General features: G+C 59.6%; 57 protein-coding genes and 1 pseudogene (1 of these 58 running past the window's edge). 35 read left to right on the top strand and 23 right to left on the bottom strand.

The annotated features are described in order from the left end of the window. The 6 genes from QRN20_RS21465 to pilG form a co-directional block, all read right to left on the bottom strand. On the bottom strand, nt 1–410 hold the 5' portion of the coding sequence (locus QRN20_RS21465) for a chemotaxis protein CheW (RefSeq protein WP_029243101.1). 79 nt of this gene lie to the left of the window's left edge; 410 of the gene's 489 nt are visible here — the first part of the coding sequence; the start codon lies at nt 408–410; the stop codon falls past the left edge of the window. After that, entirely contained in the window at nt 403–6,384 is a 5,982-nt protein-coding gene (locus QRN20_RS21460; RefSeq protein ID WP_122606986.1) for an Hpt domain-containing protein, read from the bottom strand. The genes QRN20_RS21465 and QRN20_RS21460 overlap by 8 nt, the downstream gene beginning before the upstream one ends. 47 nt (nt 6,385–6,431) lie before the next feature. Then, complete coding sequence (locus tag QRN20_RS21455; protein WP_099229434.1) at nt 6,432–8,474, bottom strand: methyl-accepting chemotaxis protein; 2,043 nt, start codon at nt 8,472–8,474, stop codon at nt 6,432–6,434. 78 nt (nt 8,475–8,552) lie between these two features. After that, nucleotides 8,553–9,092, bottom strand: a complete 540-nt coding sequence (locus QRN20_RS21450) for a chemotaxis protein CheW (protein ID WP_029243103.1) — start codon at nt 9,090–9,092, stop codon at nt 8,553–8,555. A gap of 14 nt (nt 9,093–9,106) precedes the next feature. Next, on the bottom strand, nt 9,107–9,472 hold the full coding sequence (pilH, locus tag QRN20_RS21445) for a twitching motility response regulator PilH (RefSeq protein WP_004884368.1): 366 nt from the start codon (nt 9,470–9,472) through the stop codon (nt 9,107–9,109). Nucleotides 9,473–9,519: 47 nt separating this feature from the next. After that, nucleotides 9,520–9,930, bottom strand: a complete 411-nt coding sequence (pilG, locus tag QRN20_RS21440) for a twitching motility response regulator PilG (protein WP_004884369.1) — start codon at nt 9,928–9,930, stop codon at nt 9,520–9,522. A 233-nt stretch (nt 9,931–10,163) separates the two neighbouring features. Between pilG and gshB the strand changes: the two genes are divergently transcribed. From gshB to QRN20_RS21405, 7 genes are all read left to right on the top strand, one after another. Further along, on the top strand, nt 10,164–11,123 hold the full coding sequence (gene gshB, locus QRN20_RS21435; protein WP_025993545.1) for a glutathione synthase: 960 nt from the start codon (nt 10,164–10,166) through the stop codon (nt 11,121–11,123). 220 nt (nt 11,124–11,343) lie between these two features. Next, on the top strand, nt 11,344–12,246 hold the full coding sequence (locus QRN20_RS21430) for an energy transducer TonB (RefSeq protein ID WP_096767083.1): 903 nt from the start codon (nt 11,344–11,346) through the stop codon (nt 12,244–12,246). 77 nt (nt 12,247–12,323) lie between these two features. After that, entirely contained in the window at nt 12,324–12,896 is a 573-nt protein-coding gene (locus QRN20_RS21425) for a YqgE/AlgH family protein (protein WP_043305770.1), read from the top strand. Then, nucleotides 12,896–13,336, top strand: a complete 441-nt coding sequence (ruvX, locus tag QRN20_RS21420; protein WP_096767084.1) for a Holliday junction resolvase RuvX — start codon at nt 12,896–12,898, stop codon at nt 13,334–13,336. Before QRN20_RS21425 ends, ruvX begins: the two co-directional genes overlap by 1 nt. A gap of 97 nt (nt 13,337–13,433) precedes the next feature. Then, entirely contained in the window at nt 13,434–13,946 is a 513-nt protein-coding gene (gene pyrR / locus QRN20_RS21415) for a bifunctional pyr operon transcriptional regulator/uracil phosphoribosyltransferase PyrR (RefSeq protein WP_025993543.1), read from the top strand. A gap of 12 nt (nt 13,947–13,958) precedes the next feature. Next, nucleotides 13,959–14,963, top strand: coding sequence for an aspartate carbamoyltransferase catalytic subunit (locus tag QRN20_RS21410; RefSeq protein WP_122606988.1), 1,005 nt, complete (start codon nt 13,959–13,961; stop codon nt 14,961–14,963). Continuing rightward, complete coding sequence (locus QRN20_RS21405) at nt 14,960–16,231, top strand: dihydroorotase (RefSeq protein WP_122417866.1); 1,272 nt, start codon at nt 14,960–14,962, stop codon at nt 16,229–16,231. The genes QRN20_RS21410 and QRN20_RS21405 overlap by 4 nt, the downstream gene beginning before the upstream one ends. A gap of 316 nt (nt 16,232–16,547) precedes the next feature. On the opposite strand, the gene QRN20_RS21400 is transcribed toward QRN20_RS21405, so the two are convergent. Beyond that, nucleotides 16,548–16,952: an NINE protein gene (locus tag QRN20_RS21400; RefSeq protein WP_004884377.1), complete on the bottom strand. Its 405-nt coding sequence runs from the start codon at nt 16,950–16,952 to the stop codon at nt 16,548–16,550. Nucleotides 16,953–17,202: 250 nt separating this feature from the next. Here QRN20_RS21400 and QRN20_RS21395 point away from each other — a divergent pair, with 250 nt between their 5' ends. Then, complete coding sequence (locus QRN20_RS21395) at nt 17,203–17,886, top strand: C40 family peptidase (protein ID WP_050575419.1); 684 nt, start codon at nt 17,203–17,205, stop codon at nt 17,884–17,886. A gap of 54 nt (nt 17,887–17,940) precedes the next feature. On the opposite strand, the gene QRN20_RS21390 is transcribed toward QRN20_RS21395, so the two are convergent. Further along, nucleotides 17,941–18,975, bottom strand: a complete 1,035-nt coding sequence (locus QRN20_RS21390; RefSeq protein ID WP_029243107.1) for a type IV pilus twitching motility protein PilT — start codon at nt 18,973–18,975, stop codon at nt 17,941–17,943. Between the two features lie 55 nt (nt 18,976–19,030). On the opposite strand from QRN20_RS21390, the gene QRN20_RS21385 reads away from it, so the two are divergent. The 9 genes from QRN20_RS21385 (at nt 19,031) to QRN20_RS21345 (ending at nt 25,878) form a co-directional block, all read left to right on the top strand. Continuing rightward, nucleotides 19,031–19,717: a YggS family pyridoxal phosphate-dependent enzyme gene (locus tag QRN20_RS21385; RefSeq protein WP_025995497.1), complete on the top strand. Its 687-nt coding sequence runs from the start codon at nt 19,031–19,033 to the stop codon at nt 19,715–19,717. A gap of 22 nt (nt 19,718–19,739) precedes the next feature. Beyond that, a complete protein-coding gene (gene proC, locus QRN20_RS21380) occupies nt 19,740–20,558 on the top strand; it encodes a pyrroline-5-carboxylate reductase (RefSeq protein WP_043305767.1) in 819 nt (272 codons plus the stop codon). Nucleotides 20,559–20,584: 26 nt separating this feature from the next. Then, on the top strand, nt 20,585–21,175 hold the full coding sequence (locus QRN20_RS21375; protein ID WP_096767087.1) for a YggT family protein: 591 nt from the start codon (nt 20,585–20,587) through the stop codon (nt 21,173–21,175). Between the two features lie 341 nt (nt 21,176–21,516). After that, nucleotides 21,517–22,656, top strand: coding sequence for a homoserine O-succinyltransferase MetX (gene metX, locus QRN20_RS21370; protein ID WP_004884383.1), 1,140 nt, complete (start codon nt 21,517–21,519; stop codon nt 22,654–22,656). A 7-nt stretch (nt 22,657–22,663) separates the two neighbouring features. After that, nucleotides 22,664–23,284 carry a methionine biosynthesis protein MetW gene (metW, locus tag QRN20_RS21365; RefSeq protein WP_004884384.1) on the top strand — a complete coding sequence of 207 codons (621 nt, stop codon included), beginning with the start codon at nt 22,664–22,666 and terminating at the stop codon, nt 23,282–23,284. A gap of 22 nt (nt 23,285–23,306) precedes the next feature. Next, nucleotides 23,307–23,741, top strand: coding sequence for a DUF4426 domain-containing protein (locus QRN20_RS21360; RefSeq protein WP_029243112.1), 435 nt, complete (start codon nt 23,307–23,309; stop codon nt 23,739–23,741). After that, complete coding sequence (gene rdgB, locus QRN20_RS21355; RefSeq protein ID WP_032664029.1) at nt 23,738–24,334, top strand: RdgB/HAM1 family non-canonical purine NTP pyrophosphatase; 597 nt, start codon at nt 23,738–23,740, stop codon at nt 24,332–24,334. Before QRN20_RS21360 ends, rdgB begins: the two co-directional genes overlap by 4 nt. Further along, nucleotides 24,331–25,545 carry a radical SAM family heme chaperone HemW gene (gene hemW / locus QRN20_RS21350; protein ID WP_122606990.1) on the top strand — a complete coding sequence of 405 codons (1,215 nt, stop codon included), beginning with the start codon at nt 24,331–24,333 and terminating at the stop codon, nt 25,543–25,545. Before rdgB ends, hemW begins: the two co-directional genes overlap by 4 nt. Before the next feature lie 9 nt (nt 25,546–25,554). Next, on the top strand, nt 25,555–25,878 hold the full coding sequence (locus QRN20_RS21345; RefSeq protein ID WP_004884392.1) for a DUF3392 domain-containing protein: 324 nt from the start codon (nt 25,555–25,557) through the stop codon (nt 25,876–25,878). Between the two features lie 162 nt (nt 25,879–26,040). Here QRN20_RS21345 and trmB read toward each other — a convergent pair whose 3' ends face one another. The 4 genes from trmB to QRN20_RS21325 form a co-directional block, all read right to left on the bottom strand. Next, nucleotides 26,041–26,688 (bottom strand): tRNA (guanosine(46)-N7)-methyltransferase TrmB, encoded by a 648-nt coding sequence (gene trmB / locus QRN20_RS21340; RefSeq protein WP_213014107.1) that lies wholly within the window; start codon nt 26,686–26,688, stop codon nt 26,041–26,043. A gap of 98 nt (nt 26,689–26,786) precedes the next feature. Next, a complete protein-coding gene (locus QRN20_RS21335; RefSeq protein WP_024686365.1) occupies nt 26,787–27,581 on the bottom strand; it encodes a thiazole synthase in 795 nt (264 codons plus the stop codon). Between the two features lie 54 nt (nt 27,582–27,635). Beyond that, entirely contained in the window at nt 27,636–27,836 is a 201-nt protein-coding gene (gene thiS, locus QRN20_RS21330) for a sulfur carrier protein ThiS (RefSeq protein WP_029243117.1), read from the bottom strand. Nucleotides 27,837–27,946: 110 nt separating this feature from the next. Beyond that, nucleotides 27,947–28,327 carry a DUF423 domain-containing protein gene (locus QRN20_RS21325; protein WP_004884398.1) on the bottom strand — a complete coding sequence of 127 codons (381 nt, stop codon included), beginning with the start codon at nt 28,325–28,327 and terminating at the stop codon, nt 27,947–27,949. A gap of 80 nt (nt 28,328–28,407) precedes the next feature. Between QRN20_RS21325 and mtgA the strand changes: the two genes are divergently transcribed. Beyond that, entirely contained in the window at nt 28,408–29,118 is a 711-nt protein-coding gene (mtgA, locus tag QRN20_RS21320) for a monofunctional biosynthetic peptidoglycan transglycosylase (protein ID WP_122607031.1), read from the top strand. A gap of 115 nt (nt 29,119–29,233) precedes the next feature. Then, entirely contained in the window at nt 29,234–30,145 is a 912-nt protein-coding gene (locus tag QRN20_RS21315; protein WP_122412965.1) for a GTP-binding protein, read from the top strand. Between the two features lie 78 nt (nt 30,146–30,223). On the opposite strand, the pseudogene QRN20_RS21310 reads toward QRN20_RS21315, so the two are convergent. Further along, nucleotides 30,224–30,328, bottom strand: a pseudogene (locus QRN20_RS21310) (sigma factor-like helix-turn-helix DNA-binding protein); the annotation flags it as partial. 191 nt (nt 30,329–30,519) lie between these two features. Between QRN20_RS21310 and QRN20_RS21305 the strand changes: the two are divergent. Further along, nucleotides 30,520–30,759 carry a DUF7683 domain-containing protein gene (locus tag QRN20_RS21305; RefSeq protein WP_025992893.1) on the top strand — a complete coding sequence of 80 codons (240 nt, stop codon included), beginning with the start codon at nt 30,520–30,522 and terminating at the stop codon, nt 30,757–30,759. A gap of 47 nt (nt 30,760–30,806) precedes the next feature. Here QRN20_RS21305 and rpoH read toward each other — a convergent pair whose 3' ends face one another. The 4 genes from rpoH to ftsY form a co-directional block, all read right to left on the bottom strand. Next, nucleotides 30,807–31,661: an RNA polymerase sigma factor RpoH gene (gene rpoH / locus QRN20_RS21300; protein WP_004884403.1), complete on the bottom strand. Its 855-nt coding sequence runs from the start codon at nt 31,659–31,661 to the stop codon at nt 30,807–30,809. Nucleotides 31,662–31,775: 114 nt separating this feature from the next. Then, entirely contained in the window at nt 31,776–32,810 is a 1,035-nt protein-coding gene (gene ftsX / locus QRN20_RS21295) for a permease-like cell division protein FtsX (protein ID WP_088236088.1), read from the bottom strand. Next, the gene (ftsE, locus tag QRN20_RS21290) at nt 32,807–33,478 is read right to left on the bottom strand and encodes a cell division ATP-binding protein FtsE (RefSeq protein ID WP_004884405.1); all 672 of its coding nucleotides are present in this window, start codon (nt 33,476–33,478) and stop codon (nt 32,807–32,809) included. The genes ftsX and ftsE overlap by 4 nt, the downstream gene beginning before the upstream one ends. Further along, complete coding sequence (ftsY, locus tag QRN20_RS21285) at nt 33,475–35,001, bottom strand: signal recognition particle-docking protein FtsY (protein ID WP_096767091.1); 1,527 nt, start codon at nt 34,999–35,001, stop codon at nt 33,475–33,477. The genes ftsE and ftsY overlap by 4 nt, the downstream gene beginning before the upstream one ends. Nucleotides 35,002–35,260: 259 nt before the next feature. On the opposite strand from ftsY, the gene QRN20_RS21280 reads away from it, so the two are divergent. The 8 genes from QRN20_RS21280 to QRN20_RS21245 all read left to right on the top strand — a co-directional run bounded on the left by QRN20_RS21280 (nt 35,261) and on the right by QRN20_RS21245 (nt 43,878). Then, a complete protein-coding gene (locus tag QRN20_RS21280; RefSeq protein ID WP_058430881.1) occupies nt 35,261–36,586 on the top strand; it encodes a M16 family metallopeptidase in 1,326 nt (441 codons plus the stop codon). Further along, nucleotides 36,583–38,022 (top strand): M16 family metallopeptidase, encoded by a 1,440-nt coding sequence (locus QRN20_RS21275; protein WP_029243125.1) that lies wholly within the window; start codon nt 36,583–36,585, stop codon nt 38,020–38,022. Before QRN20_RS21280 ends, QRN20_RS21275 begins: the two co-directional genes overlap by 4 nt. A 394-nt stretch (nt 38,023–38,416) precedes the next feature. Further along, nucleotides 38,417–39,769 (top strand): M16 family metallopeptidase, encoded by a 1,353-nt coding sequence (locus QRN20_RS21270; protein ID WP_285361134.1) that lies wholly within the window; start codon nt 38,417–38,419, stop codon nt 39,767–39,769. Beyond that, a complete protein-coding gene (locus QRN20_RS21265; RefSeq protein WP_122606992.1) occupies nt 39,766–41,229 on the top strand; it encodes a M16 family metallopeptidase in 1,464 nt (487 codons plus the stop codon). The genes QRN20_RS21270 and QRN20_RS21265 overlap by 4 nt, the downstream gene beginning before the upstream one ends. Further along, nucleotides 41,229–41,813: a 16S rRNA (guanine(966)-N(2))-methyltransferase RsmD gene (gene rsmD / locus QRN20_RS21260; RefSeq protein WP_004884414.1), complete on the top strand. Its 585-nt coding sequence runs from the start codon at nt 41,229–41,231 to the stop codon at nt 41,811–41,813. Before QRN20_RS21265 ends, rsmD begins: the two co-directional genes overlap by 1 nt. Before the next feature lie 313 nt (nt 41,814–42,126). Continuing rightward, a complete protein-coding gene (locus QRN20_RS21255; RefSeq protein ID WP_057409737.1) occupies nt 42,127–42,405 on the top strand; it encodes a type II toxin-antitoxin system RelE/ParE family toxin in 279 nt (92 codons plus the stop codon). A gap of 12 nt (nt 42,406–42,417) precedes the next feature. Next, nucleotides 42,418–42,705, top strand: a complete 288-nt coding sequence (locus tag QRN20_RS21250; protein WP_004884417.1) for a HigA family addiction module antitoxin — start codon at nt 42,418–42,420, stop codon at nt 42,703–42,705. A 126-nt stretch (nt 42,706–42,831) separates the two neighbouring features. Next, entirely contained in the window at nt 42,832–43,878 is a 1,047-nt protein-coding gene (locus QRN20_RS21245; RefSeq protein ID WP_058430880.1) for a hydrolase, read from the top strand. A gap of 10 nt (nt 43,879–43,888) precedes the next feature. Here QRN20_RS21245 and QRN20_RS21240 read toward each other — a convergent pair whose 3' ends face one another. Together QRN20_RS21240 and QRN20_RS21235 are read right to left on the bottom strand one after the other, a co-directional pair. Further along, entirely contained in the window at nt 43,889–44,746 is an 858-nt protein-coding gene (locus tag QRN20_RS21240) for a sulfurtransferase (RefSeq protein ID WP_088236091.1), read from the bottom strand. 50 nt (nt 44,747–44,796) lie between these two features. After that, a complete protein-coding gene (locus tag QRN20_RS21235) occupies nt 44,797–45,459 on the bottom strand; it encodes a TetR/AcrR family transcriptional regulator (RefSeq protein WP_058430907.1) in 663 nt (220 codons plus the stop codon). 164 nt (nt 45,460–45,623) lie between these two features. On the opposite strand from QRN20_RS21235, the gene QRN20_RS21230 reads away from it, so the two are divergent. The 3 genes from QRN20_RS21230 (at nt 45,624) to QRN20_RS21220 (ending at nt 48,046) form a co-directional block, all read left to right on the top strand. Further along, complete coding sequence (locus QRN20_RS21230; protein WP_122613884.1) at nt 45,624–47,051, top strand: coniferyl aldehyde dehydrogenase; 1,428 nt, start codon at nt 45,624–45,626, stop codon at nt 47,049–47,051. 159 nt (nt 47,052–47,210) lie between these two features. Further along, nucleotides 47,211–47,690, top strand: coding sequence for a pantetheine-phosphate adenylyltransferase (gene coaD, locus QRN20_RS21225; protein ID WP_004884422.1), 480 nt, complete (start codon nt 47,211–47,213; stop codon nt 47,688–47,690). A gap of 101 nt (nt 47,691–47,791) precedes the next feature. Further along, nucleotides 47,792–48,046 (top strand): YfhL family 4Fe-4S dicluster ferredoxin, encoded by a 255-nt coding sequence (locus QRN20_RS21220; RefSeq protein WP_004884423.1) that lies wholly within the window; start codon nt 47,792–47,794, stop codon nt 48,044–48,046. 7 nt (nt 48,047–48,053) lie between these two features. Here the strand turns inward: QRN20_RS21220 and QRN20_RS21215 are convergent, their stop codons facing one another. The 3 genes from QRN20_RS21215 to QRN20_RS21205 all read right to left on the bottom strand — a co-directional run bounded on the left by QRN20_RS21215 (nt 48,054) and on the right by QRN20_RS21205 (nt 50,163). Beyond that, on the bottom strand, nt 48,054–48,392 hold the full coding sequence (locus QRN20_RS21215; RefSeq protein ID WP_004884424.1) for a hypothetical protein: 339 nt from the start codon (nt 48,390–48,392) through the stop codon (nt 48,054–48,056). A gap of 100 nt (nt 48,393–48,492) precedes the next feature. Further along, nucleotides 48,493–49,305 carry a bifunctional DNA-formamidopyrimidine glycosylase/DNA-(apurinic or apyrimidinic site) lyase gene (mutM, locus tag QRN20_RS21210; RefSeq protein WP_122613883.1) on the bottom strand — a complete coding sequence of 271 codons (813 nt, stop codon included), beginning with the start codon at nt 49,303–49,305 and terminating at the stop codon, nt 48,493–48,495. A 45-nt stretch (nt 49,306–49,350) separates the two neighbouring features. After that, a complete protein-coding gene (locus QRN20_RS21205; RefSeq protein WP_179302779.1) occupies nt 49,351–50,163 on the bottom strand; it encodes an HDOD domain-containing protein in 813 nt (270 codons plus the stop codon). A 237-nt stretch (nt 50,164–50,400) separates the two neighbouring features. On the opposite strand from QRN20_RS21205, the gene QRN20_RS21200 reads away from it, so the two are divergent. From QRN20_RS21200 to QRN20_RS21190, 3 genes are all read left to right on the top strand, one after another. Further along, a complete protein-coding gene (locus QRN20_RS21200; RefSeq protein ID WP_088236092.1) occupies nt 50,401–50,940 on the top strand; it encodes a type 1 glutamine amidotransferase domain-containing protein in 540 nt (179 codons plus the stop codon). 81 nt (nt 50,941–51,021) lie between these two features. Further along, nucleotides 51,022–52,218: a class I SAM-dependent rRNA methyltransferase gene (locus QRN20_RS21195; protein ID WP_004884429.1), complete on the top strand. Its 1,197-nt coding sequence runs from the start codon at nt 51,022–51,024 to the stop codon at nt 52,216–52,218. Between the two features lie 242 nt (nt 52,219–52,460). Further along, nucleotides 52,461–52,976 (top strand): dermonecrotic toxin domain-containing protein, encoded by a 516-nt coding sequence (locus QRN20_RS21190; RefSeq protein WP_029243135.1) that lies wholly within the window; start codon nt 52,461–52,463, stop codon nt 52,974–52,976. A gap of 186 nt (nt 52,977–53,162) precedes the next feature. Here QRN20_RS21190 and QRN20_RS21185 read toward each other — a convergent pair whose 3' ends face one another. Continuing rightward, nucleotides 53,163–53,573, bottom strand: a complete 411-nt coding sequence (locus QRN20_RS21185) for a hypothetical protein (protein ID WP_134672668.1) — start codon at nt 53,571–53,573, stop codon at nt 53,163–53,165. Nucleotides 53,574–53,969: 396 nt separating this feature from the next. Between QRN20_RS21185 and ilvD the strand changes: the two genes are divergently transcribed. Next, nucleotides 53,970–55,817 (top strand): dihydroxy-acid dehydratase, encoded by a 1,848-nt coding sequence (gene ilvD, locus QRN20_RS21180; RefSeq protein ID WP_004884431.1) that lies wholly within the window; start codon nt 53,970–53,972, stop codon nt 55,815–55,817. Nucleotides 55,818–55,949 lie beyond the last annotated feature (132 nt).

Raw genomic sequence — 55,949 nt, 5'->3', positions numbered from 1 at the left:
ACGGTGTCGCCGACCTGCACCGCCGCCAGTTCCAGCTCGGTCAGGGGCACGTCGACGTAGCTCAACTGGCTGTCGACCTTGCAGGAACGCGGGATGCCTTGGGTCAGCAGGGCAATGAACCGGACGTCATGACGGGCGCCGAGCGCATTGAGCACCACGATGCGGGCACGGCCGCCGACCCGGGTGCGCCCGCCACAGGCCGCTTCGAAACTGAGCAGCGGCAAGCTGAGTTCACGCCAACTGATAGGCCCCAGGTACCACTCGGGCGCGCCTGGCTCGGCGCTGCAGTCCTGATAGTCGATCAGTTCTGCAACGGCCACATTGGGCAGCAACAGGTGGCGGTCGCTCAAGGGCAACAGCAGGCCGGTGAGACTGGTCAGACGGCTGGTCTGGAACGTGCTTTCAGACATTGACCTGACTCCAGTAGGCGATGCTGTCCAGCAGCACGCTCTCTTGATACGGCTTGCTCAGGTACTCGTTGACGCCAATCGCCATGGCGCGGTCGCGGTGTTTCTGGCCGGAGCGGGAAGTGATCATGATGATCGGCAAATCCTTGAGCTGCTCGTCATGACGAATCTGGCTGGCCACTTCGAAGCCGTCCATGCGCGGCATCTCGATGTCCAGCAGCATGATGTCCGGGGTGTGTTCCTGAAGCAGGCTCATGGCATCGACACCGTCCTTGGCCGTGAGCACGTGCATGCCGTGGCGCTCCAGCAGTCGGCCGGTCACCTTGCGTACCGTGACCGAGTCGTCCACCACCATGACCAGCAGCGGCCTGGCCTGTTCGATCTCATGGAATGTCTGCACCGGTCCGTCAGTTGCAGGTCTGTGCAGGCGGCCCTGCAAGGTACGAATCTGCGCCATCAGGTCGAGAATCAGCACCACACGACCATCGCCCAGAATGGTTGCGCCGGAAATGCCCTGAACCCTGGCGAATTGCGGGCCGAGGTTCTTGACCACGATTTCCCGCGAGCCGGCCAGCGCATCGACCTGCACGGCCACCCACTGGTCCTGCAGATGCACCAGCAGCACAGGAAGCGGCTCGAGCTGTCCGATCAGGCGTGGCGGGCTGTTGTCGATCAGCTCACCCAGATAGCGCAATTCATAGCTGCGTCCGCCGTACTGATAGCGCGGCGGGCTGGTCTGGTAGCAGGAGTCCAGCTCATTGGGCATGACCCGCACGATGCCGTCTACGGTGTTCAGCGGCACGGCGTACTGCTCTTCGCCGCAGGTGACCATCAGCGCGCGGTTGACCGAGACCGAGAATGGCAGGCGAATCCTGAAGCGAGTGCCCTTGCCCGGCGTCGAGTCGATCACCATCGATCCGCCCAGTTGCTTGACCTCGGCGTGCACCACGTCCATGCCCACGCCACGTCCGGAAATCTGCGTGATGATTTCCGTCGTGGAGAACCCGGCCTGCAGGATGAACGGCAGAACCTCGTGATCGGCCAGATCGGCATCGGGGTGGATCATGCCGCGCTTGATCGCCTTGCGTCGCACGGCGGCCAGATCGACACCCGACCCGTCATCGCTGAGTTCGATCAGGATGTCGCCGCCCTCGTGCATCAGTTCCAGCGTGATCAGCCCCTGCTCGGGCTTGCCCGCCGCAAGGCGCCTTTCAGTGCTTTCAAGGCCGTGGTCGACGGCGTTGCGCAGCATGTGCTCCAGCGGCGCGACCATCCGTTCCAGCACATTACGGTCCATTTCGCCGTCGGCGTTGGCCACCTCGAACTGCACCTTCTTGTTCAACTGAGTCGCAACCTGCCGCACGACACGTCGCAAACGCGGGACCATCCGCTCGAAAGGCACCATGCGCGTACGCATCAGGCCTTCCTGCAGTTGGGTGTTGACCCGTGCCTGCTGCGACAACAGCATTTCGGCGTCACGCGTGCGTGCGCCGAGGGTTTCCTTGAGGTCCATCAGGTCGGATGCCGACTCGAACAGCGCGCGGGACAGCTGCTGCAACTGGGAGTGGCGGTCCATTTCCAGCGGATCGAATTCTTCGTAGCCAAGGCGTTCGGCCTGCACCTGCTCGCGGCTGAGGATGCGACCCTGGGTTTCCATGTCCAGACGTCGCAACTGATCGCGCATCCGCTCGATGGTCGTTTCCATCTCCACCAGCGCGACCTGAGCGTCGAGCATTTGCTGTTCGATGCGTCCCCGAAAGATCGAGGTCTCGCCCGCCAGGTTGACCAGATTCTCCAGCTGCTCGGCCGGCACCTTGATCGTCTCCGGCACGTTGCGCTCGGACTCTGCATCCGCTGCGGCCGCTGGTGCAGCCACGGGTTCCGGCTCGGGCGCGTTCACCAGCGGCAGCCGCTGTCCGGGTTCCTGGCTGGCGAGGTTCTGAATGTTTTGAATCAGCAGAGTCGCATCAGGCAGCGGTTTTTCGGTCCGCACAGCATCGAGCATGTCGGCCAGCACGTCATGACCGCTCTGCAGCAGGCTCATCATCAGCGGATCAGCCTGCATGACACCTGACGACAAACCTTCATAGAGCGTTTCAAGCTCATGGGCAAGGTCACCGATGGGGGCGATCTCGACCATGCGCGCCCCGCCCTTCAGCGTATGCAGATCACGCAGCAGGTTCTCGACTTCCAGGGTGTTCTGCGGGTCAGCCTGCCAGCGCGACAGGGATGCGCCGGAGCTTTCCAGCAAGTCGAAGCCTTCTTCGAGGAAGATTTCCAGCAGTTCGGTATCGCGTTCCTGCGGCTCTTCGACGTGTTTCGTTGGCGCAACGGGCTCAGGCTCGCCGAACTCGCCGTTGCGACACTGAATCAACGCGTCGATCAGTGGCGCCGGATCGCTGAGCGCTTCGTGCCGAAACAACTGTTCCAGCATGATCGCCAGTTCGTCGTGGCTCTTGAGCAGCAGTTCGGCCAGTTGCGGAGAATGGTTGAAGCGTCGATCGATCAGCCCTTCGTAAAGGTTTTCCAGCTCATGGGCCAGATCGCCCACTTCGGCGACTTCTGCCATCCGCGCACCGCCTTTCAGGGTGTGCAGATCGCGTTGTAGCGAAGACAGCGGCAACGGGTTTTCCGGCTCGTCCAGCCAGCGCTGCAGGGCTTGCCCGGCACTGTCGAGGATGTCGACCGCTTCCTCGAGAAATATTTCGACAATTTCGTCGTCCAGACTCGCCGCTTCAGATGACAGAGCTTCGGATTGCGGGGCCTCGCTGGCCATCTGCGCAGTGGCGGCATTGAGTTCAGTGACACTCAGCGTGCGGTGCCCATCGCTCTTGATCAGCCCGGTCGCGGAAGGGTCAAGCGCCTGTTCGAGCAGGTCGTGCAAGGCCCGCACGCATTCGGGACGCGGGTCGACGTCCTGCCCGGCCGCGACCTGATCGAGCATATTGATTAGCGCTTCGTGAGCCCGCTCGGCATCGTCGAAGAACTGATCGCTGACCGCCAGGCTGCTTTCCTCCACTGCGCCATACAGGTCGAGCAAGGCTTCGCACAGCTCATCGACCTGCGGCAGATCGGCCAGATGCGCGCCATGACCCAGAGTGGTCAGCTCATCGAGCAGCGCACTGAGTTCCTGTCGCTCGCCGGGATGTTCACGCCAGCGTCGCAGCAGGTTTTCCGCATCCAGCACGATGTCCATGCCTTCAGCCAGAAAGCTGGCGATGAGCTTGGGATTGCGCTTGATGCGCAGGCCGTTGTCCGACTCGCGCAGGGCAGCGGTCAGACGGTCATTGAGCAGCGCGCAGGCGGCCTCGATCAGGGCAGGCGCACCGGGAATCGGTGCCAGCGGCTGGCTGTCCAGTTGCTCCAGCCCCTTGCGCAACAGCGGTTCGGCGCTGCGCAGCAGACGGATTTCGGGCGTGCCGATGGCGATCAGGTTGGCTTTGTACTCGCGCACCAGTTGATCCAGCGGGCTGGCCAGTTCGGCTATCGGCAAAACGCCCGCCATGTGTGCGCTGCCCTTGAGGGTATGCAAGGCACGCAACAGGCTGTCGCTGATCGAGGGCGACGGTGACTGTTCGGCGCTTTCAAGGAAGCGATCCAGCGTGCCCAGGTGCCCGAGGGCTTCCTGACGGAAGATCTCCAGCAATTGCGGATCAATGACTTCGACAGTGGGCTCGTTCGGCTGCACCGGCAGTGCTGGCGGCTCCAGGCCGTTGGCCAATGCATGAGCGCGCGCGGCCAGCAGGTCGACATCGTCGCGCTGACGCTGCGACCCTTCGGCATAATCCTTGATGACCAGCGGCAGCAACACCAGCACATCGGTCAGCAACTGCTGGACGTCCAGCGCTGGCGGCACATCGCCCTCCAGCACGCGGTTCAGGAGGTTTTCCACGGCCCAGGCCAGTTCGCTCAGAATCAATGCCCGCACCATTCGGCCGCTGCCCTTCAAGGTGTGAAAGGCACGGCGCACTTCGGTCAGCGCGACCACATCCCACTGATCGCCCTTGCCCAGCGAAGCAAACCAGCGAGGCAGGTACTCGCGCAGCGCATCCAGTACTTCGTCAGCCTCCTCCAGAAACACTTCGCGCAGTTCATCGTCTACGGCGTCTTCACCGGCGGGCGGTGGCAGCAGACTGGTGGGCGCATTACGGGCCGGCGGATTGACGGCCGAGACCGGTCTGGCCAGCACTTGAGCAATGGTCTGCGTCGGGCTGACCAGCGCCTTGCGGTCGTCCAGCGCCAGCAGTTCGTCCTGGGTGATGACTTCGTCGAGCAGCGGCACTTCCAGAGAGTCCGGCGCTGGCGTGTAGCCCAGCCGGGCCAGACTCTGCTGCGCCATGTCGAGGATCTGGTCGCCCGGCGCTTCATGGTCTTCGCCCATGCGTTCCAGGTAGTACTCGACGCAGCTGATGGTATCGGCCAGAGAGTCGAGCTGCATCGCGCCGGGACGCGTCTCGTCCACCAGCAGGTGTTCCTGAATGTATTCGTTGCACGCCGCCAGCAGACTGGCCGCCCGCGCCAGCGGAATCATCGCCAGCGCGCCGCGCACCTGGACCAGCAAGGCGCACAGCGGGTCGAGGCGCTGGCGGTCCCATTCGCTGTCGATGTACTCCAGAATCACGTCCTTGGCCTGCTGCAGCACCACACGCGCTTCGCGAATCACCAACTGGTGGATCTGGGTCAGGTCGGTGGTCGGCAGACGGCTGTCTTCACGGCTGTCCTGCTCGGTACTGCCCGCCATGCCGGCCAGGGTCGACTCGACGTACAGCAAGGCACCCGCCACATCCATCAACGCCGCATCACTGGGCTCGCGCTGCCCATGCGCCATGCCCTGCACCACCGCCAGCTGGTCGATGATGACCTTGCGCGGCTGGCCGAAACCGAGGACCGCCAGGGTGTCAGCGATCTGCCGCAACGGCGGCAGCAAGGGGTTCAGCTCGCTGACATGCTCCCTGTCGCCGCGCACGAACACATCCAGCCGCTCCTTGACCCTGACCAGCCCTTCACACAACGCCACGATGACCGAACGCATGGCATCACGGTCCGGCCCGGCCATGCGGGCACGTTCTTCGTTGACCACGTCGTTGCCGGGCAACGCATCGGCGAGCGCGTACTGATCCTTGAGATCGAGCATCTTCGGCGCGAGGCTGTCGGACTTGGCGATGTAGAACAGCAGACTTTTCAGCAGCTCTTCGGGCGCGGGCTGGTTAATACCTTCGATGCCCTGCTCGGCCAGTCGCTTGAGTTCCTTGTCGGCATCCTTGAGCAGGCTGCGCAGTGCCGGGCTGTTGGCGAAGTTGCCGTTGAGCATGGTCTCGACCAGTGCCGTGGCGATTCGCCAGAGCGGCCCCAGTGGCGCATCTTCACAAAGCTGTTCCAGACGGGCGAATACCTTGGCCATGTAACCGAGTTGCGTCTTGACGCCCTGCTCGCGCATCAGGCCCGCCAAAGCGGCCTGCAGGGTCTGACGCAACTTGCGCAACAGATTGGGCAGATCAGGCGTATTACGCCGGGCCAGTTCTTCCTCGTCCAATGCGGGAACAACGACCAGTTGCGGGGCGAACAGGCTGGTTTCCGACAGCAGGCTTTCGCCTCGGGCGCTGCGCAAGTCGTTGAGCAGCGGCAGGACCACCAAAGGCAGATCCCGGCGCGCCGAATGAATGCGCTCCAGATACACCGGCAACTGGGTCATGGCCTGAATCAGCAACTGCTCGGACTCGACCGGATGGCTGACGCGTTTCTGCTGCACGGCCAGCACCAGTTGCTCGATTTCCTCGGCCAGCAGCGCTGCGCCGTAGAATTCGATCATCTGCAGGCTGCCATGCACCTGATGCACAAGGTTCAGGCACTCGGCTATCGCGGCCTCGTCCGCAGGGTTTTCGATGAATTCGTCCAGTGCATGACGTGCCTGCGTGAGCGTCTCGGCGATCTCGCCCTTGAGCCACTCCAGCGCCACATAGTCGTGACGATCAGCCATGACAGATACCGCCCTTTACCCGGTCCAGATCGTTCATTGAGTGAACATCATCCGATTTTTTTCGATGGCGGCAAGGTGAAACCCGACACCGAACGACGCATTTCGCTGGCCATCTTCGCCAGGTTGCCGATGCTCTCGGCGGTTGCCGCGGTGCCCGAGGTGGTCTGTGAGGTGGTCTGCTGGATCACGCTCATGGTCTGGGAGATCTGTCCGGCCGATTCGGCCTGTTGCCGCGCGGCATCGGTGATACTTTCGATCAGTTCGGCCAGTACCCTGGACACGCCTTCGATCTCTTCGAGCGCGACGCCTGCATCCTGCGCCAGCCGCGCGCCACGCACCACTTCGCTGGTGGTCTGCTCCATGGAGATGACCGCCTCGTTGGTGTCGTTCTGGATCGCCCGTACCAGCGTCTCGATCTGTTTGGTGGCCGAAGACGAACGCTCGGCGAGCCGCTGGACTTCGTCGGCAACCACGGCAAAACCACGCCCGGCATCACCCGCCATGGACGCCTGAATGGCCGCATTGAGGGCCAGAATGTTGGTCTGATCGGCAATATCATCGATCAGGCTGACAATGTCGCCGATTTCCTGCGAAGACTCACCGAGACGCTTGATGCGCTTGGAGGTGTCCTGAATCTGCTCACGAATGTTGTCCATGCCGCGAATGGTGTTGTGCACCACCTCGTTGCCCTTGTTGGCGATGGTCACCGAGCGCTCGGCCACCGATGAGGATTCCGAGGCATTGGCCGACACCTGATCGATGGACGCCGCCATGTCGTTGATCGAAGTCGAGGCCGCGCTGATCTGCAACGCCTGATGCCGGGAAGCTGCTGACAGCTGCATGGCCGTGGCCTGGGTTTCGGCAACGGCCGAGGCCACCTGCTCAGCCGTGAGGTTGATGGTGACCACCAGTTCACGCAACTGATCGATGGAGTAATTGATCGAGTCGGCGATGGCACCGGTGAAGTCTTCGGTTACCGAGGCGGTGACGGTCAGATCGCCGTCGGCCAGATTCTCGATTTCGTCGAGCAGACGCATGATCGCGTTCTGGTTGCGCTCGCTCTTCTGTGCGGTTTCACGTAACTGGCGGTTGGTTTCGCGAACCATTACCAGCGCAATCAAGATGATCGACATCAGCGCCAGCAGACCCAGCACGTAGCCGCCCACGGTGTTGACGGTGCGTCGGTTGGCCAGATTTTCCAGGCTGTTGGCCAGCACCGAGGTCTCGTCCAGCAGGGTCTGCGAGGTATTGAAGATGTTGCCCGACGCTTCCCGTACGCGGTACAGCTCGGGCGAGGTCTCCAGAATTTCGTCCACCGAGCCGGAGACAAACTCGAACAACTCGGCAATCTCGGCCAGCCGCGCCCGCGCATCCCGGTCTTCGACCTGGGCAATACGCAGGGTCGCGTTGCCTTCCAGCATCCCGTTAAGCACACGCCCGAACTGGCTGGCGTCACGGCCAAAGGCATCGGCCGCCTGCACGGCGGTTTCATCACCCGCCAGCACCGTGTTGACCGATCCCAGAATCCGCTCGGCCAACAAGGCCTGACGCTGGGCGACCACAACCTGCGCGGCAGGCGCTTTGCTCTGCAGAAGAATCTCGACAACCTTTTCGTATTCGGCCTGCAACTGCGGAATGGTCTCGGCGAGGGTTGCAGCCACCTGATGCAGCGACAGCACGGTCTGCTCGCTGGCCAGAATCACGTCGGTGTTCTTGCGCAGCGCTTCCCAATCGTTCTGCACGTTGCGCAGTTCGTCGCGGATCGATGACGGCGCGGCGGGCAGGCTGGTGTTGGGATCGCCTTTTCTCAGGTAGCCCCAACGCAGGTCGAAGTCGTTGCGCGCATCGGCCAGCAGCTTGAAGGCCTGAGCCTTGCCCGCCGCAGCTTCGGTGGCGTTTTTCGCGATGCGCTGGGACAGCACGCGCAGCTCTCCTGCATGCCCGATGTACTGCTTGTCGTAGTTCGACTGAGTATTGAGGTAAGCGAAGTTGGCGAACAGCAACATGATGAACACGATGAGCGCGAAGAACAGCACGATAATCTGCGTACGGCTGCGTGCGCCTTCCAGTGACCTGCCTGTCTTACTCATTTAAATCAGGCCCCCGCCTGGACCAACTGCGATTCGTGACACAAAACCGGTTCGCCCATGGCGAGCCGCTGCGACCTTCTAGAACGCCACATCCACAAACTCCGCAGACTGCACCAGCGCCCACGGACTGAACACCAGCCAGGCCTGTTCACGAATGAACTGCCCGCGCAGAAACGGCAACAGACGCGGATCCAGTGTGCCCTGCGCTTCGGAAATCAGGCTCAACTGACTGAAATGCTGCATGCCGAAGACCTCGTCCACCAGCAGACCGGCGAACGCGTCCTGATGTTCGACCACCAGCACGCGGCGCTGTTTGCGCACGGACGACAGGTCCTGACCAAAGAATCCGCACAGGTCGGTGAGTGGCAACAGCCGTCCGCGAAGATTGGCGATGCCCACGATCCAGGGTTTGACCCCATGCAAGGCGGCGTGTCGTGGTTCGTGCAGGATTTCGGCGATCTCGCCAATGGGCGCCACAAAACGCTGCTCGCCCATTCTGAACCCGATACCGACCCAGTCCTGCTGATGGGCTTCCTGCAAAGGCAGGCCAGCCGCCAGCGACCGACAGCGCCGGTCGATGTCCAGAAGCATTTCAAAGGCTGTGCGTGGCTCGGCCATGGCGATTCCGGCAATCAGCCGGCCAGCACCGCGTTCAGGGTTTTCATCAGGGTGTCTTCATCCACCGGCTTGGTCAGGTAATCGCGTGCACCCTGGCGCTTGCCCCAGACCTTGTCGGTTTCCTGATCCTTGGTGGTGATCATGATCACCGGAATCATGGCGGTGTCGGCATCCTTGGTCAGCTGACGCGTGGCCTGGAAGCCGTTGAGCCCCGGCATCACGATGTCCATGAGCACGGCGTCGGGTTTTTCCTGACGGGCCAGGGCCACGCCGTCCGCGCCGTTTTCAGCCTTGAGCACCTCGTGACCATGCTTTTCCAGCATGCCGGTGAGTTTGTACATTTCAGTCGGCGAGTCATCGACGATCAATATTCGAGCCATGGGTGTTCCCCGTCAGGTTGCGAGCACGCGTTCAATGGGCGCGGGCGTCACGGTATGTGTTGTTCTACTGCAACGAAGCTCGGCACATGGGCCTTGATCGCGCTGAGCAGTTCTTCCTTGCTGAATGGCTTGGTCAGAAACTGATCCGACCCCACAGCCCGACCCCTGGCCTTGTCGAACAGCCCGTCCTTGGAGGACAGCATAATGACAGGCGTGGACTTGAACGCTCGATTGTTCTTGATCAGGGCACAGGTCTGATAGCCATCCAGACGCGGCATCATGATATCGACGAATATGATGCGCGGGTGGTTATCGGCAATCTTGGCCAGCGCATCGAAACCGTCGATGGCCGTGATGACTTCACAGCCGACGTTTCTCAACAGCGTTTCGGCGGTGCGGCGAATGGTCTTCGAGTCATCGATGACCATGACTTTCAAGGCTGTGGGGTGCTGTTCCATATCTGCTCTTCCATCGCCGCAGCGAATTTTTGCGTGTACTGCAAAGCACTGGGAGCCTGATGGTATGGCTTCACTGATCCGGAAGGATCGTAGACTAGGTGTGAGGCCTTTTTAGCACACTCCTCCCTCTCAATCCATAAACTGCGCCGCCCCTTGACCGGGAGCACTCGGAGCGCCACCCTGACGCCAATTTCACGGCCGTACCGGCCCTTATCGATCAGAGGATATTGCCCATGAGCGTTCGCCTAGGGATTGTCATGGACCCCATTGAGCGCATCTCCTATAAAAAGGACAGTTCGCTCGCCATGCTGCTGGCTGCACAGGCGCGTGGCTGGGAGCTGTTCTATATGGAGCAGAAGGATCTGTACCAGAACGCAGGTCAGGCCCGTGCGCGCATGAAGCCGCTCAAGGTGTTCGCCGATCCGGGCAAATGGTTCGAATTCGAGGCTGAAGTCGACGCAGGCCTGGACGATCTGGACGTGATCCTGATGCGCAAGGATCCGCCATTCGACATGGAGTTTGTCTACGCGACTTACCTGCTGGAGCAGGCCGAGCGCGCTGGCGTGCTGGTGGTCAACAAGCCGCAGAGCCTGCGTGACTGCAACGAGAAGCTGTTTGCCACACTGTTCCCGCAATGCACCCCGCCGACGCTGGTCAGCCGCCGCGCCGACATCATCCGCGAGTTCGCCGAACAGCACGGCGACGTGATCCTCAAGCCACTGGACGGCATGGGCGGCGCGTCGATCTTCCGCCATCGTGCGGGCGATCCGAACCTGTCGGTCATTCTGGAAACCCTGACGGCCCACGGCACCCAGCAGATCATGGCGCAGGGTTATCTGCCCGCGATCAAGGACGGCGACAAACGCATCCTGATGGTCGATGGCGAACCTGTTCCTTATTGCCTGGCGCGTATTCCGGCAGCCGGCGAAACCCGTGGCAACCTCGCCGCTGGCGGCCGTGGCGAAGCGCGTCCGCTGAGCGACAAGGACCGCTGGATCGCCGAACAGATCGGCCCGACCCTGCGCGAGAAAGGTCTGCTGTTCGTGGGCCTGGACGTGATCGGTGAGCACCTGACCGAAATCAACGTGACCAGCCCGACCTGCATTCGCGAAATCGACAACGCCTTCGGCACCGACATCGGCGGCCTGTTGATGGATGCAATCGAGAAGAAGTTGCAGGCGCGCGCTGCCTGATTGGCAGGTTTTACGTTGAAATGATCCCGAATTGTGGGAAGCCCGCTGCGAAGTCTTTGACGCAGCGGGGCCTCCCACATCGAGGACTGCCGGGTATACCGGGCACTGAACGCCCTTCGTCCGATCCGGACCGGAGCTTCAAGCCACATTGCGTTATCATGCGTCACCTGTAACACGACACGGACTTTGACATGCAGGCTGACGAGATGCTGAACCGCCCATGACATCGATGGCCAGAAACGACCTCCCCCTGGAACTCGCCAACGTCGGCGTGCGTCCGGCCGATCGTCTGGGCTTCACCATGATGATCGCGGCGTTGATCCATCTGGCGATCATTCTCGGCGTGGGCTTTACCTACGTGAAGCCGGAACAGATCTCGCAAACCCTGGAAATCACCCTCGCCACCTTCAACAGCGAAGAAAAGCCCAAACAGGCTGATTTCCTCGCTCAGGACGACCAGCAGGGCAGCGGTACGCTGGATAAGGCTGAAACGCTCAAGACCACCGAAGTCGCGCCCTACCAGGACACCAAGGTCAACAAGGTCACGCCGCCCCCGGCCAGCAAGCCGGTGGTCAAGCAGGAAGCGCCCAAGACTGCGGTCGCCACCACGGCACCCAGCCCTCAGAAAACCGTCGCCAAGCGCGAAGAGGTCAAACCCGACCCAGCGGTCAAGGCCGCGCCGACCTTCGACAGCGCCGAACTGAGCAACGAAATCGCCAGCCTGGAAGCCGAACTGTCCGCCGAACAGCAGTTGTACGCCAAACGCCCGAAGATCCATCGCCTGAACGCGGCTTCGACCATGCGCGACAAGGGCGCCTGGTACAAGGATGACTGGCGCAAGAAAGTCGAGCGGGTCGGCAACCTCAACTACCCTGAAGAAGCTCGCCGCAAGCAGATCTACGGAAACCTGCGACTGCTGGTCTCGATCAACCGCGACGGTTCGCTGTACGAAGTGCTGGTGCTCGAATCTTCCGGACAGCCGCTGCTGGATCAGGCAGCGCAGCGAATCGTGAGGCTTGCAGCGCCATTTGCGCCGTTCACCGGCGATCTGGCTGACATCGATCGACTCGAGATCATTCGCACCTGGAAATTCGCCCGCGGGGACAAGCTTTCCAGCAACTGATGCTTTTTTGCCAATACTGCCAGCGCACGCACAACTGACAGTTGTCAGGCACGCGGCTCAGCGCCACACTAGGGCTCATGAAAAAAGTCTCTCCGAGTTACCTCAAGCATCAGTTCTTGATCGCCATGCCGCACATGCACGACGAGAACTTCTCGCAGACCTTGACTTACGTTGTCGAGCACAACGCCAATGGCGCAATGGGACTGGTGATCAACCGCCCGCAAAGCCTGACCCTGGCCGATGTGCTTGAACAATTGCGACCGGAGCTGCCTGCACCGGTGCGCTGCCAGCAGATCCCCATCCACTCCGGCGGCCCGGTGCAGACCGATCGCGGCTTCGTGCTGCATCCCAGCGGCCAGGTGTTTCAGGCGACGGTCGATCTGCCGGGTGGTATCTCGCTTTCCACGTCCCAGGATGTGCTGTTCTCGATTGCCGACGGCTACGGCCCTGATCAAAATGTGATCACACTCGGCTACGCCGGGTGGGACGCCGGTCAGCTCGACGCCGAAATGGCCGCCAACGCCTGGCTGACCTGCTCATTTGACCCGCGCATTCTGTTCGACGTGGACAGCGATGAGCGCCTCAATGCTGCCGCCGCACGACTGGGCGTTAATCTCAGCCTTCTTTCGACCCAGGCAGGGCACGCCTGATGGCTGCATTGCGCCTGCTGCTGGGGTTTGATTTCGGCACCAAACAGATCGGCGTTGCAGTCGGCCAGGCCATCACCGGTCAGGCCCGCGAGCTGTGTACCTTGAAGGCGCAGAACGGCATCCCGGACTGGGAAAAGGTTCAGGCGCTCATCAAGGAATGGCAACCCGACGCCATCGTGGTAGGTCTGCCGCTCAATATGGACGGCACACGCAGTAACATGAGCGACCTGGCCGAAAAGTTTTCACGCAAGCTCAATGGCCGTTTCGGCGTGGCGGTGTATACCCACGACGAACGCCTGACCACTTTCGAAGCCAAGGGCGAGCGCATGGCCCGAGGCGGCCAGAAAGGCAGCTACCGCGACAACCCGGTTGACGCCATTGCCGCCGCCCTGCTGTTGCAAGGGTGGCTCGACGAGCACCCCGAACTGTTGAATGCGTGACTTTTTGCGTCCGCACCGCTTCGAGATACCCGGATTCCACGTTTACGCTTGAGCCGCGCCGCATGGACGGACGCTGCCCGAGCCCCAAGGAGCAACCATGAGCCTGCCCAATCCCGCCGAACTGATTCGTCAGATGGCCACTGACCTGAACGCTCACCTGAGCAAGCGCGGCATCAGCGACCCTCGTTTCATCGGTATTCGCACCGGCGGCGTATGGGTTGCTCAGGCGCTGCTCAAGGCACTCGACAATACGGCCCCGCTCGGCACGCTGGACGTTTCCTTCTACCGTGATGACTTCAGCCAGAACGGCCTGCATCCGCAAGTACGCCCGTCTGAGCTGCCGTTCGAGATCGAAGGCCAGCATCTGGTGCTGATCGATGACGTGCTGATGAGCGGCCGCACCATTCGCGCCGCCCTCAATGAGCTGTTCGATTACGGCCGCCCGGCCAGTGTCACGCTGGTCTGCCTGCTGGACCTGGAAGCCGGTGAACTGCCGATCCGTCCTAACGTGGTAGGCGCGACGCTGTCTCTGGCACCACAGGAACGCATCAAGCTGTCCGGCCCCGAGCCTCTGGCACTCGAACTTCAAGACCTCTCTACCGCCCTCTAAGAGTCCATTGCGATGACGCCTCTCGACGCCAAGCGCCCGCTGCAGTTGAACCATCAGGGTCAGCTGCGCCATTTTCTGTCTCTGGACGGCTTGCCTCGCGAGCTGCTCACCGAAATCCTCGACACCGCCGACTCGTTTCTCGAAGTCGGTGCCCGGGCGGTGAAGAAAGTCCCGCTGTTACGTGGCAAGACGGTGTGCAACGTGTTCTTCGAGAACTCGACCCGTACGCGGACCACTTTCGAACTGGCGGCGCAGCGCCTGTCAGCCGACGTGATCACGCTGAACGTCTCGACCTCGTCCACCAGCAAGGGCGAAACGCTGTTCGACACCCTGCGCAACCTTGAGGCCATGGCAGCCGACATGTTTGTCGTGCGCCACGCTGACTCGGGTGCAGCACACTTCATTGCCGAGCACGTCTGCCCGGACGTGGCGATCATCAATGGCGGCGATGGCCGTCACGCTCACCCGACCCAGGGCATGCTCGACATGCTGACGATTCGTCGTCACAAGGGCGGTTTCGAGAACCTCTCGGTGGCCATCGTCGGCGACATCCTGCACTCGCGTGTGGCGCGCTCCAACATGCTGGCGCTCAAGGCGCTGGGCTGCCCGGACATCCGCGTGATCGGACCGAAAACCCTGCTGCCGGTCGGTATCGAGCAGTACGGCGTCAAGGTTTACACCGATCTCAACGAAGGTTTGAAAGACGTGGACGTGGTCATCATGCTGCGTCTGCAGCGCGAGCGCATGACCGGCGGCCTACTGCCCAGCGAAGGCGAGTTCTACCGCCTGTTCGGTCTGACCACCGCGCGTCTGGCGGTTGCGAAACCGGATGCCATCGTCATGCATCCCGGTCCGATCAATCGCGGCGTGGAAATCGAGTCGGCAGTGGCCGACGGGGCTCATTCGGTGATTCTCAATCAAGTGACTTACGGCATCGCGGTGCGCATGGCGGTGCTGTCCATGGCCATGAGCGGACAAACCGCACAACGACAGTTCGAGCAGGAGAAAGCCCTGTGAAGCTCAGTATTCTCGGCGCTCGCGTCATCGACCCGGTCAGCGGTCTGGATCAAGTAACCGACCTGCACATTGAAGCGTGCAAGCTTCTGGCAATCGGCGCAGCACCAGCCGGCTTCGAAGCGAGCCAGACCATCGACGCCACCGGCCTTGTCGCCGCGCCCGGTCTGGTCGATCTCAATGTCTCCCTGCGTGAGCCGGGTTACAGCCGTAAAGGCAGCATCGCCAGCGAAACCCGTGCGGCGACGGCTGGCGGCGTGACCAGCCTGTGCTGCCCACCGCGCACCAAACCGGTATTGGATACGTCAGCGGTTGCCGAGCTGATTCTGGACCGCGCTCGTGAAGCCGGTTTCAGCAAGGTCTTTCCGATTGGAGCGCTGAGCAAGGGCCTGGAAGGCGAGCAACTGGCCGAACTGATCGCCCTGCGCGATGCAGGCTGCGTTGCGTTCGGCAACGGGCTGAGCAGCTTCAACAACACGCGCACACTGTGCCGGGCGCTGGAATACGCGGCCACGTTTGACCTGACCGTGATCTTCAATTCGCAGGATCGTGATCTGGCCGAAGGCGGTCTGGCTCACGAAGGTCCGACGGCCAGCTTTTTGGGATTGGCCGGCATTCCGGAAACGGCCGAAACCGTCGCCCTGGCGCGCGACCTGCTGCTGGTCGAGCAGAGTGGCGTGCGTGCGCACTTCAGCCAGTTGACCAGCGCTCGGGGCGCGGCCCTGATTGCACAGGCGCAGGCGCGCGGACTGCCCGTAACGGCGGATGTGGCGCTGTATCAGCTGATCCTGACGGATGAGGCGCTGATCGACTTCTCCAGCCTGTACCACGTCCAGCCGCCCCTGCGCACCCGTGCCGACCGTGACGGCCTGCGCGAAGCGGTGAAGTCCGGGGTGATCCAGGCCATCTCCAGCCATCATCAGTCCCATGAGCGAGACGCCAAACTCGCGCCATTCGGTGCAACCGAGCCAGGCATCAGCAGCGTCGAGTTGCTGCTGCCACTGGCCATGACCCTGGTCGAAGACGGCCTGCTGGACCTGCCAACCCTGATCGCCCGCCTCAGCAGCGGCCCGGCCGCCGCGCTGCGCCTGCCTGCGGGCAAACTGAGCGCCGGTGCGCCAGCAGACATCGTCCTGTTCGATCCAGCGGCTTCAACCCTCGCGGGCGAAACCTGGCTGTCCAAAGGCGAAAACTGCCCCTTCATCGGCCACTGTCTGCCTAGCTCAGTGCGTTACACGCTTGTGGATGGGCGGATCAGTTATAACCGCTGAACTACCTGCTGATCGTAACCACGCTCCGCGTCCGGCAGTAAGGTGTGACGTAGAGCGTCACAAATGGCACAGATTGCGGATTCAGTGAGCCGAACGCATGACGTGGATAACGCTGGAGCTTGGGCGCGCATCTGCGCCACATTCAAGAGCGGACGCGGAGCGTCCTGAGCGGCATTCCCACGCGGAGCGTAGGAACGATCAGCGTGTTTGAGACCACTGATCGTTCCCACGCTCTGGCGTGGTAACGCCTCTCAGGACGCTCCGCGTCCGGCCGTGAAGTGACGCAGAGCGTCACGGGCCGCATCCCCACCAGCTATCAACCGCGTCGTGCATTCTCCACTGAGACCTGATTATTCAGTGTCCAGAAGTCATACAGGATGCCGATCAGGAATAGCCCGCCTGTGAACAGGTAGATAACTCCGGTGATCCACTTGCCCATGTACATGCGGTGCACGCCGAAGAGGCCGAGGAAGGTCAGCAGGATCCAGGCCAGGCTGTAGTCGGTCGAGCCTGACGTGAAGCGCAGGTCCGCTTCGCGATCCATCGACGGAATCAGAAACAGGTCGATCAGCCAGCCGATGCCAAGCAACCCGAACGTGAAGAACCAGATAGTCCCGGTCACAGGCTTGCCGTAGTAGAAACGGTGCGCGCCGAGGAACCCGAAAATCCACAACAGATAACCCATGACCTTGCTGTGTGTGTCGGAGCGATAGCCGTTCATTTGTATCCTCTCTGAGTCAATAGAAAAAAATAAATAACATTTTTGTGACTCCATTGTCGTCTTCCGACGTACGGCATCCTACGCCCTTATGCACCGTCAAACCCTTGTCGCCAAAGGAATTACGGAGAAAACAGAAAGAGTCTTTCGCGCATTTTGCAATGATGCCACTGTGACTCACTCGACAAATGGGGTCAGGATTTTCAAAAAAGCTGTTATAAAGTTGCGCGCTGACCACCATGAGCCTTGCCAAATGCGTCCTTTTTTCAAGACATGGCTAACCATTTGCCTGTTTATGCCACTGGCCGCCCACGCCACCAATCGTGAGCAACAGCTTCCTGCGAGCTTCTCGGGTTACACCGCCAAAAGTCACCTTACGCCCGTGATAGCAACGCGAAATACGCCTCAAGAAGCCACCGTCATTCCACATGCAACGCGAACCACCCGCGCCGTTCAGACGCCGGTTTCGCGAAAGAATTCCTCCAAGGCTGCCCACGTTCAGGCTCTGAACGCGGGTAACGCCAAACAGGGTAACGCCGTTGTGAAACGTGCTCTGCAGACTGTCGGCACGCCCTATCGCTGGGGCGGTACAACGCCGGGCAAAGGTCTGGATTGCAGTGGGCTGGTGAAGTACGCCTACAGCGACGTTCGTGAAGTCGACTTGCCACGTACGTCCAATGCCATGGCCCAAGGCCACGGGCAGACAGTGGATCGCAAGGATTTGAAACCGGGTGACCTGCTGTTCTTCAACATCAAGAGCCGCAACGTGAACCACGTGGCGATCTATCTGGGCGACAACAAGTTCGTTCATGCGCCGCGTCGTGGCAAGGCTGTCACCGTGGACACGCTGAACAAGCCGTACTGGAACAGTCACTACAAGATCGCCAAGCGCGTATTGCCCAAGCAGACCACGCAAATGCGGGTCGTGCAGCGCTGATCCCCTCCAAGGCCTGCCTCTGCGCAGGCCTGTTTCATCTCCCCTTTCCATTTCCTAGAAGTTGTCAGGCACCTTGGCCCGCTCGCGTGCGCTCTCACGGGTGATCAGGCCTTTCTTGACCAGATCGGCCAGGCACATGTCCAGCGTCTGCATGCCCATCGAGCCTCCGGTCTGAATGGCCGAATACATCTGCGCCACCTTGTCTTCACGAATCAGGTTACGGATCGCGGGCGTGCCCATCATGATTTCATGAGCCGCGATCCGCCCGCCGCCGACCTTCTTGAGCAGTGACTGCGACACGACAGCGTGCAGCGACTCGGACAGCATCGAGCGGATCATGGATTTTTCCTGAGCCGGAAACACGTCCACCACCCGGTCGATGGTCTTGGCCGCTGACGTCGTGTGCAGCGTGCCGAACACCAGGTGGCCGGTTTCGGCAGCAGTCAGCGCCAGACGAATAGTTTCAAGGTCGCGCAGCTCGCCCACTAGAATCACGTCCGGATCTTCACGCAGTGCCGAACGCAAAGCCTCCGAAAACCCGAGCGTGTCGCGATGCACTTCGCGCTGGTTGACCAGGCACTTCTTGGACTCGTGAACGAATTCGATAGGGTCTTCGATGGTCAGGATGTGGTGATGCTTGTTGCAGTTGAGGTAGTCGATCATCGCCGCCAGCGTGGTCGATTTACCCGACCCGGTGGGACCCGTGACCAGAATCAGACCGCGAGGCACGTCTGCAATCTTGCGAAACACATTGCCCATGCCCAGATCTTCCATGCTCAGGATCCGGGAGGGAATGGTCCGGAACACGGCGCCAGCGCCACGATTCTGGTTGAACGCGTTGACGCGGAAACGCGCGACACCCGGCACTTCGAACGAGAAGTCGGTTTCCAGAGACTCCTCGAAGACCTGGCGCTGCTTGTCATTCATGATGTCGTAGATCAGCGCCTTGACTTCTTTTGCATCGAGCGGTGGCAGGTTGATCCGCCGCACATCGCCGTCGACACGGATCATCGGCGGCAGGCCTGCAGAGAGGTGCAAGTCCGACGCGCCCTGTTTGGCACTGAAGGCCAGCAGCTCGGTAATATCCATACAGCTCCTCAATCACATAGAATGCCGCAGACTTTAGCCCTGCTGGCGCAAATCAATGTCCACGATAGCAGCGAACATTTCAACGCTCGAACAGCGAATTCGTACAGCGTCTCTCGCAGCGCAGCGCGACCCGGCCTCGGTCGGCCTGCTGGCGGTGAGTAAAACCAAGCCCTCCAGCGCATTGCGCGAAGCATACGCTGCCGGATTACGTGACTTTGGCGAAAATTATTTGCAGGAAGCGCTCGGTAAACAGGCTGAATTGGCCGACCTGCCCTTGTGCTGGCACTTCATTGGCCCCATTCAATCGAACAAGACGCGCGCAATCGCCGAGAACTTCGCCTGGGTACATTCCGTGGATCGCCTGAAAATCGCTCAACGCCTTTCCGAGCAGCGCCCTGAAGGCCTGGAGCCGCTCAACATCTGCATTCAGGTGAATGTCAGTGGCGAGGCCAGCAAATCAGGCTGTACGCCAGAGGATCTGCCAGCACTGGCCGCTGCCATCAGCGCCCTGCCGCGCCTGAAGCTGCGTGGCCTGATGGCGATTCCCGAGCCCACCGAAGATCAGGCCGAACAGGCCGCTGCCTTTGCGGCTGTGCGCACGCTGCAGGATCAACTGGACCTGCCGCTCGACACCCTTTCCATGGGCATGAGCCACGACCTGGAAGCCGCCATCGCTCAAGGCGCAACCTGGGTACGGATCGGCACCGCCCTCTTTGGCGCCCGCGACTACGGCCAGCCATAACCTCCACACAAGGACCCCACTCATGAGCAAGACCCGTATCGCCTTCATCGGCGCCGGAAACATGGCCTCCAGCCTGATCGGAGGACTGCGTGCCCAAGGTGTGGAGGCAAGCCTGATCTGTGCCAGCGCGCCGGGTGCCGAAACCCGCGAACGCATTTCGACCGAGCACGGCATCAAAGTCTTCGCCGACAACGCCGAAGCGGTCAAGGGTGCGGACGTTGTGGTACTCGCGGTCAAGCCACAGTTGATGAAAGCCGTGTGCGAAGCCCTCAAGTCCAGCCTGGAAGCGCATCAGTTGATTGTTTCGGTGGCTGCCGGCATTACCTGCGCCAGCCTGACCAAATGGCTGGGCGAACAGCCGGTGGTCCGCTGCATGCCCAATACGCCTTCGCTGCTGCGTCAGGGCGCCAGCGGCCTGTATGCCACAGCGAATGTCACCGCCACACAACGCGAACAGGCCGAGCAAATGCTGGCCGCCGTCGGGATCGCGGTCTGGGTCGAGCAGGAAAAGCACATGGACGCCGTCACTGCGGTGTCCGGCAGCGGCCCTGCCTACTTTTTTCTAATGATGGAAGCGATGACCGCCGCAGGTGTGAAACTGGGCCTGCCGGAAGACATCGCCAAAAAACTCACCCTGCAAACCGCACTCGGCTCGGCGCTGATCGCGACGGGCAGCGATGTGGATGCAGGCGAATTGCGTCGTCGTGTCGCCTCACCGGGCGGCACCACAGAAGCCGCGATCAAGGCATTTCAGGCAGGCGGTTTCGAAGCACTGGTGCAAACCGCGCTGACCGCCGCCGATCACCGCGCAGCCGAACTGGCTGAGCAACTGGGCAAATAATTTCAGATCTTTTTCGGAGCAGATTGATGATCGGATTGAACACCGCTGCAATTTATGTCCTGCAAACCCTCGGCAGTCTGTATTTGACGCTCATCCTGTTGCGCTTCGTGCTGCAACTGGTGCGAGCGAACTTCTACAACCCGCTGAGTCAGTTCATCGTCAAAGCCACTCAGCCGCTGCTCAAGCCGCTGCGACGCATCATTCCGAGCATTTTCGGACTGGACATGTCGTCGCTGGTGCTCGCGATCATCGTGCAGATGATTCTGATGGCCCTTACCTTGCTGCTGATAGCCGGCACCGCCGGTGATCCGTTGCTTCTGCTGCTGTGGTCGATCATCAGCGTAACCGCGCTTTTCCTGAAGATATTCTTCTTCGCCCTGATCATCAGCGTAATCCTGTCCTGGGTCGCGCCGGGCAGCAACAATCCTGGTGCGGAACTGGTCAATCAGATCTGCGAACCGGCGCTGGCACCCTTCCGCAGAATCGTGCCGAACCTGGGAGGCCTCGATATCTCGCCGATCCTCGCTTTCCTGGTGCTCAAGCTGCTGGACATGCTGGTCATCAACAACCTGGCGGCCATGAGCCACATGCCAGAAGTGCTGCGCCTGTTGATGTAATCCCTTGATGATGATCGCAAGCATGGGCATGATCGGCGTGCTTGAGATCACGCTGATCGTTCCTACGCTCCGCGTGGGAATGCCGCTCAGGACGCTCCGCGTCCGCACTTGAATGTGGCGCAGATGCGTGGCCAAGCTCCAGCGTTACCCACGTCATGCGCTCGGCCCACTGAATCCGCAATCTGTGCCATTTGTGACGCAGAGCGTCACGGCTGCATGCCCACGCGGAGCGACGGCCACGATCAGTGTTGAGGCAGTCCGTACCGCGCCTGATATTCCCTTATTGCCGCTGCACCCCACGGTCTTTAGACTTACGCCTCATTCAAGCGAGAGCAGGGTCGATGCCCACGGTCTTTCCCCACGATTCTGTCGGTCTGGTCACACCGCAACTGGCCCATTTCAGTGAGCCTCTGGCGCTGGCGTGTGGCCGTTCGCTACCGGCCTACGACCTGATTTACGAAACCTACGGTCAACTCAATGCCACGGCCAGCAATGCCGTGCTGATCTGTCACGCGCTGTCCGGGCACCATCATGCGGCGGGCTTCCACAGCGTCGATGATCGCAAGCCCGGCTGGTGGGACAGTTGCATAGGTCCCGGCAAGCCTATCGATACCAACAAATTCTTCGTCGTCAGCCTGAACAATCTGGGCGGCTGCAACGGTTCGACCGGCCCCAGCAGCATTGATCCGGAAACCGGCAAGCCTTTCGGCGCCAACTTCCCGGTCGTCACCGTGGAAGACTGGGTCAACAGCCAGGCCCGCTTGGCCGACGTTCTGGGGATCGCCCAGTGGGCTGCGGTCATCGGCGGCAGCCTGGGTGGCATGCAGGCATTGCAATGGACCATCAGCTACCCCGAGCGCGTGCGTCACTGCCTGGCCATCGCTTCAGCCCCGAAGCTGTCCGCTCAGAATATCGCCTTCAACGAAGTGGCGCGTCAGGCCATCCTCACGGACCCCGAATTTCACGGCGGCTCGTTTCAGGAACGTGGCGTGATACCCAAACGCGGTCTGATGCTGGCGCGCATGGTTGGCCACATCACCTATCTGTCCGATGACTCGATGGGCGAGAAGTTCGGCCGCGGCCTGAAGAGCGAGAAGCTCAATTACGATTTCCACAGTGTCGAGTTTCAGGTCGAGAGCTACCTGCGTTATCAGGGTGAAGAGTTCTCCGGGCGTTTCGACGCCAATACCTACCTGTTGATGACCAAGGCGCTGGATTACTTCGACCCGGCCGCCAACTTCAACGACGACTTGGCCAAGACCTTCGCCAATGCGACAGCCAGGTTCTGCGTGATGTCCTTCACCACCGACTGGCGCTTCTCGCCAGCCCGCTCCCGCGAACTGGTGGATGCGTTGATGGCGGCCCGCAAGGACGTCTGCTACCTGGAAATCGATGCGCCTCAGGGGCACGACGCCTTCCTGATCCCCATCCCGCGCTATCTGCAGGCTTTCAGTAATTACATGAATCGAATTTCGCTGTGAGGATGTCATGAGAGCCGATCTGGAAATCATCCAGGAATGGATTCCCGCTGGCAGCCGCGTGCTCGACCTGGGTTGCGGTGACGGCGAGCTGCTGACCTGGCTGCGTGACCACAAGCAGGTCACAGGCTACGGCCTGGAAAACGACGCAGACAACATCGCCCAGTGCGTCGCCAAGGGCATCAACGTCATCGAGCAGGACTTGGACAAAGGGCTGGGCAACTTCGCCAGCAACAGCTTTGACATCGTGGTCATGACTCAGGCGCTGCAGGCCGTACATTACCCGGACCGGATCCTCGACGAAATGCTGCGGGTCGGCCGGCAATGCATCATCACGTTCCCGAACTTCGGCCACTGGCGCTGCCGCTGGTACCTGGCGAGCAAGGGCCGCATGCCGGTCTCCGAGTTTCTGCCGTACACCTGGTACAACACGCCGAACATCCACTTCTGCACCTTCGGCGACTTCGAAGAACTGTGCCGCGAGCGCGATGCGCAGGTACTCGACCGACTGGCTGTCGATCAGCAGCACCGCCATGGGTGGGCCAGCAAGCTATGGCCTAATCTGTTGGGTGAAATCGGCATCTACCGGGTCACCAGCCCTGGGCTGACGGACCACCGGATCGCCGTGTAACGCTGCTTTTCGAGGAAACGACATGCGCCGCCTGATGCTGTCTCTGCTGATCGCCAGTCTGAGCCTGCCCGCAATGGCAGCAGACGCCATCAAGGGCAATCGTCAGGAGCAGTTTGGCGACATCACGGTTTACTACAACACCTTCAATTCGACGGTGCTGCAACCGGACATCGCCAGAAATGCGGAGCTGATCCGCAGCAAGGAACAGGGTGTCATCAACATCTCTGTGGTCCGTAATGGAAAGCCGCAGATGGCGCAGGTCAGCGGGACGATCAGGGATCTGGCCAATGACTCGCTGCCGCTGGGTTTCAAGCCGGTCACCGAATACGGCGCGGTCAGCTATGTGGCGCAGTACCCTGTGCCGCAGCAGGAAGTCCGAATTTTCGACATTACCGTCCAGACAGACGGCAATACTCACCGTTTCAGTTTTAACCAGGAACTCTTTCCGGGCCAATGATGAACCTTACCCAACTCGTACTGGCCAGCCACAACGCTGGCAAGCTCAAAGAACTCCAGGCCATGCTCGGCGACAGCGTCACCCTGCGCTCAGTAGGCGAATTCAGCCAGATCGAGCCGGAAGAGACCGGCCTGTCGTTCGTCGAGAACGCCATCCTCAAGGCCCGCAACGCATCGCGCCTGTCGGGCCTGCCTGCCCTGGCGGACGACTCGGGGCTGGCGGTGGACTTTCTGGGCGGCGCGCCGGGGATCTATTCGGCACGCTACGCCGATGGCAAGGGCGACGCGGCCAACAACGCCAAGCTGCTGGACGCATTGAAAGACGTGCCGGACGAGCAACGCGGTGCGCAGTTCGTGTGCGTGCTGGCGCTGGTGCGACACGCCGATGACCCACTGCCGATTCTGTGTGAAGGCCTGTGGCACGGGCGCATTCTGCATGCAGCCAGCGGCGAACACGGCTTTGGCTACGACCCGCTGTTCTGGGTGCCGGAGCGCGACTGCTCCAGCGCAGAGCTCGGGCCTGTCGAGAAAAACCAGCTCAGCCATCGCGCCCGCGCCATGGTCCTGCTGCGCCAGCGCCTGGGTCTGCAATGATCCACGATCCGCCTGCGCAGCCGCTGTTTCTGGGCGAGACCGGTTTTTCGTCCGAAGGCCCGCGCCCTGCATTGCCGTACCTGCCGCCGCTGGCGCTGTACATTCACATTCCGTGGTGCGTGCGCAAATGCCCGTATTGCGACTTCAACTCCCACACGGCCAGCCCGGTGCTGCCGGAACAGGAGTACGTCGACGCACTGCTGGCCGATCTGGATCAGGACCTGCCACACGTCTACGGCCGCGAGCTGCAATCGATCTTCTTCGGTGGCGGCACGCCCAGCCTGTTCAGTGCCGAGGCGCTGGGCCGTCTGTTGAAAGGTGTGGAACAACGCATTCGATTCGCCAGCGATATCGAAATCACCCTTGAAGCCAACCCCGGTACGTTCGAGCAGGCCAAGTTCAGCGCCTATCGCGCATTGGGCATCAACCGGCTGTCCATCGGCATCCAGAGCTTTCAGGAATCCAAGCTCAAGGCGCTGGGCCGAATCCACAATGGTGACGAAGCAATCCGCGCGGCGGACATGGCGCGTCAGGCCGGTTTCGACAACTTCAACCTGGACCTGATGCATGGCTTGCCGGATCAATCGCAAGACGAAGCGCTGGATGACCTGAGACAAGCCATCGCGCTGAAACCGACCCATCTGTCCTGGTATCAGCTGACACTGGAGCCCAACACGGTGTTCTGGAACCAGCCGCCGGTGCTGCCGGAAGACGACATCCTCTGGGACATTCAGGAAACCGGCCAGCAACTGCTGGCGGACCATGGCTACGCGCAATACGAAGTGTCGGCCTATGCACAGCCCGGCAAACCGGCGCGGCATAACCTGAATTACTGGGCGTTCGGCGATTTCATCGGGATCGGCGCGGGCGCTCATGGCAAGCTGAGCCATCTGGACGGGCGTATTTTCCGTACCTGGAAAACGCGGCTGCCCAAGGACTACCTGAACCCTGACAAACCTTTTCAGGCGGGCATGAAGCTATTGCCGCTGGATGAATTGCCGTTCGAGTTCCTGATGAACGCCTTGCGACTGACAAAGGGCGTGGACGCTGCATTATTTCGGGAAAGAACGGGTCTAAGCGTCGACTCACTGGCCAGCGCTCGTAAACAGGCGGAGCAACGCGGTCTGTTGCAGACCGACCCGACACGTCTGGCAGCGACGCCGCAAGGCCAGCTTTTCCTCAATGACTTGTTGCAATACTTTCTGATCTAAGGACCCTGCATGGATCTCGTACTCGATCTGCTCGCCACCGTGTCACGCTGGAGTCGCAGCAACCTTTCAGAAATCGCCCTGGCGCTGGTGGGCTGCCTGCTGGTGCTGTTCGGCTCGGATGTCAAAGGCTGGCTGGAACAGCGCGTGGGCAGCATGGCAGGCGCCTTGCGCATCCCGATCATGGCCCTGCTGTGCACCGTCGGCAGCGGCCTGGCCCTGATCTACGCCACCCCCTGGGTCGTGCGCGGCCTGAGCCAGTTCAACAACTACAGCCTGGCGCCGGTGCTGTTGGTGGTGCTGGTGCTGATCGGAGTGGTTGCGGACAGAAAGTGATTTGATCATTCCAGCGCTCCGCGTTCGCTTGAAGATGTGACGCAGAGCGTCCCGGGCTGCATGCCCACGCGGAGCATGGGCACGATCGTCAACTTCACGCTGATCGTTCCCACGCCCCAGCGTGGTAACGCCTCTCAGGACGCTCCGCGTCCGCTTCGACGGTCAGTCAACCTTCTCGAATTTCAAATCCCAGACACCATGGCCAAGACGCTCGCCACGGCGTTCGAACTTGGTGATCGGGCGTTCGGCCGGGCGTGGCACGTACTGATTGTCTTCGGCCTGATTGCGGAAACCCGGCGCGACGCTCATCACTTCCAGCATGTACTCGGCGTAAGGACCCCAGTCGGTCGCCATGTGGAACACGCCACCGGTCTTCAGCTTGCTACGTACCAGCGCGGCAAACTCAGGCTGCACGATGCGGCGCTTGTGGTGACGGCTCTTGTGCCATGGATCCGGGAAGAACAGCATCAGGCGATCCAGGCTGTTGTCCGCAATACAGCGATTCAGCACTTCGATGGCATCGCAGTCATAGACCCGCACGTTGGTCAGGCCCTGAGTCAGCACGCCATTGAGCAATGCGCCGACACCGGGGTAATGCACTTCAACGCCGATGAAGTCCTGCTCGGGCGCAGCCGCAGCCATTTCCAGCAGCGAGTGCCCCATGCCGAAGCCGATTTCCAGCGTGCGCGGCGCAGAGCGGCCGAACACCTGATCAAAATCGACCGGCGCATCCGTCAAGGACAGGCCGAACTTCGGACGCCCCTGATCCAGACCGCGCTGCTGGCCTTCGGTCATGCGGCCAGCACGCATCACGAAACTCTTGATGCGGCGGTGTTGGCGCTCTTCGCCCTCTTCGGTAGCAGGCGACTCTGGGTGCGGAACGTGCGAATCAGTCATCAAACGGGCTCTTACTTGATCAGGCCATCCAGCGGCGAAGATGCGCTGGCATAGAGTTTTCGTGGCATGCGTCCGGCGAGGTACGCCAGACGACCGGCAATTACAGCGTGCTTCATGGCTTCGGCCATCATGATCGGCTGCTGGGCGTGGGCGATGGCGGAGTTCATCAACACGGCCTCGCAACCCAGCTCCATTGCGATGGTGGCATCGGAAGCGGTCCCGACACCGGCATCGACCAGCACCGGCACTTTGGTCTCTTCCAGAATGATCTGCAGGTTGTACGGGTTGCAGATCCCCAGACCACTGCCGATCAGGCCGGCCAGCGGCATGATGGCGATGCAGCCGATTTCGGCCAGTTGGCGAGCGATGATCGGGTCATCGCTGGTGTAGACCATCACGTCGAAACCGTCCTTGACCAGCACTTCTGCGGCCTTGAGGGTCTCGATCACGTTGGGGAACAGGGTCTTCTGGTCGGCCAGGACTTCCAGCTTGACCAGATTGCGGCCGTCCAGCAGTTCGCGGGACAGGCGGCAGGTGCGCACCGCTTCGACGGCATCGAAGCAGCCGGCGGTGTTCGGCAGAATGGTGTAACGATCCGGGGGCAGCACATCCAGCAGGTTCGGCTCGCCCGGGTTCTGACCCAGGTTGGTCCGGCGCACGGCAACGGTGACGATCTCGGCACCCGAGGCTTCGATGGCCAGACGGGTCTGCTCCATGTCCACGTATTTGCCAGTACCTACCAGCAGGCGCGACTCAAAGGTCCGACCGGCCAGAACGAAGGGCTTGTCGCTGCGAACATTGCTCATCGGAAATCCTCTTCAACTTGCAGATTAGGGGGCGTCGCCGTCCAGCGCTGCGAACTAGCCGCCGCCGATGGCGTGGACCACTTCGACCTGATCACCTTCGGACAGGGCAGTGGCCTCGTGCTGGCTGCGCGGCACGATATCCAGATTCAATTCCACTGCGACGCGGCGTCCGGCAAGTTCCAGACGGGTCAGCAGCGCCGCGACGGTTGCGCCGTCGGGCAATTCAAAGGACTCACCGTTCAACTGAATGTGCATGCGAGAGCAGCCATCATTTTAGGGGGCCAGCATTCTAGCCCGATCAGCCGGTATGACCAAATCAAAGCCGCGCCATTCGTCTCAAGCGACCTCGGCAATCTGCGCCACGTTCAGGGTGCAGAACCCAGACGCCATGCCGCCAGCCCCAGGGTCGCCCAGCCAAACAGGAACGCCAGACCGCCGAACGGGGTGATGATGCCCAGCTTGCTGATGCCGGTCAGGGTCAGTGCATACAGGCTGCCGGAAAACAGCAGAATGCCGATGGCAAAGGAAATGCCGGCCCAGGTGACCAGCCGACCCGGAAGCTGTGCGGCCAGTACGGCCACACCCAGCAGCGCCAGCGCATGAACGAGTTGGTACAGCACGCCGGTCTGGAAGATGGTCAGGTACTCGGCGGTCAGACGCCCTTTCAGGCCATGAGCGGCGAAGGCACCAAGCGCCACGCCCGTAAAACCGAAGAAGGCGGCCAGCATTAAAAAGCTACGAAGCATCAGGAACTCCAGTGAAAAATCGTCCGAAGGCGCACGGTCTGTATAATGGCCCGCTCAACGGGTTCGGCCAAGCCATCTCTATGCTGCAGTCTCTCTTTCGTCGCCTTATCAAAGCCCTGCTGTGGTTCGCTGCCGGCAGTGTCATTCTGGTTATCATCTTCCGCTGGATACCGCCGCCCGGCACGGCGCTGATGGTGGAGCGCAAGGTGGAATCCTGGTTTGACGGTCAGCCTATCGATCTGCAACGCGACTGGCAGCCGTGGGACAAGATTTCCGACAACCTGAAAATCGCCGTTATTGCAGGCGAAGACCAGAAGTTTGCCGAGCACTGGGGTTTCGACGTCGACGCGATCCAGGCCGCGATTCTGCACAACGAACGTGGCGGCTCGATCCGAGGTGCCAGCACCCTGAGCCAGCAAGTCTCGAAAAACCTGTTTTTATGGTCCGGCCGCAGCTACCTGCGCAAAGGCCTCGAAGCCTGGTTCACGATGCTCATTGAGATGTTGTGGTCCAAGGAGCGCATCCTTGAGGTCTACCTCAACAGCGTCGAATGGGACGAAGGCGTGTTCGGCGCACAAGCGGCCGCGCAGCACCATTTCCGCGTCAACGCGAGCGCCCTGACGGTCCAGCAGGCCAGCTACCTCGCCGCCGTCCTGCCCAACCCCAGAGAATGGAGCGCCAGCCACCCCAGCAGCTACGTTTCCCGCCGCGCCGGCTGGATCCGTCAGCAGATGCGGCAATTGGGCGGGGATGATTATCTGGCGAATTTGAATAGCAGCCGTCGGTGGTGATGGCGTTCGCAATGGTCCGGATGGCAGCCGCCCCTGATAATACTGATAGTAGACCCTGAAATGATCCCGCCTTAGCCTCTGCTTATGGATACCCACTGAAAAGGAGTTCGCGATTATGTCAGGTGCCACAAAACGTACGCTTAATGTCTGCACGGTCGGCCATGAAGGCCATGGTAAAACCACACTGACTGCTGCACTGTCGCGCGTTTGCTCAGCGGATTTCGGCTCTGCCAAAGTAGAGTTCGATACTGTCAACAATGCGCCGGACGAGAAATGCGGCGCAGTTACGTTCAAAGCAGCTCACGTGAAATATGATTCGAAGCAATGTCACCTCGCCCATATTGACTGCCCGCGTTCAAGTGACTACGTAAAAGGCTTCATCTCCGGCGGAATAAAGGTCGATGCCGCTATTCTTGTATGCTCGGCCGTAGGCGGTATGCAATCTCAAACTCATGAGCACATTCTGCTATGCGGCCATGTGGGTGTACCGTACGTCATCGTCTTCCTGAACAAGGCTGAAATGGTTGGCGAAGCCGACGATCAGGAGTTCTATGAGCAGGAAATCCGCGAAAAGCTCATAGCAGCAGGCTTCCCCGGCGATGACACCTTGATTATCAAGGGTTCCGCTTTTATGGCATTGGAAGGCAAAGACGACAATCAAATGGGAACCACTGCCGTCAAGAAATTGCTTGAAGCCTTGGACAGCCATACACCGACAGTCGCTACTGCTGACAAAACACTCCCCCAACCGCACACACAGTTCGAAGCCATGATTTATTTATTGAGCAAGGAAGAAGGCGGCGTTTTCACAGCGATCCAAAATTATTACAAACCTAAATTCAACTTTCTTACAAGCGAAGTGACCGGCCAATTGCGGTTGCCTGCCGAGAAGACAATGGCGGGCGACAACACAGTCGTTGATGTCACGTTAAGTCAAGCCATCGCAATGGAAAAAGGTCAGAACTTCACTATTACAGAAAGCGGTCTCACGATAGGGACAGGCATCGTACTCAACATCATCAAATGACCGTAGCCATCATAATGTGCCCGGACCGCAAACAAAAACGCCCCGATCAGATCGGGGCGTTTTGCGTTACCGGCTACGTTACGCCGCTATCGACATCTTGAGCTTGTTCATCGCACTCTTCTCAAGCTGACGAATGCGCTCGGCGGATACGTTGTACTTCTGCGCCAGGTCGTGAAGTGTCGAACATTAAAGAATGAAACTGCCCCATCACTACGTATGATTATTTACTTAATCTCGTAGCATCCTTCTTGTTTTATCCCGACACCTTGCTTGGACATTCAGACTATCTTTATATCTTGCCAGCCTTATCGAAAGCCGGAAATTACTTCCGAGAAAAAAGATTTGAATGCGAATCCTAGACGGAGTATCGAACCGTGAAATACCTACTTGAAGCATTCGACAAAAAAACCGAGCTACTAGCCTTTGAGAAAGAAATCCCTGCAGGCCACGATGAGCAACTCAAGCTCATCATGGGCTGGACATCCGAGCAGTGGGGCGATGAAGGCTACAACCTGAACGCTTCTCAGTTGGAAGCAATCGTCAGGATCATCGGTGATGAGCCCCATGATCCGAACTACTTCTACCAGTTGACGTGCAACGCTGACGACCTTTAAACAAAAACGCCCCGATCAGATCGGGGCGTTTTGCGTTACCGGCTACGTTACGCCGCTATCGACGTCTTGAGCTTGTTCATCGCACTCTTCTCGAGCTGACGAATACGCTCGGCGGAGACGTTGTACTTCTGCGCTAGGTCGTGCAGCGTGGCTTTTTCTTCTGCCAGCCAGCGCTGGTAGAGGATGTCGCGGCTGCGTTCGTCCAGCACGTCCAGCGCCTGATGCAGATTGGCGGTGGAGTTGTCGGTCCAGTCGGAATCTTCCAACTGACGCGCCGGGTCATAGCGGTGGTCTTCCAGGTAGTTGGCTGGCGACTGGAACGCACTGTCGTCGTCAGCTTCGGCTGCCGGGTCGAATGCCATGTCGTGGCCGGTCAGGCGGCTTTCCATCTCGCGCACTTCACGTGGCTCGACACCCAGGCTTTCAGCGACGCGATGCACTTCGTCGTTGTTCAGCCAGGCCAGACGCTTCTTCTGGCTGCGCAGGTTGAAGAACAGCTTGCGCTGCGCCTTGGTCGTGGCGACTTTCACGATGCGCCAGTTGCGCAGGATGAACTCGTGAATTTCAGCCTTGATCCAGTGCACGGCGAACGACACCAGACGCACACCCATTTCAGGGTTGAAACGCTTCACGGCCTTCATCAGACCGACGTTACCTTCCTGGATCAGGTCAGCCTGAGCCAGACCGTAACCGGAATAACTGCGTGCGATGTGCACGACAAAACGCAGGTGGGCGAGAACCATCTGCCGAGCCGCCCCCAGATCCTGCTCATAGTAGAGACTCTCAGCCAGTTCACGCTCCTGCTCGGGCGTCAGCAGCGGAATGCTGTTGACCGTATGCACGTAGGCCTCAAGGTTCGCACCCGGGACTAAGGCATAAGCAGGTTGCAAAGAATTGGTCATACGAAAAAACCTCCAGCGCACATAAATGTGCAGTTCAGCACTGCCAGATTGACTTGGAACCGCGAGACAAGTTCCTTGATTTTCAGAAGCCAATCTGGTGAAACAATTTTAGCTCTACCGTGGCGCCAGTTCACGCAAGTGACGGGCGACCGCAATCCAAGCACCGATATACCCTAACAACACCGCTCCAAGCAAGAGCGAAAAACCATCACCCATCGGCACACCCGTGAGCGCAAAGTCACTTCCGTAAAGCCCCGCCAATCCGGTCACAGCGCCGTTCAGCCAGTTCAAGCCATAGGCCAGCACGCCCCAGGACAGGATGCCTGCCCCGAAACCGTACAGCGCGCCCATATAGAGGAAGGGCCTGCGCACATAGCTGTCAGTCCCGCCCACCAGCTTGATCACTTCGATCTCGGTGCGACGGTTCTCGATGTGCAGACGTATTGTGTTACCAATTACCAACAGCAAAGCCGAGACCAGCAGAACCGTCAAGCCGAACACAAACCGGTCACCCAGCTTGAGGATCGCTGCCAAGCGCTCGACCCAGACCAGATCGAGCTGGGCCTGCTGCACCTTGGGCAGTTCGGCAAGACGGGTGCGCAAGGCTTCCAGCGCGGGCTTGTCGACTTCGTCTGGCGTCACCAGCACCACGCCGGGCAACGGGTTTACCGGCAGCTCCTTGAGCGCTTCACCCAGCCCGGACTGTTGTTGAAACTCGGCCAGCGCCTGTTCGCTGCTGATGTACTCGGCATCCGCCACGCCGGGCATCGCCTTGATCTCATCACGCATGCGAGTGCCATCGGCTGTGCTGGCGTCCAGATTCAGGTAGATCGAGATCTGTGCTGCTCGCTGCCAGGAACCGCCCAGACGCTCGACGTTACTCAACAGCAACGACAAGCCCATGGGCAGGCTCAGGGCAATGGCCATGACCAGGCAGGTAAAAAAGCTGCCAATGGGCTGCTTGCCCAGACGACGCAGGCTGTCGACCATGCTTGAGCGATGGCTTTCAAGCCAGGCTGAAAGCAGCGTGCTGAAGTCCGGCCCGTCATCGTCGTGATCGTGACGCTGTTTTTTCTGTTTTCCGGGTGCAGGATCAGCCGCCTTTGGCGCGACACGCTCTGCAACCTTTGGACTGCGTGTGGCACTCATACTCCGGCCTCCCCGTCACCGATCAGACGACCGCGTTGCAGGGTCAGCATGCGGTGACGCATGCGAGCGATGAGCGCCAAGTCGTGACTGGCGATGAGCACACTGGTGCCCAGTCGGTTGATGTCTTCGAACACACCCATGATTTCCGCTGCCAATCGTGGATCGAGGTTACCGGTCGGCTCATCCGCCAGCAGCAAGGCCGGACGGTGCACGATAGCGCGCGCGATACCGACGCGCTGCTGCTGGCCGGTGGAAAGATCACCGGGGTACAGGTCGGCCTTGTCGGACAGCGCCACGCGATCCAGCGCCGAATCGACGCGCTTGGCGATTTCAGGCTTGGACAGCCCGAGTATCTGCAAGGGCAGTGCGATGTTGTTGAACACCGTGCGATCAAACAGCAACTGGTGATTCTGAAACACGACACCGATCTGCCGACGCAGGAACGGGATCTGCGCATTGCTGATCTGGCCGAGGTCCTGGCCAGCCAGCATCAGTTTGCCGGTTGTCGGGCGCTCCATGGCCAGCAACAGGCGCAGCAGCGTGCTCTTGCCTGCACCGGAATGCCCGGTGACAAACAGAAACTCGCCGCGACGTACTCGAAAGCTCAGTTCGTGCAACCCGACATGTCCATTCGGATAGCGCTTACCGACCTGCTCGAAACGAATCATGGACGCTCCCGCTCCGCAAACAGAGCCTGAACAAAGGGTTCGGCTTCGAAGGTGCGCAGGTCATCAATACCCTCGCCGACGCCGATGTAACGAATGGGCAGACCGAACTGCTTGGCCAGCGCGAAAATCACGCCGCCCTTGGCGGTGCCATCCAGCTTGGTCAGCGCAAGGCCGGTCAGCGTGACAGTCTGGTTGAACTGCTTGGCCTGGTTGATCGCGTTCTGACCGGTGCCCGCATCGAGCACCAGCAGCACTTCGTGCGGCGCATCTGCGTCGAGCTTGCCGATTACGCGGCGCACCTTTTTCAGCTCTTCCATCAAGTTGTCTTTGGTGTGCAGGCGACCGGCGGTGTCGGCGATCAATACGTCGATGCCCCGCGCCTTGGCGGCCTGCACGGCGTCGAAGATGACCGAAGCGGAGTCAGCGCCCGTGTGCTGAGCGATGACCGGAATCTTGTTGCGCTCGCCCCAGACCTGCAACTGCTCAACGGCAGCGGCACGGAAGGTGTCGCCTGCGGCCAACATGACCTTCTTGCCTTCAAGCTGCAGCTTCTTGGCCAGCTTGCCGATGGTGGTGGTCTTGCCTGCGCCGTTGACGCCTACGACCAGTATCACGAACGGCTTGTGCTCGGCCTTGATGACCAGCGGCTGTTCGACCGGCTTGAGCATCGCGGCCAGTTCGCCTTGCAGCGAGGTGTAGAGCGCCTGAGCATCGGTCAGCTGTTTGCGCGCGACCTTCTGGGTCAGGCTCTGGATGATGACCGATGTCGCTTCGACGCCGACATCCGCTGTCAGCAGGCGGGTTTCGATTTCTTCGAGCAGGTCATCATCGATGGCTTTCTTGCCGAGAAACAGGCTGGCCATGCCCTCGCCGATGCTGGCGCTGGTTTTCGACAGCCCTTGCTTGAGACGGGCGAAAAAGCCGACCTTGCCGGTTTCGGGTTCTTGAACCGGGGTAGCGACAGGCGCGAGTTCCTGAATAGGCTCGACGGCCTGCGGAACCGGCTGCGCAACTGGCGCCGGGGCCACGGGGTCAATCATCGGCTCTGCGACAGGCGCAGGATCGACAAGTACCGGCTCAGGAACGCTGACCGGCACGATATCGGCGACAGGCGCGGCCTCAGGCCGAGGCTCTGGAGCAGGTACCGCTGCATATTGAGGTGCCGACGATACGTGATGTTGTTCGGGAATCGATGGCGTGACGTGGGGCTCAAGCTCGTCGATCAGCGCCACCGACTCTTCGGCCACCGGCAACGTCAACCAGGGCTGGGGCGATGGCTGACCCGGTTCCACATGCGACTGCGGCTCGGCAGCAGGCGCAGGCTCGACAGCCAGGGGAGCGGATTGAGGGGCAATGAGCGGTTCAACCTGTGGCGTCGCTTCGACGACCGGTTCAGGCTGTTCAGCGGTTGACTCTTGCGGCGCGGGTTCGGCTTCCTGTGGCTTTTTACGCAGCCACCCGAACAGGCCTTTCTTCTCTCCAGCGGCAGCTGGGGTTTTCTTGTCGTCGTTAGAACCAAACATGGAGGACGGCTATCTCAAGGTTGCGGGACGCCAGAGCGCGATCCGGAAAATTCTGACAGTAAAAACAGACTGCTTTTAGGACCGCGTGTTCACTTTGCAGTCCTTTGTTGGGATATGGTTCAGCTTCGTTTCAAGCAGGTTTCACTCGCATTTGACAGGTGAAAGCCGGTTCTGACGAAACACACCATTATCCTAACATCCTCGCGCCTGCCGACGCTAAGTTCAGGCAGGGCGTACTACAACAGGTTCATATTCACGGATGAATATTTCAACCCGCAACACCTTACCGTCGGCGGCCTCGACCGCCGATCCTCAACCCACTCATGAATTCACCCTCGACAACGGCCTCAAGGTCATCGTCCGCGAAGACCACCGTGCCCCCGTGGTCATTTCCCAGCTTTGGTACAAAGTGGGTTCCAGCTACGAAATCCCCGGCCAGACCGGTCTGTCCCACGCGCTTGAGCACATGATGTTCAAAGGCAGCAGCAAAACCGGGCCAGGCGAGTCTTCGCTGATCCTGCGCAGCCTCGGTGCCGAACAGAACGCGTTTACCAGTGCCGACTACACCGTCTACTACCAGGAGCTGGCTTGTGATCGCCTGAGCGTAGCGCTGGAGCTGGAAGCAGATCGCATGGCAACCCTCACGTTGCCAGCCGACGAGTTCAGCCTCGAAATCGAAGTCATCAAGGAAGAACGGCGCCGGAACACCGATGACGTTCCGAAGGCCAGGGCCCTGGAGCGTTTCAACGCTCTCGCCTTTCCCACCAGCGGCTATCACAACCCGACCATTGGCTGGAGGGCTGACCTTGAGCGCATGAAGGTCGAGGAACTGCGTCACTGGTATGAAACCTGGTACGCGCCTAACAACGCCACGCTGGTGGTGGTAGGTGACGTTCAGCCGGACGAAGTCAAGTCACTGGCAGAACGTTTTTTCGGCCCCATTCCTCGCCGCGAGGTGCAGCCGTCGAAAAGACCGCTGGAACTTGCAGAACCGGGCGAGCGCAAGATCACCCTGCTTCTCGACACCGCGCTGCCCAGGCTGTTTTATGGCTTCAATGTGCCTGGCCTCGTCACAGCTGAAGATCAGCGCTCGGCCTGCGCCCTGCGCATGATTGCAGCATTGCTGAGCGGTGGTAACGGCACACGTCTTCCAGTACAACTTTTACGTGGAGAAGAACTGGTGTCCGCAGCCTCTTCAAGCTACGACGCGTTTACTCGGGGCGACAGTCTGTTCACGATCAGCGCCATCCCCAACATCCAGAAGAAGAAAACCCTGTCTGATGTCGAGGCAGGCATCTGGCGCCTATTGGATGATCTGAAGACCACGCCACCATCCACTGATGAGCTTGAACGTGTCTTGGCACAGGTTATTGCAAACCTGGTTTACGAGCGTGACTTGATAAGCAGCCAGGCCACCACACTCGGCAAACTTGAAACGATCGGTCTGCCCTTGAAATTGATGGACGACGAGCTGGAATCCCTCCGGAACGTGACGCCGCAGGACATCCAGAATGCCGCCAACACCTACTTTATCCGCGAGCGCCTCAGCATCGCGCATGTGCTGCCTGAGGAGAAAGCCCAATGATCAAGCACAACGCTCCACAACAGACGCTGCCCGGCCTGATTCCTGCCGGAACCTTCATCTCTCCACCCGCCATGGACGGCGATGCAACCAGACAGCCTCTGGGTAGCAAACTAGAGACACTCAAGGAACTCGATCGCAATAAGTCAGCTCGTCGGGCGTTGAATATCCAGAGCTGGAACACCGCAGAAGGTGTCAAAGTACTGTTCGTGAAGGCCAACGAACTGCCAATGTTCGACCTGATTCTGACCTTCGCAGCAGGCAGTGGCCAGGATGACGAGACACCGGGCATTGCCGCAATGACCAATTACATGCTCAAAGAAGGCGTCGACGGCAAGGACTCCAGCGAAATCGCCCGGATCTTTGAGGGTCTTGGAGCCAAGTTTCAGTTTGACGCTGGGCCCTATCATGACAAAGCCACGGTTTGTCTGCGCAGCCTGAGTGCGGCGGAAAAGCTTGAACCGGCCTTGAAACTCTTCAACGAAATCATCGGCAAACCTGGCTTCCCGAGCGATTCGTTGACGCGCCTGAAGAGCCAGATGCTCACACGTATCAAGAATGAGAAGCTGGAGCACCGTTCCATTGCCTGGGATGAGCTTTACAAGAACATTTACGGTGATCACCCCTACGCCCATCGAACCGACGGTACTGAAAAAAGCATCACTGCAATAACTGCAGAGCAATTAAAGGCATTTCATGCCAAGGCCTATGCCGCTGGCAATGCGGTGATCGCCATGATGGGGGATGCCTCCAGAGAAGAAGCCGAGGTTATCGCGGCCCAGGTTTCAGCCTCGCTGCCAAAGGGTCCCGCACTGACGAAGGCTGGCGATCCTGTCAAATCCAAGGCAGGTTCGACGCATTTCGAATTTTCTTCCAGCCAGACGCAGATTTTGCTGGGCCAGTCGGGCATAGCGCGTAACCACACTGACTATGCCGCGCTGATGGCGGCCAATTCGATACTGGGCGGCAACGGTTTCGGCAGCCGCCTGATGACAGAAGTACGTGAAAAGCGCGGCCTGACCTACAACGTCTGGTCCAGATTCCTTACCAAGAAAGCGCCTGGAATTTTCATGATCGAGTTGCAGACCCGCGCCGAGATGAGTGAAAACACCTTGAAGCTGGTTCAGGAGATCGTGCACGACTTCCTGGCCAACGGGCCGACCCAGAAGGAACTGGATGACGTCAAACGCGCAATAACCGGCAGCTTCCCTCTGGAGGTAGCTGGCAACGGTGCGATCGGCTCCAGGTTGGCCGACATTGGTTTCTACGACCTTCCCCTTTCCCAATTCGATGACTACATGACAGCCATCCGGGAACTGACGGTCGAGCAGGTAAATTCGGCCATGAGCAGGCACTTGAGTGCTGACAAGATGATCGTGGTGACCGTAGGCCCGACCGTGCCGCAGGAAGAGCTGCCTGTACCGACACAGAACGGCTGACGTCTCAAACAGTCAGCGTCAAAGGGCACTGACAGCTATGGAGAAATGAGACTGTCTAACTGATCTTACTCTTTCCATCAGGTTGCTGACCTGAACGAGCAATCTGATGGAAGCTGTCGCAGGGCTTTCTCCACCCCAGCCTCATTCAGAATCAGATTGCCGCACGCCAACAGAGCGACCCTGAAAGATTCTGACATGCAAAAAAAGCTACATTCCGGGCTGCCTGCTCACGGGGCAGCCCCTTCTAAGGCTATCTTTCAGCTTCGTTCCAAACACGCTTCACTCGCATTTGACCTGTGAAGGCTGTTTCTCATGCGAACGGACCAGTATCCTAATACCCCCGCGCCTGCCGACGCCAAGTTCACGCAGGCCGTCCTACAGGTTCAAACCACGAATGAATGTTCTAGCCCGCCGTGCTGCAGGCCTGCTGTTCAGCACAATCTGTTTGCCGCTGACAGCATTGGCCGCCGATCCGCAACCGACTCATGAATTCACCCTCGACAATGGCCTCAAGGTTATCGTCCGCGAAGACCACCGTGCGCCTGTGGTGGTATCCCAGATCTGGTACAAGGTCGGCTCAAGCTACGAGACGCCTGGCCAGACGGGGCTGTCCCATGCCCTGGAACACATGATGTTCAAAGGCAGCAGCAAGACCGGGCCAGGCGAGTCTTCGCTGATCCTGCGCGATCTGGGCGCAGAAGAGAACGCGTTCACCAGCAATGATTACACCGCCTATTATCAGGTCCTGGCCAGTGATCGCCTGGCCGTCGCGCTGGAACTTGAAGCCGACCGCATGGCGACCCTTAAGCTGCCGCCCGACGAGTTCAGCCGCGAGATCGAAGTCATCAAGGAAGAGCGCCGCATGCGCACTGATGACAAGCCGCTGGGCAAGGCACTGGAACGCTTCAACGCGCTGGCCTACCCCGCCAGCGGCTATCACACACCGACCATCGGCTGGATGGCAGACCTTGAGCGCATGAAGGTCGAGGAACTGCGCCACTGGTACGAAGCCTGGTACGCACCTAACAACGCCACACTGGTGGTGGTCGGTGACGTCAAGCCGGATGAGGTCAAGGCCTTGGCTGAACGCTTCTTCGGTCCTGTCCCGCGTCGTGACGTGCCGCCGTCCAAGAAACCGCTTGAACTGGCCGAACCCGGCGAGCGCAAGATCACCCTGCATGTCAAAACCCAACTGCCGAGCCTGCTTTACGGCTTCAACGTGCCCAGCGTGGCCACTGCGGAAGATCAGCGCTCGGTCAATGCCCTGCGTCTGATTGCGGCATTGCTCGACGGCGGCTACAGCGCACGCATTCCATCGCGCCTGGAGCGCGGCGAGGAAGTGGTGTCGGCGGCATCCTCCCGCTACGACGCCTTTGCCCGTGGGGACAGCCTGTTCATGATCAGCGCCACCCCCAACGCCCAGAAGAAGAAAACTCTGGCCGACGCTGAAGCCGGTATCTGGCGCCTGCTGGACGACCTGAAAACCAAGGCACCTTCCGCTGAAGAGCTGGAGCGTGTGCGGGCGCAGGTCATTGCAGGCGTGGTCTACGAGCGCGATTCGATCACCAGTCAGGCGACCATGATCGGCGAACTGGAAACCGTCGGCCTGTCCTGGAAACTGATGGACGGAGAACTGGAAGCCCTGCAAAGCGTGACGCCGCAGGACATCCAGAAGGCTACCAACACCTATTTCACTCGCGAGCGCCTCAGCATTGCGCACGTTCTGCCTGAGGAGAAAGCCAAATGATCAAGCGCAACGCTCCACGTCATGCGCTGCTTGGCCTGATCCTGGCCAGTACCTTCATCGTCCAGCCTGCCATGGCGGATGAAACTGCCGCCCAGCCACTGGGCAGCAACCTGCAAACGCTCAAGGAACTGGATGGCAAGGCACCCGCTCGCCGCGCGCTGAACATTCAGACCTGGAACACCGCCGAAGGCGCCAAGGTGCTGTTCGTCGAGTCCCGCGAACTGCCGATGATCGACATGCGACTGATCTTCGCCGCAGGCAGCAGCCAGGATGAGAAGACTCCCGGCATCGCCCTGCTGACCAACGCCATGCTCAACGAGGGCGTCAAAGGCAAGGATGTCAGCGCTATCGCCCAGGGCTTCGAAGGCCTGGGCGCCGAGTTCGAAAACGGCTCCTATCGCGACATGGCCGTCACTTCGCTGCGCAGCCTGAGCGCACCCGACAAGCGTGAGCCGGCCTTGAAGCTGTTCAGTGAAGTCGTCGGCAAGCCAACCTTTCCGGCAGACTCACTGGCCCGCATCAAGAATCAGTTGAGTGCCAGTTTCGAGTACCAGAAGCAGAACCCCGGCACTATCGGCAGCAAGGCGCTGTTCCAGAAGCTGTACGGTGACCACCCCTACGCGCACCCGAGCGATGGCGATGCCAAAAGCATCAATGCCATTACCCTGGCTCAGCTCAAGGCGTTCCATGCAAAAGGCTATGCGGCTGGCAATGCGGTGATTGCGCTGGTAGGTGATCTTTCGAAGGAAGAAGCACAGGCCTTTGCAGCCGAAGTTTCGGCGGCGCTGCCAAAAGGCCCGGCATTGGCGAAAGTTGTCGATCCGGTAGAACCGAAGGCCGGTGTCACGCACATCGAGTTTCCCTCCAACCAGACGCTGATGATGCTGGCCCAATTGGGCATCACGCGTAACGACCCGGATTACGCCGCGCTGACCGTGGGCAACTCGGTCCTGGGCGGCGGCGGTTTTGGCAGTCGCCTGATGACCGAAGTGCGCGAAAAGCGCGGTCTGACCTATGGCGTTTCGTCCGGCTTCAGCGCCATGCAGGCTCAAGGGCCGTTCATGATCAACCTGCAGACCCGCGCCGAGATGAATGAAAACACCTTGAAGCTGGTACAGAGCATCGTGAAGGACTTCCTCGCCAACGGTCCGACCCAGAAAGAACTCGACGACGTGAAGCGCGAACTGACCGGCAGCTTCCCGCTGACCGCCGCCAGCAACTCCGCCATCGTTGCTCAACTGGGTGCCATCGGTTTCTATGATCTGCCGCTGACCTACCTCGAGGACTACATGACCGCCGCCCAAGGCGTGACCGTCGAGCAGGTCAAGGCCGCCATGAGCAAGCATCTGGATGTCGACAAGATGGTCATCGTGACCGTCGGCCCGACCGTGGCGCAGAAAGAACTGCCTGCGCCGACCGATAAACCCACTCGTCAACCTGCCGGGGTTCCAGAGCACTGATGGCCAATCCACGTCCGAAGGGCCATAACGGCCTGGGTCAGCTTCGTATCATCGGCGGCGAATGGGGCAGTCGCAAACTGACCTTCCCCGACGCCCCCGGCCTGCGCCCGACACCTGATCGCGTGCGCGAAACCCTGTTCAACTGGCTGGCGCCCTATATCGCGGGAGCCAGGGTGCTGGATGTATTCACCGGCAGTGGCGCGTTGTATTTCGAAGCGCTGTCCCGCGGTGCAAGCATGGGCCTGGCGCTGGACAGCAACGCGACGGCCATCGCCAGCCTGCGCCAGAACCTGACCGCACTGAACTGCACCACCGGCCAGGTTTCCCAGACCGACGCACTGCGCCATCTGGAAACCGCCGAGGCATCGCCATTCGACGTGGTGTTCCTCGATCCGCCCTTCCATCAGGGCCTGCTGGCCTCGGCCTGCAACCTGCTGGAAACACGCGGCTGGCTGGCAGACAACGCCTGGATCTACACCGAAAGCGAAACGCCGCCCTCGACCACCGGCCTGCCGGGCTCGTGGCGGCTGCATCGCGAGAAAAAGGCCGGTCAGGTGTACTACGCGCTTTGGCAACGGGGATAAGGATTTTAGATCTCGTTGCCTCTCTTGGGAAAGTCCACTTCGAGGACTGCGTTCTCGCAACCGGAGTGGACAGAGCAACACACTGCTTTGCATGGAAAGGCTGAGTATGTCTTGTGAAGCGGATCTAAGCGCCACTTACACAAATCAGGGAAACACCCTACACCGGATTCGTTGATCCGCCATCGCATTTTATAGTCATATCCCCCTCCACCATTACAGGTTTGAACGATAAGCGAGGGCTGGATATGGATGTAACAAGCAGATCATTCGCACGCCAATTGCGGAGCGTGATGTATCGCATCACAATGGCGCATTGATCATCAGCTGGAACCATAAAGGACTAAAAACCTTTTTTGAAACCGGCTCTACGAGTGGAATCCGCGCAGATCATTCCAGGCGTATTGCTCACGTTTTGACACTGTTGAACCACGCGTCAACGCCGGACAACGTCAATATTCCTGGCTGGCGCCTTCATCCACTCAAAGGCGACCTGTCCGGATTCTGGTCAATCACCATCAATGCCAATTGGCGAGTGATTTTTCGTTTCGCAGGAACAGATGTCGAATTGGTCGACTATCTGGATTACCACTGAAAGGAGGTCCATATGGAAATGTTCAACCCCCCCCATCCGGGCGAAATTCTGCTCGAAGAGGTGATACCGGGTCTGGAAACCACTATCACAGAATTTGCGAGCCATCTCGGGTTCGCCAGAGAAACTCTATCGAGGATTCTGCATGGGCATGCGCCCGTAAGTCCGGATCTGGCTGTGAGGCTTGAGCGGGCCGGTATCAGTAGCGCACGCCTCTGGCTGGGCATCCAGGCAGACTACGACTTATGGCAAGCCGAGCATCGAGAGCAGCCGCCTATACAGCCATACGCCAGAATCAGTTGAACGCCACCGGCTATCAGGTTGATTGCGTGACGTTCAATTCCCATCATCGAACCACTCGACCAAACCCCTCTTACATCCCGCTCCACTTAATGGCAACGTATAACCTGTCAGCCACTGAGTCCATCGATGAGCAAGACCGTGCCTAACAGCCCCACCTCTCGTTTTCATGTCAATCCATTCGTACCGGCCTCCGGCCTGGGCAATCCGCATCTGCAGACCCTGTGGGGGCCGTTGTGGCGCAAGCGGACGTTGCTGGCGCGTACGCGTGAGCGGATGTGGCTGAAGGACGGGGATTTTCTCGACATGGACTGGCACGGGCCTCATCAGGTCGATGCACCACTGGTGCTGGTGCTGCATGGCCTGACTGGCTCGTCGAACTCGCCGTATGTGGCGGGACTGCAAAAGGCGCTGGCGACGCAGGGCTGGGCGAGTGTGGCATTGAACTGGCGCGGCTGCTCCGGCGAGCCGAACCTGCTGTCGCGCAGCTACCACTCGGGGGCCAGCGAAGACCTGGCGGAAGTGATCGCGCACCTGCGGTCGTTGCGCCCTCTCGCGCCACTGTACGCGGTGGGCTATTCACTGGGCGGCAATGTGTTGCTCAAGTATCTGGGCGAATCGGGTGCGAACAGCGAGTTGCTGGGGGCTGTGGCCGTTTCCGTACCGTTTCGGCTGGACGAGTGCGCCAATCGCATCGGGCAGGGATTTTCACGGGTCTACCAGCGGCATTTCATGCGCGAGATGCTGGCTTACATTCGTGACAAGCAGACCCGCTTCCAGAGCGAAGGGCTCAGTGAAGGCCTTGCCGAGCTGGCGGCACTGGGTTCACTGGAAAACATGCGCACCTTCTGGGATTTTGATGGCCGGGTAACGGCGCCACTGCATGGCTTTACCGATGCCCAGGATTATTACCGCAAGGCCTCGAGCCGCTATTACCTGGGCCAGATTCAGACGCCGACACTGATCATTCAGTCAGCAGACGATCCCTTCGTGTTCCCGCACAGCCTGCCTGACCCTGAAGAGCTTTCATCCTGTACAGAGTTCGAGCTGCAGGCGAAGGGAGGACACGTGGGGTTCGTCGATGGCTCGCTGCGCAACCCCGGTTATTACCTTGAACGGCGAATTCCGCTGTGGCTGGGCATCGCTCACGAACGCGACAACCCCTACACGACCTGAAGGAGCAGGCTCAGCCTGCTCCAGTGGCAACTTCGCGCTCGGGATCAACGATCCACTCACTCCACGATCCGGCATACAGCGTTCCCAGTGGATAACCCGCCAGGCACAACGCGAACAGATTGTGGCAGGCCGTGACGCCAGATCCGCAATAAGACACCAGACTTTCCGCAGGTCGACCTTGCAGTTTTTCGGCGAACCGCTGTTTGAGCTGCTCGGGCGGCAGAAAACGTCCGTCGGGCCCAAGGTTCTCGTTGAACGCCACACACTGCGCACCGGGGATATGCCCGGCGACCGGATCGATCGGTTCGACTTCACCCCGAAACCGGGCCTCGGCACGGGCGTCGATCAGCGTCATTTCCGGACGACCGAGACGCCCCTGCAGACGACTGGCACTGAGCACCAGCGACATGTCCGGCTCGCCAGTGAAGTCTCCCGGCTCGCCGCCCGGCGCATCCAGACTCAGCGGCAGCCCTGACGCATGCCAGGCCTTGAGGCCGCCGTCGAGCAGGTACACGCCCTCGCGCTTGCCCAGCCATGCCAACAGCCACCATGCGCGAGCAGCGTACATGCCGGGGCCGTCGTCGTAGAGCACGATATCGCTGTCATTGCTGATGCCCCATGCCCGGAGACGCTCCACCAGCGTGTCGGCGTCAGGCAGCGGGTGGCGGCCAGTCCTGCCCTTGACGACCGGACTGCTGAGGTCACGGTTCAAGTCTGCAAAACGGGCGCCTTCGATGTGGCCCTGTGCATAACTGCGCTGCCCGTAATCAGGATCTTCCAGAGCAGACCTGCAATCGAGAATCACCAGCCCTGGCGTTTGCTGACGTGCCGCCAGCTGTTCAGGACCAATCAGTTGCGCGATGGACATGACAAACTCCTGTGACAGAAAACCGGATAACCAGGCACTTCATCTCGCACTCACACCAGCACCTTGTGCAACGGCGCGTGAAACGCCTGGCACAAGGCATCGAACGCCTCGCGAGCCTGCGGTGCGATGAAGCCTGACTCAAGCATAAGCACCTGATAGACGCCGCGTCGAATGGCGTCTTCGTTCAAATGTTCGGAATTTTCCCGCGCCGTACACAGAAAGCGCACCCATGACGTCAGCACAATCCAGGTATTGAGGCTGGTCCATTCAATCTGCGACTCATCCATCTGCAGAATGCCTGCGTCGATGAAACCTCGATAGATGGCCATCGCCTGAACCAGGCAGCGCTGGGAAAACAATCGATAGCGCGCCGCCAGCTCGGGATCGGCACCCAATAAATGCTCCAGATCACGGTGCAAAAAGCGGTAGCGCCACATGCCATCGAGTATCGCCAGAAAATAATCGCGCTTGTCCTCGATGCTTGGCAGGCGATCCTGGGTGGGCATCAGGAAGCTCTTTACCAGCGCTTCGTACTGACCAAACAACTCGGCGATGATCGCCTGCTTGTTGGGGAAGTGGTAATACAGATTGCCCGGCGAAATTTCCATGTGGGCCGCAATGTGATTGGTCGTCACATTGCGCTCGCCTTGCTGATTGAACAGCTCGAGGCTGACCTGAACGATACGCTCACGGGTTTTAGTGCGTGGTGCCATGCTTGCCTGAACCGCTCGAGTACTGATGAGATGTTGCCGATAGTAGCGCAAGCGCATCATCGGCGAACATCACGCGCTCTGATTGCCAGCTATCGTTCAGGCGAATGTTGACTTTATAGAGTAATAACTCTAGAAATCCCGTTAATTAATCACCGGAAGCGACCATGCTGGCGGAAAACACTCTTCATCAGGATGAGCAGGCGCTTCAGTCAATGCATGCGGCCTTCGCGGCGCAGCAGCGCGCCTTTTCCGCCAACCCGATGCCGCCTCTGGGGCAGCGTCTGCAATGGCTCAAACACCTGGAAAAGATGATCAGCATTCATAGGCAGGAGCTGATCGAGGCCATCGATCAGGATTTCGGCCATCGCAGCGCCGATGAAACGCTGCTGGCCGAGTTGCTGCCGAGCCTGCTGGGGATCCGCGATGCACGCAGGCACCTGAAACGCTGGATGAGGCCTTCGCCACGCCGCGTAGGCCTGGCGTTCCAGCCAGCCTCTGCCAAGGTCGTCTACCAACCGCTGGGCGTGATCGGTGTCATCGTGCCGTGGAATTACCCGCTGTTTCTGGCCATAGGCCCGCTGATCGGCGCGTTGGCGGCAGGCAACCGGGTGATGCTGAAACTGAGCGAGTCGACACCTGCCACCGGCGCACTGCTCAAGCGTCTGTTCGCCCTGACATTTCCCGAAGACCTGATCACCATCGTGCAGGGCGAAGCCGAGGTCGGCATGGCGTTTTCGCGCCTGCCGTTCAACCATCTGCTGTTTACCGGCGCGACCAGCGTCGGCAGGCACGTGATGCGGGCAGCGGCCGAAAACCTGACACCGGTCACATTGGAACTGGGCGGCAAGTCTCCCGCTATCGTGTCCCATGACGTGCCCCTTGAAGACGCCGCCGAGCGTATCGCTTTTGGCAAGACACTTAATGCAGGCCAAACCTGCATCGCGCCCGATTACGTGCTGGTGCCAGAGGACCGTCTGGCCGGGTTCGTCGACGCTTACCGGCAGGCAGTCAAACGTTTTTATCCGACGCTGATCGATAATCCGGACTACACGTCGATCATCAATCAGCGTCAATTCAACCGACTGACCCGCTATCAGGAAGACGCTGTCAGCAAAGGCGCAACCCTTATCCCACTCTATGACCAAGGCCAGGATCGGCGCATGCCGTTCAGCGTGCTGTTGAACGTCAGTGACGAGATGCTGGTCATGCAGGACGAGATTTTCGGCCCCATGCTGCCTGTTGTGCCGTACAGAAACATCGAAGATGCCTACGCCTACATCAATCAACGCCCTCGCCCGCTGGCGCTTTATTACTTCGGCTATAACAAGGCAGAACAGCAGCAGGTGCTGGAGCGAACCCATTCCGGAGGCGTGTCGCTCAATGACACCTTGATGCACGCGGCTCAGGACGATTTGCCGTTCGGCGGTGTCGGGTCTTCAGGCATGGGCCATTACCATGGTCATGAAGGCTTCATGACGTTCAGTCAGGCCAAGGGCGTGTTCGTCAAACAGCGCATCAATGCGGCGCGACTGATTTATCCGCCGTACGGACGTGCGATTCAACGCTGGGTTTATAAACTCTTTTTGCGCTGATCAAAAAAAGCACTGCAAGCCTGTAAACAGGGCTTTTTGAGCCAAAAATGGCCGATAATCGGCGCAATACGACCTTTGATGCCCTTTACGCGGCTTGGCCCATCGGAAAGGCTGCGATACCATCCGAGTCCCACAACGGACTCCGACCAGGACGACGCGATGAACCGAGTGTTGTACCCAGGCACCTTCGACCCTATTACCAAGGGCCATGGAGATCTGGTCGAGCGAGCCTCGCGCCTGTTCGATCAAGTGGTCATTGCCGTTGCCGCCAGCCCAAAGAAAAACCCGCTGTTTCCTCTGGAACAACGCGTTGAGCTGGCCCGCGAGGTCACCAAACACTTGCCGAATGTGGAAGTCGTAGGCTTCTCGACGCTGCTTGCGCACTTTGCCAAGGAACAGAATGCCAACGTTTTTCTGCGTGGCCTGCGTGCCGTGTCGGACTTCGAATATGAGTTCCAGCTGGCAAACATGAACCGCCAGCTGGCACCGGACGTCGAGAGTCTGTTTCTCACGCCATCGGAGCGCTACTCGTTCATTTCGTCGACGTTGGTGCGTGAAATCGCGGCGTTGGGCGGCGATATCACCAAATTCGTGCATCCTGCAGTCGCCGAAGCACTGACTCAGCGGTTCAAGCGATAACACGTCGCAGGAACGTGCAGGTGCAACCTGAGGACTAATGCGGCACAATTCGCGGCATTGGTTTTCATGTGCCCCGGCGTCGGCCGCGGCAGGAGCATTTCATGTCCCTTATCATCACCGACGATTGCATCAACTGCGACGTCTGCGAACCCGAGTGCCCGAACGAGGCGATTTCACAAGGCGAGGAGATCTACGTGATCAATCCGAACCTGTGCACCGAATGCGTGGGCCACTACGACGAACCCCAATGTCAGCAGGTCTGTCCTGTGGACTGCATCCCTCTGGATGAAAATCACGTCGAGAGCAAGGAACAGCTGATGGACAAGTACCGGATCATTACCAGCAAAGTGGTTTGATCAACGTTTACTGCTGCTTGCCATAACCATCACCCGTACACCCCAGACAACGCACGAAGGCCGACTTGCCAGGGTCGACTACCAGCGCCTTGGCGGTCGCCTTGAAGTTTCCGCCTGCGGCCGCAAACGGCGCGGCTATCACAAACAGACCTGTTCCGATCACCGTGGCGGCAATCAACAGCGGTCGCGCGATGAGCAGATCGCCCACCATGGCGAACACGGGTGGGTTCTGGATGGTGTAGACCGGGTTTCCGCTGCCTTCAGCTACTTCCGCCGCAACGGCGGGCACCGCCTGCAGGCCAAAGAACAGCGCCAGCATGGCAGCAAGAATACGAAACGGGCTCATAGCGTGGTCCTTCAGGCGTGGCGTAAGGGTCTGCCCATCACTATAAACAGCGATGGGGGTTAAGCAAGTGGCCATGATGTTTCATGGCACGGTTCTGTTTTCAGCGCTGGCATTTGGGGCAGTACACACTTGCGCGCTGACCCAGTTTGATCTCACGCAATGTGGTGCCGCATACCTTGCATGGCTGGTCGCCGCGCCCGTACACGAACAACTCCTGCTGGAAGTAACCCGGCTTGCCATCGCCACCGATGAAGTCGCGAAGCGTGGTGCCTCCCCGCTCTATGGCGTAAGCCAGGATGCGTTTGACCTCGATCGCGAGTTTCAGGTAACGCGCCCGGGAAATACTCTTCGCCTCGCGGCGCGGGTCGATCCCGGCGGCGAACAGCGCTTCGGTCGCATAGATATTGCCCACGCCGACAACCACCGCGTTATCCATGATGAAGGGCTTCACCGCAATCGACTTGCCTCGGGAGCGCTCATAGAGACGCTCGCCATCGAACAGGTCGGTAAGCGGCTCCGGCCCCAGACGAATCAACAGCTCGTGTGCGTGCGGATCGAGACTCCAGAGCATCGCACCGAAGCGTCGAGGATCTGTGTAGCGCAAGGCCAGACCCGACTCCAGTTCAATATCCACGTGCTCATGCTTGAGCGCGGGCAATCCGGCCTCAACCAGACGCAGATTGCCCGACATGCCCAGATGGCTGATCAGGGTCCCGACTTCCGCCTGGATCAACAGGTACTTGGCGCGGCGGTTGACCTGCACGATGCGCTGCCCGGAAAGGCGGATATCGAGGTCTTCGGGGATCGGCCAGCGCAGACGGCCGTCGCGCACGATCACGCGGCTGACGCGCTGCCCTTCGAGATGGGGCGCAATGCCGCGTCGGGTGGTTTCGACTTCTGGTAATTCAGGCATGGATAACTCGGTCGTGCGGAAAGGAAAAACGAGCGATGAGCAGAATCAGTGCGCGCCCAGCTCGCGAATGCTTTCCTTCAGGTATTCAAAGTCGTACTCGGACAGGCCGACGTAGTCCAGCACCAGTGCACCGATGCTTTCCCACTCGTGGTCTTCGTCCTGATTGCCCAGAACGCTATAGGACTGGCAGATATGCTCAGCCATCTTGAGTGGGGCCAGCAGGTTCTTGAGTACCGCATTACGGCTGGAGTCGTCCTGAAAGATCGCCAGAGCGTTGTGATGGTTGGCGATGGCTTCGGTGACATGATCCGGCAGTCGCCACGACTTGGCGGTGTAATAGCCAACCACCGAATGGTTGGTGTCGAACGCCGTGTTTTCGGTATCCACGACACGACACTCCGGACCTGCATTGGCGTAGGCGCTTTCAAGCACGGTCATATAGTCCGGGAAACGCTTGATCATCAGCGGAATGCCGCAGTCATGAAACAGACCCAAGGCGTAGGATTCGTCCACTGCCTGCGAGCCAATCCGTTTGGCCAGCGTCAGACTGGTCATCGCCACGTCCTGAGCGGTGTCCCAGAAACGGTTGAGGGTCACGATGGTTTCATCGCTCATCTCACCCTTGATCGACTGGGCATTGATTAGATTGATGACGGTGCGACTGCCCAGCAGATTTACCGCCTTCTGGATCGACGCGATTTTGTTGGACAGGCCGTAATGAGGCGAGTTGACGATTTTCAGCAACGCCCCGGACAGGCCCGGATCCTGAGCGATCAGCCGCGCAATCACGCCCAGATCAGGGTCTGGCATGTACTGTTCCATCTGCAGATCCACCATGATCTGCGGCTGCGGGGGCACGCTGATGCCCTGCAACGCTTGCTGGATCTGCTCGGATGTTAGCTCTGGAGGCATAGGTCTTTACTCGAAGGCATAACGGGATTCTGCCCCCTCATCAGGCAACGGTCCATCACCTTCGTTGCTGATTTTCTCGGAACTTTGGCTTACAGACAGCTTCGGACTCTGTGTAACCGACGCAGGCTTGGCCTCATAAAGGCCAGCAATGCGCCATCCCTAGGCACGAGACTGGAGGACCCCATGTCAAACGCACTGAATGGTAAACGCATCGCGATTCTTGTAACGGATGGTTTCGAGCAGGTCGAACTGACCGGCCCAAGGGAAGCTCTGGAGCAAGCGGGTGCCACCGTAGAAATCCTTTCCAGCCAGGACGGCAACGTCAAAGGCTGGAATCATGACAAACCGGCTGACGACTTTCCGGTGGACGGCACGTTCAAGGCCGCCAACGCGAGCAACTATGACGGCATCGTCCTGCCGGGCGGTGTGCAGAACTCCGACACTATCCGCGTGGACAGTGACGCACAGCAGATCGTCAAGGATGCCAGCGCATCCGGCAAACCACTGGCGGTTATCTGCCACGGCGGCTGGTTGCTGATCTCCGCAGGCCTGGTCAAAGGCAAGACCATGACCAGCTTCAAGACATTGAAAGACGATCTGGTGAATGCTGGCGCCAACTGGGTTGACCAGGAAGTGGTCACCGACGGCAAGCTGATCAGCAGCCGCCAGCCCGATGACATTCCGGCATTCAATAGCAAGCTGATTGAAGCGCTGTCGGCATAAACGACCGTGTTAATTCTCGTCATCCCGGCGCGCAACCGGGATGACGCGCTATAATCCCGCTCTTTTTTCCGGAGCGACGTCATGTCCCTGCCTAGCTTGCGCCTCAAAGCCAACGCCGACCGTCGCCTGCGCGCCGGCCATCTGTGGGTCTACAGCAATGAAATCGATGTAGCCGCCACCCCTCTTCACGGTTTTGCAGCTGGCGATCAAGCCATTCTCGAAGCCGCCGGCGGCAAGCCGCTGGGCATCGTCGCCATGAGCCCCAACAACCTGATCTGCGCGCGTCTGCTGTCGCGCGACGTCAAGTTGCCGCTGGACAAGTCACTGCTGGTTCATCGCCTGAACGTAGCGCTGTCGCTGCGTGATCGCCTGTTCGACAAACCGTTCTATCGCCTGGTCTATGGCGACTCGGACCTGCTGCCGGGTCTGGTGGTGGATCGTTTCGGTGACATCCTCGTCGTGCAAATGGCCTCGGCCACCATGGAACACCATAAGGACGATGTGATCGCCGCGCTGGTCCAGGTGCTCAAGCCAAGCGGCATCCTGTTCAAGAACGACTCGGCCGCCCGCGATGCCGAAGGCCTGAATCGCTATGTCGAGACCGTGTTCGGTCTGGTTCCGGAATGGGTCGCGCTGGAGGAGAACGGCGTGCAGTTCGAAGCGCCGGTCATGGCTGGCCAGAAGACTGGCTGGTTCTACGATCACCGCATGAACCGTGCGCGCCTGGCACCTTACGTCAAAGGCAAGCGCGTGCTGGACTTGTACAGCTACATCGGCGGCTGGGGTATCCAGGCTGCTGCGTTCGGCGCCAGCGATGTCACCTGCGTCGATGCGTCCTCCTTTGCCCTTGACGGCGTGGAACGCAATGCCGCCCTGAACGGTTTTGCCGAGAAGCTGACCTGCATCGAAGGTGACGTGTTCGAGGCGCTTAAAGAATTGAAGGCAAGCGAAGAGCGTTTCGACGTAATCGTGGCCGACCCGCCTGCGTTCATCAAGCGCAAGAAGGACATGAAAAACGGTGAAGGTGCCTACCGCCGCCTGAACGAGCAAGCCATGCGCCTGCTCACCAAGGACGGTATTCTGGTCAGCGCCTCGTGCTCGATGCACCTACCGGAAGACGACCTGCAAAACATTCTGCTGACCAGCGCCCGCCATCTGGACCGCAATATTCAGCTGCTGGAACGTGGTGGCCAGGGCCCGGATCATCCGGTGCATCCTGCAATTGCAGAGACGCGCTATATCAAGAGCATCACCTGCCGACTGTTGCCCAACAGTTGATCGACTGACCGGGTCGGCTCTACTCCGACCCGGTGCACGATGTCAGCTCAAGCCTGTCTTGAGCTGATCGCCCGCTATTGAAAAAACATCTCGATACACCCCTCTTCAGACGCGATAAACATGTATCGCACGTCGTCTTTGCGCACTGATAAATTGTCACCGTCCTGTCAGCAAACACCAACAAGATGCGAATCAGGACAACACTCAAAATGGACTTTGTTTAATTTAAATGGATTTAAATCATGACTGACTCTAAATACGTTGACTACATCCGCGACGACCTGAACAGGATGTCTGCTGACCAGCTGTCCAAAGGTCTGCTTTCTCCGGAAGGCGCAGACCTTATCCAGCAAGTCATCAATGCTCCAGTCGCCTCCGATGAAGACGGCATCACCATCGGTCGTTTCGTTATGCCGCTTCACGGCGGTGCCACTCTGATTCGCCTGTTTGTGATCCGCGGCCCGGAAGGCCAGTACATTCTTTATGTGCCAGAGCAGCCTGCCGCTCCAACCGATCGCATTTTCCATGAGAACCATGACTGGACTCGCACCGGTTATGTACTGGGTGAATTCCTGGGCAAACCGGGTGGTCTGGAATACATGCTGGACCTGGTGCCTGAAGATCAACGCGGCCAGGTAGCTGATTATTTCGAAGAAATCAGCCGCCTGCCTTCCGCCTGGAACAAGGACGCACTCGTGCTGCAACCTGTTGCCGGTGAAACTTACCTGCATCAGATTCAGACAATTGTGAATCGTTGATCAATAACGTCTGATTTAAAAACTGCCGACAGGGCCCTGTAGGCAGTTTTTATTTAAATGATGTTCTGTTGGACCAATGCATTCGTTGATGCAGCTGTGGGCTTCAAGGCACAGAGAGACGTCGGCGCTATTAAGTCCTGGATGCCAGTCCAAAAAATCTGCTTTGGCCTATCATCTCCAGTGTATTTAATTAACATGATGACGTGTCAGTTCGACTTTAATTTCACGAGTCGCGCGCCTTAAAATAACGCCTACCAGAAGAATACCAATGGTCAGACTTGATGAGGCCAGGATGAAGTCGACTGGCCTTATAGAGAGGCTACCCTGCACCAGATCCCTTACTAACGAACCGTGATAAAAAACACTGACAACTCCAAAGAACCCCATCATGGCTTCATATTCAAGTCCGGGATTGCCCTTGCCTCTTAACGCTTCAATCTGCTCTTGAGACAATATCTGAATGCTCCGACACGATGCGCACACGATGCTCTTTTTTTCGAACAATTCACGTTGACGCCTCCTGCTGAGAGAAAACTCTTTGTTGCAGGCTCCACAAACCGCTTTTAAACCCGTAATACCAAACATTTCACTATTCACGCTGACCTCTCGAGATTGACCACTCACCGCAGGAGTGGCCCAATTGACAGGCCATGCTATCGACACAACATATCCATAAAAACGGCATGGGTCGTTTTCAGAAAAACCTTACAAAAGAAACTCCTCACTCACTCAACTCAGTGACTTGCACCTTACGGCATCACCCGCTGCAACCCATCATCTTAAGCTTCATTCATGCCAACACTGCGTGAGCGGTGTAGAATCGCTCCTATTCATCGCCAGTCATCCCCCGGCGGGTTTATGAGCTCAGGCCGAGTACACGGTGATCCCGTGGTTTTCGGTTTCTTCGCTGCATCCGGTCACTGCCGCCTGCGAGCGACGTCAATAGAAGCTCACTCCCTTCCTGATCAGCCTTATTTTTGCCGGAGTGCTCCAATGCCTGATTACCGCTCGAAAACGTCCACCCACGGCCGCAACATGGCCGGCGCTCGTGCCCTCTGGCGCGCCACGGGCATGAAGGACGAAGATTTCAAGAAACCGATCATCGCCATCGCCAACTCCTTCACCCAGTTCGTACCGGGCCACGTGCACCTGAAAGACATGGGTCAACTGGTAGCCCGCGAAGTCGAACGCGCCGGTGGCGTGGCCAAGGAATTCAACACCATTGCGGTGGATGACGGCATCGCCATGGGCCATGACGGCATGCTGTATTCGCTGCCGAGCCGCGAAATCATTGCCGATTCCGTGGAGTACATGGTCAACGCCCACTGCGCGGACGCCATTGTCTGTATCTCCAACTGCGACAAGATCACCCCTGGCATGCTGATGGCGTCGTTGCGCCTCAACATTCCGGTGATTTTCGTGTCCGGCGGACCGATGGAAGCCGGCAAGACCAAACTGGCCAGCCATGGCCTGGACCTTGTCGATGCCATGGTCATTGCCGCCGACTCGACTGCCAGCGATGAAAAAGTCGCCGAATACGAACGCAGCGCCTGCCCGACATGCGGTTCGTGCTCGGGCATGTTCACCGCCAACTCGATGAACTGCCTGACCGAAGCACTGGGTCTGGCGTTGCCGGGCAACGGTTCCGCGCTCGCCACTCACAGTGACCGTGAGCAATTGTTCCTGCAGGCGGGCCGCACCATTGTCGACCTGTGCAGACAGTACTACACCCAAAACGATGACTCGGTGCTGCCGCGCAACATTGCCAACTTCAAGGCGTTCGAGAATGCCATGACGCTGGACATCGCCATGGGCGGCTCGACCAACACCATCCTGCACTTGCTCGCCGCCGCTCAGGAAGCCGAGATCGACTTCGACCTGCGCCACATCGACCGTCTGTCGCGCAAGGTGCCGCAGCTCTGCAAGGTCGCGCCGAACATCCAGAAGTACCACATGGAAGACGTGCACCGCGCAGGCGGGATTTTCAGCATCCTTGGCGAGCTGGCGCGCGGCGGTCTGTTGCACACAGATCTGCCGACCGTGCACAGCAAGACCCTGGCCGAAGGCATCGCGAAGTGGGACATCACCCAGACTGACGACGAAGCGGTTCACACCTTCTTCAAGGCAGGCCCGGCAGGCATCCCGACGCAAACCGCGTTCAGCCAGTCGACCCGCTGGGAAAGTCTGGATGACGACCGTGAAAACGGCTGCATCCGTAGCGTTGAGCACGCTTACTCGCAGGAAGGCGGCCTGGCCGTGCTGTACGGCAACATCGCGCTGGATGGCTGCGTAGTGAAAACCGCAGGTGTCGATGAGTCGATTCACGTGTTCGAAGGCAATGCCAAGATTTTCGAAAGCCAGGACAGCGCTGTGCGCGGCATCCTCGCTGACGAAGTGAAGGCTGGCGACATCGTGATCATCCGCTATGAAGGCCCGAAAGGCGGTCCGGGCATGCAGGAAATGCTCTATCCGACGTCGTACCTGAAGTCCAAAGGTCTGGGCAAGGATTGTGCGCTGCTCACCGACGGTCGCTTCTCGGGCGGCACTTCGGGTCTGTCCATCGGCCACGCATCGCCTGAAGCCGCTGCTGGTGGCGCAATCGGTCTGGTGCGCGATGGCGACAAGGTGCTGATCGACATTCCGAACCGCTCGATCAATCTGTTGATCGACGACGCTGAAATGGCCGAGCGCCGTGCCGAGCAGGACAAGAAAGGCTGGAAGCCGGTCGAGTCGCGCCCTCGCAAAGTGACCACTGCCCTCAAGGCCTACGCCCTGCTGGCAACCAGTGCCGACAAAGGCGCAGTGCGTGACAAGGCGTTGCTGGACAAGCTGGTGCCTTAAGCCGCATCGGTAATGCAAAAAGCCCGGCAGAGATGCCGGGCTTTTTGTTGGGTTAATGGAGCGTATGTGCCCTTAAAAGCGGACGCGGAGCGTTCTGAGCGGCATTCCCACGCGGAGCGTAGGAACGATCAG

The organism is Pseudomonas sp. fls2-241-TYG-175, from assembly GCF_030209155.1.
GTDB classification, from domain to species: domain Bacteria; phylum Pseudomonadota; class Gammaproteobacteria; order Pseudomonadales; family Pseudomonadaceae; genus Aquipseudomonas; species Aquipseudomonas viridiflava.
The sequence above is the reverse complement of the archived record's forward strand: the minus strand, read 5'-3'. Positions and strand labels throughout refer to the sequence as shown.

What these genes read in the sequence shown, in the direction of transcription:
- QRN20_RS21460 (WP_122606986.1), bottom strand. Translation starts at nt 6,384, where the DNA reads ATGGCTGATCGTCACGACTATGTGGCGCTGGAGTGGCTCAAGGGCGAG.
- QRN20_RS21455 (WP_099229434.1), bottom strand. Translation starts at nt 8,474, where the DNA reads ATGAGTAAGACAGGCAGGTCACTGGAAGGCGCACGCAGCCGTACGCAG.
- QRN20_RS21450 (WP_029243103.1), bottom strand. Translation starts at nt 9,092, where the DNA reads ATGGCCGAGCCACGCACAGCCTTTGAAATGCTTCTGGACATCGACCGG.
- pilH (WP_004884368.1), bottom strand. Translation starts at nt 9,472, where the DNA reads ATGGCTCGAATATTGATCGTCGATGACTCGCCGACTGAAATGTACAAA.
- pilG (WP_004884369.1), bottom strand. Translation starts at nt 9,930, where the DNA reads ATGGAACAGCACCCCACAGCCTTGAAAGTCATGGTCATCGATGACTCG.
- gshB (WP_025993545.1), top strand. Translation starts at nt 10,164, where the DNA reads ATGAGCGTTCGCCTAGGGATTGTCATGGACCCCATTGAGCGCATCTCC.
- QRN20_RS21430 (WP_096767083.1), top strand. Translation starts at nt 11,344, where the DNA reads ATGACATCGATGGCCAGAAACGACCTCCCCCTGGAACTCGCCAACGTC.
- QRN20_RS21425 (WP_043305770.1), top strand. Translation starts at nt 12,324, where the DNA reads ATGAAAAAAGTCTCTCCGAGTTACCTCAAGCATCAGTTCTTGATCGCC.
- ruvX (WP_096767084.1), top strand. Translation starts at nt 12,896, where the DNA reads ATGGCTGCATTGCGCCTGCTGCTGGGGTTTGATTTCGGCACCAAACAG.
- pyrR (WP_025993543.1), top strand. Translation starts at nt 13,434, where the DNA reads ATGAGCCTGCCCAATCCCGCCGAACTGATTCGTCAGATGGCCACTGAC.
- QRN20_RS21410 (WP_122606988.1), top strand. Translation starts at nt 13,959, where the DNA reads ATGACGCCTCTCGACGCCAAGCGCCCGCTGCAGTTGAACCATCAGGGT.
- QRN20_RS21400 (WP_004884377.1), bottom strand. Translation starts at nt 16,952, where the DNA reads ATGAACGGCTATCGCTCCGACACACACAGCAAGGTCATGGGTTATCTG.
- QRN20_RS21395 (WP_050575419.1), top strand. Translation starts at nt 17,203, where the DNA reads ATGCGTCCTTTTTTCAAGACATGGCTAACCATTTGCCTGTTTATGCCA.
- QRN20_RS21390 (WP_029243107.1), bottom strand. Translation starts at nt 18,975, where the DNA reads ATGGATATTACCGAGCTGCTGGCCTTCAGTGCCAAACAGGGCGCGTCG.
- QRN20_RS21385 (WP_025995497.1), top strand. Translation starts at nt 19,031, where the DNA reads ATGTCCACGATAGCAGCGAACATTTCAACGCTCGAACAGCGAATTCGT.
- proC (WP_043305767.1), top strand. Translation starts at nt 19,740, where the DNA reads ATGAGCAAGACCCGTATCGCCTTCATCGGCGCCGGAAACATGGCCTCC.
- QRN20_RS21375 (WP_096767087.1), top strand. Translation starts at nt 20,585, where the DNA reads ATGATCGGATTGAACACCGCTGCAATTTATGTCCTGCAAACCCTCGGC.
- metX (WP_004884383.1), top strand. Translation starts at nt 21,517, where the DNA reads ATGCCCACGGTCTTTCCCCACGATTCTGTCGGTCTGGTCACACCGCAA.
- metW (WP_004884384.1), top strand. Translation starts at nt 22,664, where the DNA reads ATGAGAGCCGATCTGGAAATCATCCAGGAATGGATTCCCGCTGGCAGC.
- QRN20_RS21360 (WP_029243112.1), top strand. Translation starts at nt 23,307, where the DNA reads ATGCGCCGCCTGATGCTGTCTCTGCTGATCGCCAGTCTGAGCCTGCCC.
- rdgB (WP_032664029.1), top strand. Translation starts at nt 23,738, where the DNA reads ATGATGAACCTTACCCAACTCGTACTGGCCAGCCACAACGCTGGCAAG.
- hemW (WP_122606990.1), top strand. Translation starts at nt 24,331, where the DNA reads ATGATCCACGATCCGCCTGCGCAGCCGCTGTTTCTGGGCGAGACCGGT.
- QRN20_RS21345 (WP_004884392.1), top strand. Translation starts at nt 25,555, where the DNA reads ATGGATCTCGTACTCGATCTGCTCGCCACCGTGTCACGCTGGAGTCGC.
- trmB (WP_213014107.1), bottom strand. Translation starts at nt 26,688, where the DNA reads ATGCGTGCTGGCCGCATGACCGAAGGCCAGCAGCGCGGTCTGGATCAG.
- QRN20_RS21335 (WP_024686365.1), bottom strand. Translation starts at nt 27,581, where the DNA reads ATGAGCAATGTTCGCAGCGACAAGCCCTTCGTTCTGGCCGGTCGGACC.
- thiS (WP_029243117.1), bottom strand. Translation starts at nt 27,836, where the DNA reads ATGCACATTCAGTTGAACGGTGAGTCCTTTGAATTGCCCGACGGCGCA.
- QRN20_RS21325 (WP_004884398.1), bottom strand. Translation starts at nt 28,327, where the DNA reads ATGCTTCGTAGCTTTTTAATGCTGGCCGCCTTCTTCGGTTTTACGGGC.
- mtgA (WP_122607031.1), top strand. Translation starts at nt 28,408, where the DNA reads ATGCTGCAGTCTCTCTTTCGTCGCCTTATCAAAGCCCTGCTGTGGTTC.
- QRN20_RS21315 (WP_122412965.1), top strand. Translation starts at nt 29,234, where the DNA reads ATGTCAGGTGCCACAAAACGTACGCTTAATGTCTGCACGGTCGGCCAT.
- rpoH (WP_004884403.1), bottom strand. Translation starts at nt 31,661, where the DNA reads ATGACCAATTCTTTGCAACCTGCTTATGCCTTAGTCCCGGGTGCGAAC.
- ftsX (WP_088236088.1), bottom strand. Translation starts at nt 32,810, where the DNA reads ATGAGTGCCACACGCAGTCCAAAGGTTGCAGAGCGTGTCGCGCCAAAG.
- ftsE (WP_004884405.1), bottom strand. Translation starts at nt 33,478, where the DNA reads ATGATTCGTTTCGAGCAGGTCGGTAAGCGCTATCCGAATGGACATGTC.
- ftsY (WP_096767091.1), bottom strand. Translation starts at nt 35,001, where the DNA reads ATGTTTGGTTCTAACGACGACAAGAAAACCCCAGCTGCCGCTGGAGAG.
- QRN20_RS21280 (WP_058430881.1), top strand. Translation starts at nt 35,261, where the DNA reads ATGAATATTTCAACCCGCAACACCTTACCGTCGGCGGCCTCGACCGCC.
- QRN20_RS21275 (WP_029243125.1), top strand. Translation starts at nt 36,583, where the DNA reads ATGATCAAGCACAACGCTCCACAACAGACGCTGCCCGGCCTGATTCCT.
- QRN20_RS21270 (WP_285361134.1), top strand. Translation starts at nt 38,417, where the DNA reads ATGAATGTTCTAGCCCGCCGTGCTGCAGGCCTGCTGTTCAGCACAATC.
- QRN20_RS21265 (WP_122606992.1), top strand. Translation starts at nt 39,766, where the DNA reads ATGATCAAGCGCAACGCTCCACGTCATGCGCTGCTTGGCCTGATCCTG.
- rsmD (WP_004884414.1), top strand. Translation starts at nt 41,229, where the DNA reads ATGGCCAATCCACGTCCGAAGGGCCATAACGGCCTGGGTCAGCTTCGT.
- QRN20_RS21250 (WP_004884417.1), top strand. Translation starts at nt 42,418, where the DNA reads ATGGAAATGTTCAACCCCCCCCATCCGGGCGAAATTCTGCTCGAAGAG.
- QRN20_RS21245 (WP_058430880.1), top strand. Translation starts at nt 42,832, where the DNA reads ATGAGCAAGACCGTGCCTAACAGCCCCACCTCTCGTTTTCATGTCAAT.
- QRN20_RS21240 (WP_088236091.1), bottom strand. Translation starts at nt 44,746, where the DNA reads ATGTCCATCGCGCAACTGATTGGTCCTGAACAGCTGGCGGCACGTCAG.
- QRN20_RS21235 (WP_058430907.1), bottom strand. Translation starts at nt 45,459, where the DNA reads ATGGCACCACGCACTAAAACCCGTGAGCGTATCGTTCAGGTCAGCCTC.
- QRN20_RS21230 (WP_122613884.1), top strand. Translation starts at nt 45,624, where the DNA reads ATGCTGGCGGAAAACACTCTTCATCAGGATGAGCAGGCGCTTCAGTCA.
- coaD (WP_004884422.1), top strand. Translation starts at nt 47,211, where the DNA reads ATGAACCGAGTGTTGTACCCAGGCACCTTCGACCCTATTACCAAGGGC.
- QRN20_RS21220 (WP_004884423.1), top strand. Translation starts at nt 47,792, where the DNA reads ATGTCCCTTATCATCACCGACGATTGCATCAACTGCGACGTCTGCGAA.
- QRN20_RS21215 (WP_004884424.1), bottom strand. Translation starts at nt 48,392, where the DNA reads ATGAGCCCGTTTCGTATTCTTGCTGCCATGCTGGCGCTGTTCTTTGGC.
- mutM (WP_122613883.1), bottom strand. Translation starts at nt 49,305, where the DNA reads ATGCCTGAATTACCAGAAGTCGAAACCACCCGACGCGGCATTGCGCCC.
- QRN20_RS21200 (WP_088236092.1), top strand. Translation starts at nt 50,401, where the DNA reads ATGTCAAACGCACTGAATGGTAAACGCATCGCGATTCTTGTAACGGAT.
- QRN20_RS21195 (WP_004884429.1), top strand. Translation starts at nt 51,022, where the DNA reads ATGTCCCTGCCTAGCTTGCGCCTCAAAGCCAACGCCGACCGTCGCCTG.
- QRN20_RS21190 (WP_029243135.1), top strand. Translation starts at nt 52,461, where the DNA reads ATGACTGACTCTAAATACGTTGACTACATCCGCGACGACCTGAACAGG.
- ilvD (WP_004884431.1), top strand. Translation starts at nt 53,970, where the DNA reads ATGCCTGATTACCGCTCGAAAACGTCCACCCACGGCCGCAACATGGCC.